The following is a 57,671-nucleotide window of genomic DNA, read 5'->3' as shown; positions in this document are numbered from 1 at the left end:
CGATTCGACGACACCGACGACCCCGACGAGCGGGAGGTCTCACCCGCGCTGACCGTCGGTGAGGGGGATATCGACGCCAGCCTGCGGCCACGTTCGTTGGGGGAGTTCATCGGTCAGCCGCGGGTGCGCGAGCAGCTGCAACTGGTCATCGAGGGCGCCAAGAACCGCGGCGGCACACCGGATCACATCCTGCTGTCCGGTCCGCCCGGGCTCGGTAAGACGTCGCTGGCGATGATCATCGCGGCCGAGCTGGGCTCCTCGCTGCGGCTCACCTCAGGTCCCGCTTTGGAGCGGGCGGGTGACCTGGCCGCGATGCTGTCCAACCTCGTCGAGCACGATGTGTTGTTCATCGACGAGATCCACCGCATCGCCCGGCCCGCCGAGGAGATGCTGTACCTGGCGATGGAGGACTTCCGCGTCGACGTCGTGGTCGGCAAAGGCCCCGGGGCCACCTCGATCCCGCTTGAGGTCGCGCCCTTCACGTTGGTGGGAGCGACCACCCGGTCCGGGGCGCTGACCGGTCCGCTGCGGGACCGGTTCGGGTTCACCGCGCACATGGACTTCTACGAGCCGGTCGAACTCGAGCGGGTGCTGGCCCGGTCGGCCGGCATCCTCGGCATCGAGCTGGGTGCCGACGCCGGCACGGAGATCGCCCGGCGCTCCCGGGGCACGCCCCGCATCGCCAACCGGCTGCTGCGTCGGGTCCGCGATTATGCCGAGGTGCGCGCCGACGGCGTGATCACCCGCGACATCGCCAAGGCGGCGCTGGAGGTCTACGACGTCGACGAGCTCGGCCTGGACCGCCTGGACCGCGCCGTGTTGTCCGCGCTGACCCGCAGTTTTGGTGGCGGCCCCGTCGGGGTGTCGACGCTCGCGGTGGCCGTCGGCGAAGAGGCCACCACGGTCGAGGAAGTGTGTGAACCGTTCTTGGTGCGGGCGGGCATGGTGGCCCGCACGCCACGCGGCAGGGTGGCCACACCGCTGGCGTGGACGCACCTGGGATTGCAGCCGCCGGTTACCGGGCTGGGGCAGCCAGGGCTGTTTGAATAGGCGGCATGGTTATCGCCGGTCTGGTGTTCGCCGCGCTCGCCGCGGCCCTGCATGTCTACATCTTCGTGATGGAGTCGCTGACCTGGACTTCACCACGGACCCGCGCCACCTTCGGTCTCAGCGAGGAGCAAGCCCGGGCCACCAAGGAGCTGGCGTTCAACCAGGGCTTCTACAACCTGTTCCTGGCCATCGTCGCGGTGGTTGGCATCGTGGCTATGGGCTTGGGGCACAGCGCGGTTGGGGTTGCCCTGGTGTTAGCCGGGGCGGGGTCGATGCTGGCCGCGGCCGCGGTGCTGTTGATCAGCTCACCGGACAAGGCGCGGGCGGCGATCACCCAGGGCATCTTTCCGCTGCTCGCCGTCGCACTGATCGCGGTCAGCCTGCTCTAGGCCGTTTGTAGGACGCGACCCCCATACGTTCGGGCATGAGCACTTGACCCTCACGCGACGTGAGGCGCCAGTCTGATCAACATGACGCAGGAGTTGCCGGTGGATGAGCTCACCGTCGGCCAGGTGGCTGAGCGTTTTCGCATCACGGTCCGGACACTTCACCACTACGACGAGATCGGGTTGTTGACCCCGACCCGGCGTGGCGCCTCGGGATACCGGGTCTACACGTCGGCCGACCTGATGCGGCTGTCCCAGATCATCGTGTACCGCCGGCTCGAGTTCTCGCTTGAGGAGATCGCGAGCCTGCTGGACGAGGGCGATGAGGTCAGTCACCTGGTCCGTCAGCGCGAACGCGTCATGACCCGCCTCGACGAGATGAAGGACCTCGTCGAGGCCATCGATCAGGCATTGGAGAAGGCAATGACGAACACCCCCATGACCGACGACGACATGCGCGAACTCTTCGGCGAGGACTTCGACGACTATCAGGCCGAGGTCGAACAGAAGTGGGGCCAGACCCCGGAGTGGAAGGAGTCGCAGCGTCGAGCGAAGGCCTACGGCAAGGACGAGTGGATCCAGATCAAGGCCGAGGGAGAAGCCGTCGAGCAGGCCCTGTCCGACGCTTTCCGTAGCGGACTTCCGGCCGACTCCGACGCGGCAATGGATGCCGCCGAGCGGCACCGGCTGCACGTGAACCGCTGGTTCTACGACTGCTCGAGCGAATTCCACCGCAAGTTGGGAGACCTGTACGTGAGCGATCCGGCTTACGTCGCAAGGTACGACGAATCTTTCGCCCTTCCGGGCCTGGCGGCGTTCTGCCGCGACGCGATTCATGCGAACGCGGACCGAGCCGCTCGCTGACGGGACAACGGCTTCCCTCGGCGCTGATTGGCCGCGGTCCTGGATAAGGACCGCGGCCGCTCAGGGGGGATCTTCCCTTGTGGGGAAGTCTGTTACAGCAAACCGAGCAGTTTCAGATCGCTGATGTACTTGACGATGATCTCGCGGCTGACGTGCGGAATGTCTTTGTCCGGGCCGATCTTCGCTTCCTGCACCGCGGCGCGGAACACGTCGGTCGGTGCCATCGCGCCGTTCACCGGCATGCCGGGCTGTTGGTAGTTGTGCAGCAACGGCAGCAGTGAGGCCTGACGTTGCCTGTCGGGCAACGCCCGCAACGTGGTCTCGAAGCGGGACAACCACTCGGGGTACTCGTCGACCCGTTGGATCGGGTATCCGGCCTCGATGAGCCAGTCGACGAACTCGTCCATACCGAGACCGTCGTCGTGCGGGTTCATCACGTGATAGGTCTCGAAGCCGTCCTGCACGTGGGCGCCCAGGGTCGAGATGGCCTCGGCGATAAACTCGACGGGCAGGCCGTCGTAGTGCGAGCGCCGGCGCTCGCCGTCGGGACCGAGCTGGTTGAAGGATTTCGGTGCCACACCGGTGGCGACCAGGCTGAACATCATGCGGGTGAACATGTCCGGCAGGTTCAACTGCCCGGCATAGGTGGTGTCGGCCAGGATCATGTCGCACCGGAACACCGTCACCGGCAGGCCGGCCAGATCGTGAGCCTCGCGCAGCAGCACCTCACCGGCCCACTTGCTGTTGCCGTAGCCATTGGCGTAGCTGTCATCGACACGTCGGGTCGCGCTGATCTCACGAATGTCCGCGTCCTCCACGAACTTTCCGGGCTCGATGCCCCCGCCGACGCCGATCGTCGACACGTAGGCGAACGGCTTGATCCGCGTGGTGAGCGCGATACGGATGAGCTCGGCAGTCCCGAGTGCGTTGGGGCCGAACAGTTCGCTGTAGGGCAGCACGTGGTTGACCAGTGCGGCCGGGTCGACGATGAAATCGACGGTGTCGGCCAGTCGCTGCCAGGTCGCGGGGTCGAGGCCCAGGTCGGCCTCGCCCTTGTCGCCGGCGATCACTTCAAGGTGGTCGGCGGCCAGTTCACGGTAGTGCGCCAGCAGTTTCGGGTCGCCACTGTCGAAGGTCTTGTCGAGCCGTGCGCGGGCTTCGTCGTCGGACTTTGCGCGCACAAGGCAGATGACCTTGCCGTCAACCAGATCCATGCGCTCCAGCCATTCCAGGGCCAGGTAGCGGCCCAGGAATCCGGTTGCGCCTGTGAGCAGTACGGTGCGGATCTCATTGACCGGACCGGGCAGGCCCGGCGCGGCGGCCAAGGTTGCGGCGTCGATGAACTTGTCGAGAGTCAGGTCGGCCGCGTGGACTTCGGTCGCGTTGCGCCCGTGCACCGAGCTGAATGTCGGCCGCAGATTGGCGCCAGAGCGCTGAGCCTCGATGTAGCCGGCAATGGTCTGCAGATCCGATGCCGGACTGACGATCGCCGACACCGGCACCTCGACGCCGAAGATCTCCTGCAGCAGGTTTCCGAAGGTCAAGGCGGACAACGAATCTCCGCCGAGGTCGGTAAAGTGGGCCTCGGGCGCCAGATCGGATGCCGCAGCACCCAGCAGGGCACCGGCGGCCCGGCTCACGGTGTCGAGCACGGGAGCCTGAGCACCGCTGCGCCGCAGCTCGCTCAGTTCGTTGGCCTGGCCCTCGGCCAGCTCCGTGTACAGCTGCTCCAACCGCTCACCGTAATGGCTCTTCAGATTGGGGCGTGCCAGCTTGCGGATGCCGGTCAGCAGGCCGTTCTCCAAGCTGAAAGGCGTTGTCTCCACGATGAAATCGCGCGGAACCTCGTAAGACTGCAGACCGGCGGCGCGGGCCGCATCCTGCAGTGAGTCGCCGATCGCCTGCTTCGACGCGGTGGGATCGGTGGGTACCACGACGGCCAGCAGATACGAGCGGGCGCTGTTGCCGTAGATGAAGATCTGGCGCACCAGCGGGCTGTCCCCGAAGACCGCCTCGAGCTTGGAGACGGTGACGAACTCGCCCTGGGAAAGTTTGAGCACGTTGTTGCGCCGGTCGAGGTACTCGACATGATCGGGGCCCAGCTCGGCCACGATGTCTCCGGTGCGGTAGTACCCGTCCTCGTCGAACATCTCGGCGGTGATCTCCGGGCGCTTGTAATAGCCGGGGAACATCTGCTCGGACTTGACCAGCAGCTCACCGCGCGGGTGGGGCTGGTCGGTACGGAAGTAGCCCAGGTCCGGTACGTCGACCAGCTTGTAGTCGATGACCGGCGGACGCTGGATGTAGCCGTCGACGAACACCGAGCCGGCCTCCGTCGAGCCGTACCCCTCCAGCAGGTGCATGTCGAGCAGCCGCTCGACCCAGTTCTTCATCTCCGCGGAGATCGGAGCGGAACCCGTCATCGCCGAGACGAACCGTCCGCCCAGCAGGTCCTCGCGGACCTCGGCGAGCACTGCGTCCTCACTGCCGCCGGAACGGTCGAGCCGGCTCTGGTACTCCTGGTACAGCATGTCCCAGATCCGGGGCACGAAGCTCAGCTGCGTGGGCCGGACCAGGGCGAGGTCCTCGAGGAAGGTCGAAAGGTCGCTGCGGGCAGCGAAATACGCGGTGCCACCCGAGCTGAGCGTGCCGATCAGGATGCCGCGACCCATGACGTGGCTCATCGGCATGAAGTTGAGGGTGATCGCCGGCAGTGCCGCCTGGTTCTCGTCCCAAGTTGCCTTGGTGGCCAGCTGCCACATGTTGGCGACCTTGCTCTCCGGATACATCGCCCCCTTGGGGGTGCCGGTGCTGCCGGAGGTGTAGATCAGCATGGCCAGCGGATCGGGCTGGCCCGGGGTGTACAGCCGGGCGTCGGCCAGTGAGCGGCCGCGATCGAGGACGTCGGCCAATGGTTCGACGACAACGTCGGTGCCGGCGAGCGCGGACTTGGCGGCCTCGAAGGCTTCGCGCTGAGCGTCGACCTGGGGCCGGTAGTCGAAGACCACCAGCTGGCGGGGCACGGGTCCGGAGCGCACCAATTCAACTGCGTCGTCGAGGAAATCGATGCTCGCCGCGATCACGGTCGGTTCGGTCTCGGCGACGATGGGCCGCAGGGTGGTGACGGGCGCGCTGGTCTGCAGCGGCACCGACACGGCGCCGAGCTCGATGAGGGCGGTGTCGATGGTGGTGTAGTCGACGCTGGTGAACCCGAGGATGGCGACGCGATCGCCGGGCTTCACCGGGTGGTTGTGCCAGGCGTTGGTCACGGCCTGAACGCGGTCGCCCAACTGCCGGTAGGTGATGGTGTCAAAACGGGGGAGCAGCGCGGCCGACGTGCGTCCGTCGGCATCGGTGACGAACTCCACGGCGCGCTGTCCGAGCGCGGGGCGGTCGGCGTACCCGGCGAACACCGCTTTGACGATGGCCGGCAATCTGAGGTCGGGTTGGGCCACGGCAGCGTTGACGGCATCGTCGGGGCGGGCCGCGGCAAACTGCGAATCGGTGTCATAGAGGTGTGCGATGCGGTGTTCGAGCTGGTCTTCGTGTGCTTCGGTGGTCATATCGGTCCCCTGAGCAAATCAAAATAACTATGGTCGGCGCATTTGTCGCGCCTACTCATTACTACGTTAGTAAAACTAATTATATTTCGAGTTGCCAGCGCCCATGGTGCGAGATGCATCACGCCGGCGTGTGCTCGCCCCTGAGGCGGGGCGAGCACACGCGGGCGATCACAACAAGCCGAGTTGCTGCAGGTCGGTGATGTACTTGACGATCACGGCCGGGCTGACATGGGGGATGTCCTTGTCGGGCCCGATCTTGGCTTCCTGCACCGCGGCGCGGAAGTGGTCCGTAGGCGCCAGGGCGCCCAGCATCGGCCGCTCGGGCTTCTGATAGTTGTGCAGCAGAGGCAACAACGAGGCCTGACGCTGCTTGTCCGGCAGGGCGCGCAGGGTGCTCTCGAAGCGCTGGATCCACTGTCCGTAATCGGGGATGCGCTCGATCGGGTAGCCGGCCTCGATGAGCCAGTCCGTGAACTCGTCCATGCCGAGGCCGTCGTCATACGGGTTCATCACGTGGTAGGTCTCGAAGCTCTCGACCGATTGGCCGCCCAGCGTCGAGATCGACTCGGCGATGAACTCGACTGGCAGCCCGTCGTAATGCGAGCGCTGCCGGTTGCCGTCGGAATCGAGCTCATAGAAGGACTTCGGCGCGATACCGCTGGCGACCAGGCTGAACATCATCCGGGTGAACATGTCCGGCAGGTTCAGCTGGCCCGAGTACGTGGTGTCGGCCAGGATCATGTCGCAGCGGAAGACCGCCACCGGCAGCCCGCACAGGTCGTTGGCCTCGCGCAGCAGGACCTCGCCGGCCCACTTGCTGTTGCCGTACCCGTTGGCATAGCCGTCGTTGATCTTGCGGACCGCACTCATCTCCCGGACATCGACGTTCTCGACGAACTTCCCGGGCTCGATCTGATCGCCCACGCCGATGGTCGACACGTAGGTGTACGGCTTGATCTTCGTGGTGAGCGCGATCTTGATCAGCTCGGCGGTGCCCAGGGCGTTGGGACCGAACAGCTCGCTGTACGGGAGCACGTGGTTGACCAGTGCGGCCGGGTCGACGATGAGGTCGACTTCGTCGGCCAGCCGCTGCCAGGTCTGCTGATCCAGTCCGAGGTTCTCCTCGCCCTTGTCGCCGGCGATCACCTCGAGGTGATCGGCAGCCAGAACTTGGTAGTGCGCAAGCAGTTTCGCGTCGCCGGAATCGAAGGTGGCGTCGAGTCGGGCGCGGGCTTCGTCGTCGGACTTGGCGCGGACCAGCGCGATCACCTTGCCGTCGACGAGGTCCATGCGCTCCAGCCATTCCAGCGCCAGGTAGCGGCCCAGGAAGCCGGTGGCGCCGGTGAGCAGCACGGTCCGCACCTCGGCCGGAGCCTTGGGCAGGCCTGGCGCTGCGGCCAGCGTGTCGGCGTCGAGGAACTTGTCCAACGTGAGGTCGGCGGCACTGACCTCGGCGGCGTGCCTGCCGTGCACCGACGCGTAGGTCGGGCGCTTGGATCCGCTGCGCTGCGCTTCGATGTGCGCAGCGATACCGGCCAGATCAGTGGCCGGGCTGACGATCACGCCGACCGGCACATCCACGTCGAAGATCTCGCGGAGTAGATTGCCGAAAGTCAACGCTGACAGGGAATCTCCACCCAGATCGGTGAAGTGGGCATCGGGTCCCAGGTCGGATGCGGCAGCGCCCAGCAGCGCGCCGGCCGCCCGGCTGACGGTCTCCAGCACCGGGGCGTCAGCCGCGCCCGTGCGCAGTGCACGCAACTCGTTGGCCTGCGTCTCGGCCAGATCGGCGTAGAGCTGCTCGAGCCGATCGCCGTAGTGCGCCTTCAACTTCGGCCAGGCCAGTTTGCGGATACCGGTCAGCAGACCGTTTTCCAGGCTGAACGGTGTGGTCTCCACGATGAAGTCGCGTGGGATCTCGTAGGACTGCAGGTCGGCCTCTCTGGCGACCTCTTGCAGGGATGCGCTGATCGCTTCTTTCGTGACACCCGGGTCGGTGGGTACCACCACGGCCAGCAGGTAGGGCTGTGCGCTGTTGCCGTAGACGTAGATCTGTTGCACCAGTGGGCTGTTGCCGAACACGGCCTCCAGCTTGGCCAATGTGACGAACTCACCCTGGGCGAGCTTGAGCACGTTGTTGCGCCGGTCGACGTAACGTAGCTGGTCCGGGCCGACCTCGGCGACGACGTCGCCGGTGCGGTAGAAGCCGTCCTCGTCGAACACCGAAGCGGTGACCTCGGGACGCTTGTAATAGCCGGGGAACAGGTTCTCGGTCTTGATCAGCAGCTCGCCGCGAGGGTGCGGCTGGTCGGTGCCGAAGTAGCCGAGATCGGGGACGTCGACCAGCTTGTAGTCGATCACCGGTGGGCGCTGAACGACACCGTCGAACAGCGCCATCCCGGCCTCGGTGGAGCCGTAGCCCTCCAACAGGTGGATTCCGAGCATGTCTTCGGTCCAGGCCTTGAGCTCGGCAGAGATGGGCGCCGAGCCGGTCATCGCCGCCACGAACCGTCCGCCGAGCACCTGGTCGCGCACCTCGGCCAACACCTCGGCCTCGACGGCGTCGCGGTCGGCGTCGGCCTCGGCCAGGCGGTGATCGACCCGGCTGCAGAACTCGCTGTGGATCATCTCCCATACGCGCGGAACGAAATTCAGCTCCGTGGGCCGCGTCAGGGCGAGGTCCTCCAAGAGCGTGGACAGGTCGCTGCGGGCCGCGAAGTAGCAGGTGCCGCCGGCGGCGAGAGAGGCGTAGAGGACGCCGCGGCCCATCACATGGCTCATCGGCATGAAGCTCAGATTGATCGCCGAGCTCACCGGTCCGAGCCAGGCCTTGCTGTTGCGCCGCCAGAACTTGGCGACCGAGCTCTGCAGGTACATCGCACCCTTGGGGGCGCCGGTGCTGCCAGAGGTGTAGATCAGCAAGGCGAGCGGATCGGTGCCGTCGGACTCGGGGGCCGGGGGTGTCGGCAGTTCGCGGCCGCGGTTGAGCAGATCGGCCAGAGTTGCGACCGCCGTACCGGCCCCGGCGACCTTCTCGGTGGCCGATGCCACCGCGTCGCGATGATCGTCGACCTCGCCGTGGTGGTCGAAGACGACCAGCTGGGCCGGAGTGTGGGCATTGAGTGCCAGCTGGACGGCATCGGCGAGGTGGCCGACACTCGCGGCGATCACCACTGGTTCGGTCTCGGTCACGATGGGCGCCAGGGCCTCGGGCGACGAGCTGGTCTGCAGGGGCACCGACACCGCGCCGATCTGGCTCAGTGCGGTGTCGATCACGGTGTAGTCAGCGCTGGTGAAACCCAGGATGGCGACCCGGTCTCCGGCCGCGACGCCGGAGGCGTGCAAGGCCGCGGCGAGGGAGCGGATCCGATCCCAGAGTTCGCCGTAGCTGATGGTGTCGAACCGGGGGAGAAGATGCGCGCTGGTGCGTCCCGTGGCCGGGTCGGCGACGAATTCGACGGCGCGTTCGCCGAGCGCGGGCCGCTCGGCGTAACCCTGCAGGACGGTCTGGACGATTTCGGGCAGAAGCAGGCCGGGGACGTCGACGGCGGCGGTGACGGTGTCGCTGGGAATCGCGGCGGCGAACTGTGGATCGTTGGCGGTCAGATCGGCTATGCGGCTCGCCAGTTGCTCATCACGAGTGTCAAACGACATCAAAAATCCTCTTCACAGATAGCGGAAATAATCACCGGCGCAACGTTGCGCTACTGAACTACTACGTTAGTGAAACTAAACTTATTTCCGGAAAACCAGCTTCTCAGCTGTCAATGTGCTGTGAGTCTGGTCGTTCCGGTGTGAGCGCCGGGCGGGCCTGATACCCGAGTCCATGCGCAACGCGCCCGGATGAAACGCATGCCTTGAAGGGTAGGAGCGTTACCTGCCCGTCAGTTCGGGGTACCCAGCGGGGTGTCAAAGGAGGCATCATGACCGAATTCGATACTCGCGGTAGCCGGCTACGGATGCGGCGCAGCCGCGGCGCCGCCAGCGGCCTTTTGCTGGTTCTACTGGGAATCTGGGGCGCGCTGATCCCGTTCATCGGACCGTACTTCGACTTCGCCTACACCCCGGACCAAGCCTGGGTTTGGACCTCGGCGCGCGGCTGGCTGGAAGTGCTTCCCGGTGCCGTCACGGCGCTGGGCGGTCTGCTTCTCCTGGTTTCGAGTAACCGGGCCACGGCCCACTTCGGCGCATGGCTGGCGGTACTCGGCGGGGCCTGGTTCGTGGTCGGCCGAGCGCTCGCAGGGCCGCTGGGCATCGGCGACCCCGGGATGCCGATAGCCGTGACCGATGCCAAGCGCGTGACGCTGGAACTGGCCTACTTCTCCGGCCTCGGCGCGCTGATCGTGTTCTTGGGCGCCATCGCGGTCGGCCGATTGTCGGTTCGCAGTGTGCGTGACGTCGAATACGCGCAGCGGCCCGTCACGGCAGCTGAGCCGGCTGCCGTCACTGAGGCGCCGCGGACCGAAGCCGTGGCCGCACCTCGGCGCCGGGGCTGGGGCGGACTGTTCGGTGGCCGTCACACCCACGCGCACTAGCGCCTCAGAGATCGCGCAGGATCAGCTCGAGCACGTCGAGTCCCTCGATGAGCAGTTCGTCGCTGATCGTGAGCGGTGGCAGGAAGCGCAGCACGTTTCCGTAGGTGCCACAGGACAGCACGATCACGCCCGCCGCGTGGGCACCGGCGCACAGCGCCTTGGTCAGCTCCGCGTCGGGCGTGGTGGTGCCTGGCTTCACCAGCTCGACGGCGATCATCGCGCCCCGGCCGCGCACGTCGCCGATCCGGTCGTCCTCGGCCTGCAACCGGCCCAGCCGGTCTTTCATGAGCTGCCCGATGTGCTGGGCGCGGGTCACCAACCCGTCGGCCTCGATGGTCTCGATGGTCGCCAGCGCCGCCGCGCACGCAACCGGATTTCCGCCATAGGTGCCACCCAGCCCGGACACATGCGGGGAGTCCATGATCTCGGCCCGCCCGGTCACCGCGGACAACGGCAGGCCGTCGGCGATGCCCTTGGCGGTGACGATCAGATCGGGATCGATGCCCTCGTGCTCACACGCGAACATCGCCCCGGTGCGGGCGAACCCGGTCTGGACTTCGTCGGCGATGAACACCACGTCGTTGTCGCGGCACCACCCCAACAGCGCCGGCAGGAACCCCTCGGCCGGGACGATGAAACCGCCCTCGCCCTGGATGGGCTCGATGATGACCGCGGCCAAGTTGTCGGCGCCGACCTGCTTTTCCATCACGTCGATGGCCCGCCGGGCCGCGAGCGCGCCGTCGGTGGCCAACTCCTTGCCGAACTCGGCATCGCGGAACGGATAGGACAACGGCGCCCGATAGACCTCGGGCGCAAACGGACCGAAGCCGTGCTTGTACGGCATGACCTTGGCGGTCAGTGCCATCGTGAGGTTCGTGCGCCCGTGATACGCGTGGTCGAAGGAGACGACGGCCGGCTTGTGGGTATGGGAACGCGCGATCTTGACCGAGTTCTCCACGGCCTCGGACCCCGAGTTGAACAGCGCCGAACGCTTTTCACCACGAACCGGCGTCAGCCGGTTGAGGTGCTCGCAGACCGCGACGTACTGCTCGTACGGCGTCACCATGAAGCAGGTGTGGGTGAAGTCGGCGGCTTGTGCGGCCACGGCCTCGACCACGCGCGGCGACGAGTTTCCGATGGTGGTGACGGCGATGCCCGAGCCCAGGTCGATCAGCCGGTTGCCGTCGACATCCTCGACGATGCCACCGCCGGCGCGGGCGGCATATACGGGCATGGTGTTGCCGACCCCGCGGGCGACCGCGGCCGTTCTACGGCCGATCAACGCCTCGGATTTGGGTCCGGGGATGGTGGTGGCCAGATGGCGACTCTGCTCGGGATGACTCAACACTGCCTCCTCGACGGGGAAGGGCGACGCCGGAAAGAACGCGTTCTGAGCCTAGTTGCGAGGCCCGCCAGTCGGCGGCGAATGGGGTGGTCCGGGTCGGCGGCGGTATCGTGGCCTCGGTCGCCCTGACATCCGACACAACACGAAAGACATACCTGACATGGATCTCGTCATTTTCCTGCCCCTGCTGATCGTCATGGGCGCGTTTATGTTCTTCGCGTCGCGTCGTCAGCGCAAGGCCATGCAGGCGACCATTGACCTGCACAACTCGCTGCAGATCGGCGACCGCGTGCACACCACATCGGGCCTGCAGGCCACGATCACCGGCATCACCGACGACAACGTCGACCTGGAGATCGCCCCCGGCGTCGTCACCACCTGGATGAAGCTCGCGGTGCGCGACCGCATCGAGGAGGACACCGAGGACAGCGCCGACGCCGATGAGGCGGCCGGTGCGACCGAACTGACCGAGAGCACCGGCGTCACTGACACCGACGGCCTCAAAAAAGACTGACCGCAGAGCACCCAGCACAAGCACGTACCCTTTGCGGTGCTGACGAACTGATCTCGAGGAGACCCTAGAAACGTGGCATCGTCTTCGGCGCCGGTGCATCCTGCGCGCTACCTGACACTTTTCCTGGTCCTTCTGATCGGCGTTTATCTGCTGGTGTTCCTCACCGGCGACAAGCAGGCCAAGCCCAAACTCGGCATTGACCTGCAGGGCGGTACCCGGGTGACGCTGACCGCGCGCACCCCGGACGGCTCGACGCCGACCAGAGAGGCGCTCAACCAGGCCCAACAAATCATCAGTGCCCGCGTGGACGGTCTCGGCGTCTCGGGCTCGGAGGTCGTCATCGACGGCGACAACCTCGTGATCACCGTTCCCGGCAACGACGGCAGCGAGGCCCGCAACCTGGGCCAGACCGCCCGTCTGTACATCCGCCCGGTCGCCCGTGCGGTGCCGGTGGAGCAGCTCAAGCAACTCGCGCAAGGTGGCGCACCGGGCGCGCCGGGCGCGCCGGGCGCCCCGCCCGCACCAGGCGCCCCGCCCGCGCCGGGCGCAGCGCCCGGCCTTCCCGGTGCGATCCCGGGGCAGGCCCCGGGGGCACCGGCCGAAGCACCGGCAGCACCGCCGGTCAGCGCACCTGAGCCGGCACCTCAGCCGCGCCCGTACCCGCTTGACCCCGCGCCGGCTCCGGCGGAACCGACCCCGGCACCGGAACCCACTCCGGCACCCGCGCCGGCCCCGGGTGAGCCTGCGCCATCACCAGGTCCGCAGCCTGCGCCGCCAGGTGCTCCCGTCAGCGAGGCGCAGACTCGGGCCGCGCTGATCACGCTGGCGAAGACGATCCGCCAGAGCACCAATCCGATGATGCAGATCCAGGCGATCATGGAACGAGCCCAGAACTGCGACAAGGATGACGTGCTGGCCGGCAACGACGATCCCAAGTTGCCGCTGGTGACGTGCTCCACCGACGGCCAGACCGTCTACCTGCTCAGCCCATCGATCATGAGTGGCGAGGAGATCGAGAACGCCACGTCCGGTCTGAACCAGCAGCAGGGCCAGTACGTCGTCGACGTGACCTTCAAGAGCGGGGGAGCCAAGACCTGGGCCGACTTCACCGCGGCCAACGTGGGCACGCAGACGGCGTTCACGCTCGACTCACAGGTGGTCAGCGCCCCTGAGATCCGCGAGGCCATCCCCGGGGGAAACACCCAGATCACGGGCCAGTTCAACTCGGACACCGCCAAGGAACTGGCCAACGTGCTCAAGTACGGGTCGCTGCCGCTGTCGTTCGAATCGTCGGAAGCCGAGACCGTTTCGGCGACCCTGGGCCTGTCCTCGATGCGGGCCGGTCTGATCGCCGGTGCGGTGGGCCTGGCAGCGGTGCTGCTGTACTCGCTGCTGTACTACCGGGTGCTCGGTCTGCTGGTCGCCCTGTCGCTGATTGCCGCCGGCGCAATGGTTTTCGCCATCCTCGTGCTGCTCGGCAGGTACATCGGCTACACGCTCGACCTCGCCGGTATCGCCGGTTTGATCATCGGCATCGGTACCACCGCCGACTCGTTCGTGGTGTTCTTCGAACGAATAAAGGACGAGATCCGTGAGGGCCGGTCCTTCCGGTCGGCGGTGCCCCGAGGCTGGGCTCGCGCTCGCAAGACAATCGTGTCCGGCAACGCCGTGACCTTCCTGGCGGCCGCGGTGCTGTACTTCCTGGCCATCGGCCAGGTCAAGGGCTTCGCGTTCACCTTGGGGCTGACCACGATCCTGGACATCGTGGTGGTGTTCCTGGTGACCTGGCCGCTGGTGTACCTGGCCTCGAAGTCCCCGACGATGGCCAAACCTGCCTTCAACGGTCTCGGCGCGGTGCAACAGATCGCGCGGGAACGCCGTGAGGCTTCGCATGCGACCGCGGGACGGGGATAAGCACATGGCAGCGAAAAACGACACTGCAGCCGAGGACGTCAAGGACACCGCGGTGGAAGCGCCGAGTATCGAATCCACGGCTGCGGCACTGCCCAAGCACGGCTTCTTCGTCCGGCTCTACACGGGCACCGGCGCCTTTGAGGTGATCGGGCGCCGCAGGCTCTGGTACGCGATCAGCGGCCTCATCGTCGCGGTGTGCGTCGCCAGCATGGTGCTTCGCGGGTTCACCTTCGGTATCGACTTCGAGGGCGGCACCAAGGTGTCGATGCCCTCGGCCGGTTCCGAAGGGGTTGTCTCGGTCCAGCAGGTCGAGGACGTCTACAGCAAGACCCTGAACCGGGCGCCCGAATCCGTGGTGCTGGTCGGCAGCGGCGACTCGGCCACTGTCCAGATCCGTTCGGAGACACTGTCCGAACCGGAGATCGAACAGTTGCGGACGGCGCTGTTCGACGAATTCCATCCCAAGGGCAGCGACGGCCAGCCCAGCAAGCAGGCGATCAGCGACTCGAAGGTCTCGGAGACCTGGGGCGGCCAGATCACCAACAAGGCACTGATCGCGCTTGTGGTCTTCATCGTGCTGGCCTCGATCTACATCGCATGGCGCTACGAGCGCTACATGGCGATGGCCGCGATGGCCACGCTGGTATTCGACCTGGTCGTGACCGCCGGTGTGTACTCGTTGGTCGGGTTCGAGGTCACTCCTGCCACGGTCATCGGTCTGCTGACGATTCTGGGCTTCTCTCTGTATGACACGGTGATCGTGTTCGACAAGGTCGAGGAGAACACCCACGGCTTCGAACACACCACCCGCCGGACGTTCGCCGAGCAGGCCAACCTCGCCGTCAACCAGACCTTCATGCGCTCGATCAACACCAGCTTGATCTCGGTGCTGCCGATCGTGGCGCTGATGGTGGTGGCGGTCTGGCTTCTCGGTGTCGGAACGCTGATGGACCTGGCCCTGGTCCAGCTGGTCGGTGTCATCGTCGGCACCTACTCGTCGATCTTCTTCGCCACGCCGCTGCTCGTCTCGTTGCGTGAACGCACCGAGCTGGTGCGCAAGCACACCAAGAAAGTGCTGAATCGCCGCGAGAAGGGCAGCAAGGCGGCGACGTCCACCAAGGACACGGCAGACGCCTCCGTTGCGTCGGACACGGACGCCGGTACCGAGACGGTGGCCGTCTCGGTCGCCGGCGAGCCCGCACCGGACAAGCCGGCACCCGGTGCGCGACCGGCCCCACGGACCGGACGTCCGTCGGGCAAACGGAACACCCGGCGGTAAACCGCATGGTTCAGTGGCAGGGCATCGCCCGGGCACGGACGGCGGTGACGGCGGCGACGCTGTCCGTGGTCACCGCGATGAGCCTGGCGGCCTGTTCGGGCAGCTCGGCCGACGAGATCGACTACGCCGTCGACGGCACCTTGACCACCTACAACACCAACACGGTGGCCGGGGCCGCGTCAGCCGGTCCGCAGGCGTTCGCACGGGCGTTGACGGGCTTTGCGTATCACGGCCCCGAGGGCCAGATGGTCGCCGACAACGACTTCGGCTCGGTGTCGGTGGTGGGGCGTGCCCCGCTGATCCTCGATTACGTGATCAGCGACAAGGCGGTCTATTCCGACGGTAAGCCGATCACCTGCGACGACCTCGTACTGGCGTGGGGCGCACAGTCCGGGCGTTTCCCCGGGTTCGATGCCGCCAGTCGGGCGGGTTACCGCGACATCGCGTCCGTGGACTGCGCACCCGGCCAGAAGCGAGCCCGGGTGTCGTTCGCCCAGGACCGCGGATTCCTCGACTATGGGCATCTGTTCGCGGCGACATCGCTGATGCCCTCGCACGTCATCGCAGACGAACTCGGTCTCGGCGACGGGGGCGTGGCGACGGCGCTGCAGAACGGCGACCAACCCACGATCGACCGGATATCCAAGGCATGGAACACCGTCTGGGATCTCAAACCCGACCTCGATCTCAAGAAGTTCCCGTCGTCGGGTCCGTACCGGATCGACTCGGTGTCCGAGGACGGCGTGGTGGTCCTGGTGGCCAACGACAAGTGGTGGGGCACCCCGGCGATCACCAACCGGATTGCCGTGTGGCCACGTGGCGCCGACATCCAGGAGCGGGTCAACCAGGGATCATTCGACGTCGTCGACATCGAATCCGGATCGTCGGGCCTGCTCAACCTGCCCGATGACTACGTCAGCATGGAAAGCCCGTCGGCCGGGATCGAGCAGCTGATCTTCGCGCCGGGTGGTCCGCTGGCGGCCCCTTCGGCGCGACGGGCCGTTGCGTTGTGCACCCCGCGGGACGTGATCGCGCGCAACGCCGCGACTCCGATCATCAACTCGCGGCTCAGCCCGGTCACCGACGACGCGTTCAGTGCGGCCGAGAACGTCGGTGAGGCAGCGCAATTCGGTGTGGCCAACCCCGACGCGGCCCGCGCTGCCCTCAACAACAAGCCGCTGACCGTCCGGATCGGCTACCAGACGCCCAACGCGCGGTTGGCCGCGACGGTCGGTGCCATCGCGAAATCGTGTGCGGCAGCGGGCATCACCGTTCAGGATGCCGGATCGGCGACCGCCGGGCCGGTGGCCCTGCGCAACAACGAGCTCGACGGGTTGCTGGCCGGCACGGGCGGGGCCGCGGGTAGCGGCTCCTCGGGTTCCTCGGCCATCGACGCCTACGCATTCCACTCCGGCAACGGCAACAACCTGCCGGGTTACGTCAATGAGCGGGTCGACGGGATCATCGATGCCCAGGCCGTCACGGCGGATCCGAAGGAACTGGCCCGGCTGGCGGGGGAGGGCGCCCCGATCCTCTGGAACGACATGCCGACCCTGCCGCTGTACAGGCAGCAGCGCACGGTGCTGACCTCGACCAAGATGTATGCCGTGAGCAGTAACCCGACCCGCTGGGGCGCAGGCTGGAACATGGATCGTTGGAAGCTGTCGACATGAGCGGCGACATCGCCAGGGTCTCGGAGCTGGTCAGGAAACTGATCCGGGAGGTTCCCGACTTTCCCGAGCCAGGTGTGCAGTTCAAGGATCTGACCCCGCTGCTCGCCGATGCCGAGGGGCTCGGCGCGGTGACCGACGCGCTGGCCGCCACCGCGGCCGATGCCGATCTGGTCGCGGGACTGGACGCGCGGGGATTCCTGCTGGGTGCCGCGGTCGCCACCCGGCTCGGTGTGGGTGTGCTGGCGGTACGCAAGGGCGGGAAGCTGCCGCCGCCGGTACACAGCGTCACGTATCAGCTTGAGTACGGCAGCGCCACGTTGGAGATCCCGGCCGACGGGATTGATATCGCCGGTCGCAATGTTGTGATCATCGACGATGTCCTTGCCACCGGCGGGACCCTGGCCGCCGCGTCCAGGCTGCTCGAGGCCGGCGGCGCGACTGTGCGCAGTGCGGCGGTGGTGCTGGAACTGACGGCGCTGGGTGGCCGGGAGGTTGTGGCACCGCTACAGGTCAGCAGCCTGCACACGGTGTGAGGGATATCCTCGGACTCTGAAGCGTTAACTCCGGGAGGTGACGATGGCCGGCGATACGGGTACGGACGCCACGGCGGGCCAGGCTGTCCAGTCGCCCCCGGCGCTGCCGGGCGCCACGGGGCCCGATGCCACCAAGACCAGCGCCTCACGGCGGGTGCGCGCGCGGTTGGCGCGCCGGATGACCGCGCAGCGCAGTGCGGTCAACCCCGTCCTGGAGCCCTTGGTCGCGGTACACCGTGAGATCTATCCGAAGGCCGATCTGCAGCTGCTGCAGCGTGCCTACGACGTGGCCGAGCAGCGTCACGCCGACCAGCTCCGCAAGTCCGGCGACCCCTACATCACCCATCCGTTGGCGGTGGCCAACATCCTGGCCGAGCTCGGTATGGACACCACCACGCTGGTGGCCGCACTGCTGCACGACACCGTGGAGGACACCGGGTACACGCTGGAGGCTCTGACCGCCGAGTTCGGTGCCGAGGTGGGCCACCTCGTCGACGGGGTGACCAAGCTGGACAAGGTGGTGCTCGGCTCGGCGGCCGAGGGCGAGACGATCCGCAAGATGATCATCGCGATGGCCCGCGACCCGCGGGTGCTGGTGATCAAGGTGGCCGACCGGCTGCACAACATGCGCACCATGCGCTTCCTGCCGCCCGAGAAGCAGGCCCGCAAGGCCCGCGAGACGCTGGAAGTCATTGCCCCCCTTGCGCATCGACTCGGCATGGCCACGGTCAAGTGGGAGCTGGAGGATCTGTCGTTCGCGATCCTGCACCCCAAGAAGTACGAGGAGATCGTGCGCCTGGTCGCCGACCGGGCACCGTCACGCGACACCTATCTGGCCAAGGTGCGCGCCGAGATCGGCGTGGCGCTGAGTGCGATGAAGATCAACGCCGTGGTCGAGGGCAGGCCCAAGCACTACTGGTCGATCTATCAGAAGATGATCGTCAAGGGCCGCGACTTCGACGACATTCACGACCTGGTCGGCGTCCGAATCCTGTGTGACGAGATCCGGGACTGCTACGCGGCCGTCGGCGTCGTGCACTCGCTGTGGCAACCGATGGCGGGGCGGTTCAAGGACTACATCGCCCAACCGCGCTACGGCGTCTACCAGTCGCTGCACACCACGGTCGTCGGCCCGGAGGGCAAGCCGCTGGAGGTGCAGATCCGCACGCGCGACATGCACCGCACCGCGGAATACGGCATCGCCGCGCACTGGCGCTACAAGGAAGCCAAGGGCCGCAACGGAGTTCCGCAGAGTCATGCCGCGACCGAGATCGACGACATGGCCTGGATGCGCCAGCTGCTGGACTGGCAGCGGGAAGCCGCCGACCCCGGCGAGTTCCTCGAGTCGTTGCGTTACGACCTTGCGGTCAAGGAGATCTTCGTCTTCACCCCCAAGGGTGACGTGATCAACCTGCCGACCGGCTCGACCCCGGTCGACTTCGCCTACGCGGTCCATACCGAGGTGGGGCACCGATGCATCGGGGCGCGCGTCAACGGTCGGCTCGTCGCCTTGGAACGCAAGCTGGAGAACGGTGAGGTAGTCGAGGTGTTCACCTCGAAGGCGCCCAACGCCGGGCCGTCGCGCGACTGGCAAACCTTCGTGGTGTCACCGCGGGCGAAGGCCAAGATCCGGCAGTGGTTCGCCAAGGAGCGGCGCGAAGAGGCCCTGGAGTCCGGTAAAGACGCCATCGCGCGCGAGGTTCGCCGTGGTGGGCTTCCGTTGCAGCGCTTGATCAATGCCGATTCGATGAGTGCACTCGCGCGCGAGTTGCGCTACACCGACGTTTCCGCGCTCTACACCGCGGTCGGTGAGGGCCACGTCTCCGCGCGCCATGTCGTGCAGCGTCTGCTCGCCCAGTTCGGTGGTGACGACGCGGCCGAGGACGAACTCGCCGAGCGGTCCACCCCGTTGACCATGCCGGTGCGCCAGCGCAGCACCGACGACACCGGTGTCGCGGTGCCGGGAGCGCCCGGAACCCTGACCAAGCTCGCCAAGTGCTGCACCCCCGTGCCCGGCGACACCATCATGGGCTTCGTGACCCGGGGCGGAGGCGTCAGCGTGCACCGCACCGACTGTACGAATGCGGCCTCGCTGCAACAGCAGTCGGAGCGCATCATCGAGGTGAACTGGGCGCCGTCGCCGTCATCGGTCTTCCTGGTCGCCATCCAGGTCGAGGCACTGGACCGGCACCGGCTGCTCTCGGATGTGACGCGGGTGCTGGCCGACGAGAAGGTAAACATTCTCTCGGCGTCGGTGACCACGTCCAACGACCGCGTGGCGATCAGCCGGTTCACCTTCGAGATGGGGGATCCCAAACATCTCGGCCACCTGCTGGGTGTGGTGCGCAACGTGGAAGGCGTGTACGACGTCTACCGCGTGACCAGCGCGGCGTAGGTGATTCCGCCGCACGATCCCCGCCGGCGGCAAGCCTGCTCGCGCGGTCAGCGGCGTTCAAGCACGGCCCGCAGAAAGGTTCGGGTCCGCTCGTGTTCGGGCTCGGCGAACAACTGATCCGGTGGCGCGTCCTCGATGACCTTGCCCGCGTCGAACATCATCACCCGGTCGGAAACCTCACGGGCGAAATCCATCTCGTGCGTCACGCACAGGAACGTGATGTCGGTGCCGGCGGCGATGTCCTTCAACAACGCCAGTACGCCGGCCACCAGTTCCGGATCCAGCGCTGAGGTGACCTCGTCGAGCAGCAGCACATCGGGATGCATCGCCAGCGCCCGGGCGATCGCCACCCGCTGCTGCTGACCGCCGGACAGCTGCGACGGGTGGGCGTCGGCCTTCTCCGGCATACCGACCAATTCCAGCAGTTCGCCTGCCCGGGCGTCGGCCTCCTCACGGCTCAGGCCAAGGGTATGCACGGGTGCCTCGGTGATGTTCTGGCGCACCGACATGTTGGGAAACAGGTTGAACTGCTGGAACACCATCCCGATGCGTTCGCGCATCTTCCGCTGGTATTTGTCGTCGGCCGGGATGTCGTGGCCGCGACGTGTCATGTGGCTCAGACATTCTCCGTCGACATAAATACGACCTTCGGTAACTTGCTCCAGGGTCATCAGCAGCCGCAGGATCGTCGTCTTGCCCGATCCACTCGGTCCGATGAGGGTGACGAACTCGCCTGGTGCCACTGTGAAGTCGAGACCGTCCAGCACCACGTGGTCGCCGAATCGCTTGATGACGTCGGTGAACCGGATCATCTCAGCTGCTGTATCGGACATGCCGCTCCAACCATCGAACGAGTAGGGACGCCGAATAGCTCAACATCAGGAACAGAACACCGGCGATGGTGATCGGTTCGACATACCGGAACGCCTGCGAGCCCACTTGATTGGCCACCCCGACGACGTCGAGGACGCCGATGGTGAGCAGCAGTGGCGTCTCCTTGAGCATCGAGATGGTGTAATTGCCGAGGGCCGGCAGCACGCGTGGGATAGCCTGCGGCAGAATGACCGCCGTCCAGGTCCGCCGCGTGGGCAAGCTGAGTGCGACTGCGGCTTCCCACTGACCTGCCGGCACCGCTTCGATCCCCGCCCGGTACACCTCGGCCGTGTACGTCGAGTAGTGCAGGCCGATCGCGATGATGCCGGTGGTCAGCGGGTCGAACTTGATCCCGAAGCTGGGCAGGACGAAGAAGAAAAAGAAGATCTGTACCAACAACGGTGTGCTGCGGACGAATTCGATGAACAGCCAGATCGCCGTGCGGGCCGCCGGTCCGCCGACGCGCCGCAGCAGGGCCAACACCAGTCCGAGCGCATAGGCCAGGATCGATCCGAACACGGTGGCGACCAGCGTGATCCGCAGCCCGTCCATCACGATGGTGGGCAGCACCTGCCAGGCGTAATCCCAATCCCAGATCATCGGGAGGCTCCGGCCTCGGTGCGCATGCGGCTCAACAGCGTGCGCCGGGGCGGTGGTTGGCGGCCGACCAGATCTGCCGCCCTGCGCTCCAACACCCGCATCCCGAAGGTGATCGCCATGGCCAAAACCAGGTAGAACAGCAGTACGATCGTCCAGATGGTCGCCGCCTGCGAGATGTGGTTGTTGATCAGAACTTCCCGCGCCTGATAAGTCATTTCGTGCACCGTGATCATCGTCAGCAGCGCGCTGCTCTTGAGCAGTTGGATGAACAGGTTGTTGAACGGCGGCACCATCTCGACCAGCGCCTGCGGGAGAATGACCCGCCACATCCGTTGGGTTGGCGTGAAGTTGAGCGCGATGCAGCCCTCGTACTGGGCTCGCGGCACGGCCTGGATGGCTCCCCGGACAATTTCGGCGCCGTAGGCGCCGTGGTTCAGACCCAGCACGATGATGCCCGCGAACAGCGGCACGATCTGGTATCCGATCAGCACCGGCAGCACGAAGTAGATCCAGAGCAGCTGTACCACTTCCGATGTCCCGCGCCAGATCTCGACGTAAACCCGGGCCAGGGCGCGCACCGGCCAGGCTTTCGACAGCATTGCCAGGCCCGCGACGAAGGACAGCGCGGCAGCGATCACGATCCCGCCGACAGTTGCCTCGATGGTCAGCAGCAGACCTTGCGCGATGGTGTCGATGAAGAAACCGACGTTGTCGAACATGGGGCCGGCCTCAGACGGCCTCGCACAGCTTGTCGGTGGTCACATCGTCGGGAACCTGGTTGTCCGCGGTGAATCCGAACGGTGTGACGATCTCCAGCCAGGAGCCGTTGTCCTGCAGCCTCTTCAGTTCGGTGTTGAACTTCTCGACCAGTTCGTCGTCGCCTTTACGGAACACGAACCCGCCCGCCTGGATCTGCTCTTTGCCGTCGACCACTGGGACGAATCCCTTGGTGACTTCCATTGGTGCGCCTGGGTTGTCGGCAAGCATGCGACGTAGCGAGATATCGGTGAGCGCGCCGCAGTAGGCACGCTGGTCACGTAGGGCCTGGAACATCTCGGGCTGGCCCCGGTAGGGCTGGATGTTGCCGGCCGGGATGCCCAGGTCACGGGCGACCGCCTCCTCCACGGTGCCCGAGAGCACTGCCAGGGTCACGCCGCGGGCCTTGACGTCACCGAAGTTGTTGACCCGCTGCGGGTTCCCGGTGGGCACCAGCAGCGCCGTCGGTGTCACGTAGTCCACCGCGGAGAACTGTGCGTTCCGGCAGCGGTCCGGCAGGATCGCCATTCCGGCGGCCACCATGTCGTACTGGTTGGCGTTCAGCGCCGGGATCAGCTGGCCGAATTCGACCTGGGTGGCCTCCACCCGGTCGATTCCCATCGCTTTGAACACGGCCTTGGCCACCTCGGGGGCTTCACCGGTGACAGTGCCGTTCTGGGTGTAGCCGTAGGGCACCTCGCCGGCGATGCCGATCTTGATCGCCCCGGCGTCTTTGATCCGCTGCAGGGTGCCGCCTTCACCGGCCTGCGGAACCTTCGAACAACTCGCCAGCACTGCCGGGGCTCCGAGAGCGACCGCTGCGCCCGCGCGGAAGAGGTCTCGTCGTGTCCAGTTCATCGTCAGTCCCGTCGTATCCACACGTTCACACCCGTATCGACCAAAGTTCGTATTGAACGTATGCGCAGCGGCCGGGCACGTCAAAGCTTTCGCAGTTTTTGCCGAATGTGGTCGCCGAAAGCGTTTCGGGCGTTGACGATTCAAACCAGTTGATCGGCACCGTTGCGAGCCGAGCAGCGCGGCGTAGCTGTTCAGCCCACGATCGCCGATTTGATCGTCACCGGTGTGGCGGGCTGCCCGTCGTTGCTGCCGTCGACGACACCGCCGGCGGCGATCGTGTCGAGGGTGGCCAATCCCGTCCTGTCGACGGTGCCGAAGACCGTGTATGTCGGGGGCAGCAGGGAATCCTCGTACACTAGGAAGAACTGGCTGCCGTTGGTGCCCGGTCCGGCGTTCGCCATCGCCACCGTGCCCCGCGGATATACCACGGGTCGTTCTACCTCAGGGGCCGAAAGCCGGTACTGGTTGGTCGGGTACTCATTGGGGAATCGGTAGCCCGGCCCACCGGTGCCGCTGCCCGACGGATCACCGCATTGCAGTGTGGCGAGGTCTCCGGTGGTCAACCGGTGGCATCGGGTGCCGTCGAAGAATCCTTGGGCGGCCAGGCTGGCGAAGTTGTTCACCGTGCACGGCGCTTTGCCGTTGGCCAGCATGAGCCCGATGCTGCCGCGATCGGTGACGATCCCGGCTTCGACCGTGGCGGGCTCGGTTGGCACCGCGCCGGTGCGCGGCGGGGCGGCCGGCCGGGTGGCCGGTTCAGCGGTGGCCGGGTACTGGCAGTTGGCGCCCAGGTTGCGCGGGGGTGCGAACGCGGGCAGTTGCCGGTCTGAGCCCGGAGTGGCCGTGTAGCGGTCCTGCCGGGGCATGTTCTCGGCGGCCTGGACGACGATGAAGGCGAACACCACGGCCAGCGTCACCGCCACGACTGTCAGCGCGGTCATCACATACCCGATGATCAGGCCGGCGATCGCGATGCCGTGGCCCTGTTCACCGCTGCGTTTGAGCTGTGACAGCGAGATGTGCCCGAACAGGATGCCCAACGGCGCGAACAGGACGGCACACACCAGTGAGGCGACCGCCATGGCGTTGGTCCGGGCGTGCGGGGCAGGCCCGGCCGGATATCCCACCGGGTAGGTGGGCTGCTCCGGCCGGAAGCCGCCGTACGGGGGCGGGACGGTCAAGCTTCGGCGACCTAGTCCAAGGCCACGGACTTCAGCTGGACGTCGAGCGCCGGCTTGCCGTCCGGCCCGCCACCGGCCACACCGGCTGCGGCGATCTTGTCGAGCGTGGCCAGACCGGTGTCATCGATCTTGCCGAACACCGTGTAGTTCGGGGGCAGCTGCGAATCCTGGTAGACGAGGAAGAACTGGCTGCCGTTGGTGTTGGGCCCGGCGTTGGCCATGGCCACGGTGCCACGCGGGTAGACCACCGGCTTCTGCAGCGCCGGGTCGCCGGGTTGGTACTGGTTGGTCGGGTACTCGTTGGCGAACTGGTAGCCCGGGCCGCCGGTCCCGGTGCCCGACGGGTCACCGCACTGCAGCACCGAGATGCCGCTGGTGGTCAACCGGTGACACGGGGTGTCGTTGAAATAGTTCTGCCCGGCCAGGCTTGCGAAGCTGTTGACTGTGCAGGGGGCCTTGCCGTTGTCCAGCAGCAGCCCGATGTTGCCCTGGTTGGTGACCACGCTCACGCTGACGGTCTTCTCGTCGGTGGGGATCTTGCCGGTGCGGGGCGGGGTGTTCGGCTTGCTCGCCGCCGCTGCAGCCGGGTACTGGCAGTTGGCGCCGAGGTCGGCGGGTGCGACGAAGGCCGGCAACTGCCCGTCGGCGCCCGGCTGGGCCGGAGCACCTGACGTGGCGGTGGTGGTCTCCGCAGAGGCGGTGGTGCTGCCCGAGTCCTTGCTGGTGAAGACGAACGTCGCCACGACGGCCCCGATGACGACGAGCGCCGCGACGACGGTGCCGGCGACGGTCACGATGCGTCGTTTGCGTTCCTGGGCGGCACGACGTTCCAGCTGGCGCTCCAGCTTGCGCTTGGCCGTCGCACGCCGTTGTTCGTTGGTCGGCACCGCGGCAGTCCTCCTTGTTGGCGGTTGAGGTTGGCAACGAGTCTGCCAGGCGAACCTGTACGACGGTTCTGCGACCCGCGGGAGTCCCAGGTCGCGCCCCGTCCGGGAAGTGGTCACGTGGGAAACTGGGGTCGTGTTCATTACCGGATTCCCGGCCGGGATGCTGGCGTGCAACTGCTACGTCCTGGCCGAGCGGCCAGGGGCCGACGCGATCGTCGTCGACCCGGGACAGCGGGCGATGGACCGGTTGCGCCGGATTCTCGACGAGAACCGACTGACCCCGGCAGCGGTCCTGCTGACCCACGGTCACATCGATCACATCTGGTCGGCTCAGAAGGTCGCCGATACCTACGGCTGCCCCGCCTACATCCACCCCGAGGATCGCTGCATGTTGACCGATCCGATCAAGGGGTTCGGCCCGGCGGTGCTGGGAGCGTTGTCCCGGCTCGCGTTCGGGGTGTTGTTGTCCGAGCCCAAACAGCTGGTCGAGCTGGATCGTGACGGTCAGACACTCGATTTCGGCGGTGTCTCGGTCACCGTCGACCACTCGCCGGGACACACCAGGGGGTCGGTGGTGTTCCGGGTGGGCCAGACGGTTTTCACAGGGGATACGCTGTTCCGGTCCTCGGTGGGTCGTACCGACCTGCCCGGTGGCAGCGGCCGCGACCTGCTCACCTCGATCGTGACAAAGCTGTTGGTACTCGACGATGACACCGTGGTATTACCTGGACACGGCCCGCGCACGACCATCGGGCATGAACGCCGCACCAATCCGTTTCTCGAAGGTTTGACTCTGTGACATCTGCATTCCAGGCGCCCAAGGGCGTACCCGACTACCTCCCCCCGGAGTCGGCGCAGTTCGTGGCGGTCCGGGACGGCCTGCTGACGGCGGCGCGGCGCGCCGGGTACGGCGACATCGAGTTGCCGATCTTCGAGGACACCGCGTTGTTCGCGCGCGGGGTGGGCGAGTCCACCGACGTGGTGTCCAAGGAGATGTACACGTTCGCCGACCGCGGCGACCGCTCGGTGACCCTGCGTCCCGAGGGCACTGCCGGTGTGATCCGGGCGGTGATCCAGCATCGGCTGGACCGCGGCGCGCTGCCGGTCAAGCTCTGTTACTCCGGGCCGTTCTTCCGCTACGAACGGCCTCAGGCCGGACGCTACCGCCAGTTGCAGCAGGTCGGGGTGGAGGCCATCGGCGTCGATGATCCGGCGCTGGACGCCGAGGTGATCGCAATCGCCGATGCCGGATTCCGCTCCTTGGGGCTGGACGGGTTCCGTCTCGAGCTCACCTCGCTGGGTGACGACACCTGCCGGCCGGCGTACCGGGAGCTGTTGCAGGCCTTTCTGTTCAAGCTCGACCTCGACGAGGAGACCCGGCGGCGCGCCGAGATCAATCCGCTGCGGGTGCTCGATGACAAGCGTCCCCACGTGCGGGAGATGACCGCAGACGCGCCGCTGATGCTCGACCACCTGTCCGACAGCGCCAAGGCTCACTTCGAGGTGGTGCAGGCGCACCTCGACGCGCTGGGCGTGCCGTACGTGATCAACCCGCGGATGGTGCGGGGGCTGGACTACTACACCAAGACCACCTTCGAGTTCGTGCACGACGGGCTGGGCGCGCAGTCCGGCATCGGAGGCGGCGGCCGCTACGACGGTTTGATGAGTCAGCTCGGCGGGCAGGACGTGTCCGGTATCGGTTTCGGGCTCGGTGTCGACCGCACGCTGCTCGCGTTGCAGGCCGAGGGCAAGTCGGTGACCGGTGCCGGCGGCGTCGAGGTGTTCGGCGTCCCGCTCGGTGACGCGGCGAAGCTGGAGTTGGCCAAGCTGGCCGCGCGGCTGCGGGCCGGCGGGGTGCGGGTGGACCTGGCCTACGGCGATCGCGGGCTCAAGGGCGCGATGAAGGCGGCAGACCGCTCGGGCGCCAAGTACGCGCTCGTGGCCGGTGATCGCGACATCGAGGCGGGCACCATCGGGCTCAAGGATCTGGCGACCGGCGAGCAGGTGGACATCGCGGCCGATTCTGTGGTGGCCGAGGTTCTTTCTCGCCTGGGCTGACCGCTTGCACTGCAGGCGCGCATGTCTGTCGGCGGCCGCGCCGTCAAACGTCGGCATTCTGTGCACGCTCGTCGTTACAGTGATCCATGCCGTTGATCGCGCTCGAAGAGCACTACGCGTGGGATCCCGCCAGCGCGGGCAATGTCGTGGGCACCTGGCTGCGCACCAACAACCCCACGGCATACCAACGGCTGTACGACCGGTCGGCACTGCGGCTTGAGCAGATGGACGCCGCCGGGATCGATTTTCAGATCCTGTCGCTGTTCGATCCCGGTGTCCAGGATGAGACGGACGTGGCGCGCGCGATCGACCTGGCGCGGCGGGCCAACGACGACCTCGCCGAAACCGTGCGATCACAGCCCGCGCGGTTCGGCGGTTTCGCGACCCTGGCGACCCAGGATCCCGCCGCCGCGGCAGCCGAATTCGAGCGTGCCGTAACAGAATTGGGCCTCGTGGGCGGGTTGATCAACGGGCACTGCCAGGGCCGCTATCTCGACGATCCGGCCTATCAGGGGCTGTTCGAATGTGCGCAGGAGCTGGGCGCTCCGATCTATCTGCACCCGACGACGCCGCACCCCGCCGTCATGGATGCCTGGTTCGCGCCGTACGTGGACGAGGGACTGCACCTGGCCTCCTGGGGTTTCGCGGCGGAGACGGGAACGCATGTGCTGCGGCTGATCTACTCGGGGCTGTTCGACAAGTTCCCCCGGTTGCAGATGATCGTCGGCCACCTCGGCGAGATGCTGCCGTTCGCGGCCTACCGGATCGACCGCTACTACGGCCTGGGCGGCGACGCCGATGCCAGCCGACGTCTGCAACGGCTGCCGTCGGAGTATCTGCGCACCAACTTCCACATCACGACGAGCGGCAACTTCTGTCCGTCGGCCTTTCGGTGCACGCTCGACGTGATCGGCGCCGACCGGGTGATGTTCTCGGTCGACTATCCGATGGACGACAACCTGGCCGGCGCCCGATTTCTCTCGGAATATCCGATGGACGACCCGACGCGGCGGAAAGTCAGTTCCGAGAACGCGATCGGACTATTCGGTGATCGCCTTCCGGCTCATCTGGGAGCCTAGAGGGTGAACACCTGACCGTCTCGAGCCACGGTGACCTCACCGGAATAGTTCTTGCCGATGGCCTCGCGCCACTGGGAGTCGGGCAGGTTGGTGGGTGAATAATGGCTGAGAACAACGTGTTTGGCGTTGGCTGCGGTGGCGACCTCGCCGACCTGTTCGGCTGAGGTATGGGAGTTCTTCAGGTAGTTCGGCGGGAATCTGTTGTGGTAATACGCGTCGTCGAGGCTGAACTGTGCCTCGTGCACCAGGATGTCGGTGTCCTTTGCGAGCGCGATCAGGTTGTCCGACTTGGTCGTATCGCCCGAGAACGTGACGGACTTCCCTGACGCTTTGAGGTCGAAGCGGAAGCCGAAGGCGGGGTAGACGTCATAGTGGGAGACCAGGGTGGCGGTGACGACGACGTTGTCGTCCGACATCACCGGGAACGGGGCCGTTTTGGGTGACCTGTTGCGGTAGTCCGAGCCCGGTGGCACCGCGATCTCGACGACCTCGATCAGATCCTGGATGTCGTCGACGCCCATGTCGCGGATGAAGATGTTGCTGGTGTAGGCATACGCCTGCAGCAATGCTTTGGTGGTGGCGGCCAGTCCGGGTGACGGGTTGGCGGGTTCGACGGTCGCGGGATCGGGGTTGCCGACCTGGCTCGCCGGCAGGCCGCCGGCGGGGCCGGGACCGTAGACGGTCACCGGCGCCTTGCCCGGTGCGGCCGTGTAGCCGCCCGAGAGGAAGAAGCTGTAGTAGTCGACGATGTGATCGGTGTGCAGGTGCGTGATGAACATGCTCTTCAAATCGTCGAACGTGAAGCCTGCGTCGGTGAACGCGTTCAGCGAACCCAATCCGCAATCGATTTGATAGACGTCGCCGCCGATCTTGAGCGCTGACGAGATGCCGGTCTGGTTCGGCACCGGTGGCGGACCAGCCTGGACGCCAAGGGTGACCAAGGCGTTCTCGGGCATCGTGGGTGTTGCCTTCGGCGGCTCGGCCGAACCGCAGGCGGATGCGCTGAGAACGGCGCCGCCGAGGGCAGCCGACATCGAGGCCGCGAGTATGGATCGCCTGGAAAGCGATGTGGGCTCGGGGGAGTCGTGACCACCGCAGGCGCATTGCACGCCCGTCACGTTAGCTGGATTTCGTTTGCTGGGTGAGGTTTTCTCAGCGGCCGTGCACCACGGCCGTCAGTATGGCATCGAGATTGCCGATGCCCCCCCGGAGAACGGGTTGCCCCGCTTCAGGATCCAGTCGCCGTTTGGTGTGGTGGCAACGAGCTTCGGCGAGCTCGCGCCGAGTTGCCTCCGGCGCTGGAATTGCACTCGCTCACCACAGGCGAGTCGTCAGACCTGCCGCCGGCCGAGACGGCGGTGCAGGGGTCAGATTGCCATGGCGGCGCGGACGTCGGCTTCTGATGTCGAGCCACCGGTGCCGCTCGAGGTGATACGGCCGGCCTCCAATATGTAATAGCGCTGCGCAGATTCCAGCGCGAAGCCGATGTGCTGTTCCACCAGCAACACACCCAGGTCGCCGCGCGCGGTCAACGAGGTGATCACGGCTTCGATCTCGGACACCACCGACGGTTGGATCCCTTCGGTCGGCTCGTCGAGGATCAGGCACTTGGGGCTGGTGATCAACGCCCGCGCGATGGCGAGCTGTTGCCGCTGCCCGCCCGAGAGCAGGCCCGCCCGGCGGGTGAGCAATTCTTTCAGGGCGGGGAACAGGTCCAGCTGCTCGTCGATCAGCGCTTTGCCGTTCTTGCGGCCATCGGCGACCACCTGAAGATTCTCGGCGGTGGTCAGCTGGCCGAAGGACTGCTGACCCTGGGGCACATACGCCAGGCCACGCGCCACCCGTGCGCTCGGGCGCAGCCGGGTGATGTCCTCGCCATCGAAAAGTACCTTTCCCGCCGTGCATTTGAGCAGCCCGACCGCCGCCCGCAGCAAGGTGGTCTTGCCTGCGCCGTTGTGGCCCATCACCGCGGCGACGCCGTCGGAGGGTACGGCGATGCTCGCGTCGTGAATCACTTCCGAACGGCCGTAACCGGTTCGGACATCGAGTAGTTCGAGCATCAGGCGGTTCCTTCCACGCTGGCCGCGGCAGTGCCGAGGTAGACCTCTTGGACCTTCGGATCGGCCTGAACCTCGGCCACCGAACCCTCGGCGATCACCTGGCCACGAGCCAGCACCGTCACCGAGGTGGCGAAGGCCCGCATGAAATCCATGTCGTGTTCCACCACGACCACGGTGCGGGTTCCGCCGATGCGGCGCAACAGGTTTCCGGTCTCTTCACGTTCCTCGTGGCTCATCCCCGCCACTGGTTCGTCGAGCAACAGGACATCGGCGTTCTGCACCAGCAGCATGCCGATCTCCAGCCACTGTTTCTGGCCGTGGGCCAGCACCCCCGCGGGCTCGTCGGCCAGATCGGCCAGCCCGGTGGTCTCGAGCGCTTCCTCGATCGCGGGCAGCACACTGCGCCGGCGGCGCAGTAACGTCCAGGGTGAACGGCCGGCGCCCGCCGCGATGTCGAGGTTCTGCAACACCGTGAGTTGTTCGAACACGCTCGCGGTCTGAAATGTCCGGCCCACACCCAGCCGGGCGATCTTGTGCACCTTTTTGCCGAGTAGCTCCACACCCGACTTGTTCACCGAACCGGAGGCTCCCACCAGACCGGTGATGGCGTCGATGACAGTCGTCTTACCCGCGCCGTTGGGTCCGATGAGAAAGCGCAGATCTCCCTGGAACAGGGTGAGATCGACGTTGCTCACCGCCTTGAATCCGTCGAAATCGACGGTGAGTCCCCGGACTTCCAGATATTGGGCGCCCATGCCGGCGTTGCCGCCGGCCACCGGCTCGGCTGCCTTGGGCTGCTCGGTTCCGATCACGATGCGGCACCTACTTTCTCGGTATCGGCGTCGGGTGCCGTCTCGGGCTGGGACTCCTCGGGATTCGGTGCGGCCGCACGTGCGCGCCGCCACCGGGTGAAGAGTGCACCGAGCCCGGCCAGACCGGCGGGGAAGAATCCGACGACCACGATGAACAGCAGGCCTTGGGCATAGATCCACCCGGAGGGAAACCGTTCGGAGAACAGGGTTTGTGCCCAGGCGACGCCGATGGCGCCGAGCACCGGGCCGAGCAGTGTGGTGCGGCCGCCGATCGCGACGCCGATCAGGAATGCGATGGACGGCACGATGCCGACTTGCGACGGCGCGATGAATCCCACGATCGGCACGAACAAGGCGCCGGCGATGCTGGCGAACACCGCTGCCAGGGTGTAGGCAACGACTTTGATGTTGGCCGGGTCGTAGCCCAGGAATCGGACGCGCTCCTCACCGTCGCGCACGGCGACCAACAATTCGCCGTACCGGCTGTACATCAGCTGACGAACCAGGGCGACGACGATCAGAAGCGTGGCTGCGGCAAGGAAATACACCATCCGCTTGTTCACCGGGTCGTTGAGGTTGAATCCGAAGAAGGTCCGGAAATTGGTCAGCCCGTTGCTGCCGCCGAGGCTCGTCTGGCCGACGAGCAGGATCGCCAGCGCGGCCGCCAATGCCTGCGACAGGATCGCGAAGTAGGCGCCCTTGACCCGGCGCTTGAACACGCCGAAGCCGAGCACGGCCGCGATCACCGTGGGCAGCAGCAGGATTGCCAACAACGTGAACCCGGGGGAAGCGAATGGTTCCCAGTAGCCGGGCAGGTGTCGCACGCCGGCGATCTGCATGAAGTCGGGCACGGCATTCCCGCGGATCTGCGCGTCGGCGATCTTGAGGTGCATCCCCATCATGTAGCCGCCGAGACCGAAGAACACGCCCTGGCCGAGCACCAGCATGCCGCCCCGGCCCCAGGCCAGTCCGATGCCCACCGCCACGATCGCAAAGCACAGGAACTTGCCCAGCAGGCTGAGCCGGAAGTCCGACAACACCGCCGGCGCCACGCCGAAGAGCACGATCGCCGCGGCCCCGAATCCGGCCCAGGTCTGCCAGCGGCCCAGGCTCGTGCGTACTCCCTGCGTCAGTGCACTCATGCCAGACTCCTGGTCCGAACCGTGAACAATCCCTGCGGGCGCACCTGCAGGAAGATCACGATGATGGCGAACACGATCACCTTGGCCAGCGACGCTGTGGTGCTGTATTCGATGAACGAGTTCAGGAAGCCGAGGGCCAGCGCCGCGATCACGGTGCCCTTGATCTGGCCCAGGCCACCGACCACCACCACCAGGAAGGCATCGATCAGAAAGCTCTGGCCGATGGTCGGACTGGTGGAGCCGATCAGGGTCAATGCCACACCGGCCACCGCGGCCAGTCCCGACCCGATGAAGAAGGTGGTGATATCGGTTCTGCGTGACGAGATCCCGCTGGTTTCGGCCAGATCGCGGTTCTGCACCACGGCCCGGATCCGGCGCCCCATCGGGCTGGTCTTCAGTACGGTGGCGAGCACCGCCACGCACACGACGGCCAGCACCAGGATGAAGATGCGGGTCTTGGGCACCACCGCGCCGAGAATCTCGACCCCACCCGACAGCCATGCCGGGGCAACGACATTGACAGCGGGTGCGCCGAAGATGTCGCGAGCCACCTGTTGCAGGATCAGTCCGACCCCGAAAGTGACCAGCAACGTGTCCAGCGGCCGGTGGTACATCCGCCGGATCAACGTCACCTCCAGCAGCGCTCCCATCGCGCCGCCGACGACGAACCCGACCAGCAGCGAGACCAACAGTGAGGCACCGGCATTGGTGATGACTTGTTGAACCACGTAGGCGGTGTAGCAACCGGCCATGATGAATTCGCCGTGCGCCATGTTGATGACGCCCATCTGGCCGAAGGTCAGGGACAGGCCGAGTGCGGCCAGCAACAGGATCGAGCCCAGGCTCAACCCCGTTGCCAGCTGGCCGATGAGGATGTCCATGCTTATCCGGACAGCCCCGCAGCCCACGGGTATGACTTCAGGAATGGGTCGGGCTCGATGGGGCCGTTGGACTCCCAGATGGTGTAAATCAGGCCGTCGGGCCGGATCTCACCGATGCGGGCGGTCTTGGTGATGTGGTGGTTCTCGCCGTCGATGGTGACCTTGCCTTCGGGGGCATCGAAGCTGACGCCGTCAGCGTTGTCCTGGACGGCCGCGACGTCGAAGGACTTGGCTTTCTCGACGGTGTTCTTCCACAGGTAGACCGAGACGTAGGCGGCTTCCATGGGATCGGAGGTGGGCTTCTTGGGATCGTTGACGAAGTCCTTGTAGGCCTTGACGAAGGCCTTGTTCACCGGGGTGTCGATGGTTTCGTAGTAGTTCCACGCGGTCAGCTGGCCGGCGACGTTCTGCACGCCGATACCGCCGACCTCTTCCTCGGCGATCGAGACCGAGACCACCGGCATCTCTTGCGGGGTCAGGCCGACGTTCTTGTATTCACGGAAGAACGCCACATTGGAGTCGCCGTTGAGCGTGTTGAACACCGCGTCGGCGTCGGCACTGCGGACCTTGTTGATGATGGTGGAAAAGTCCGTGGAGCCGAGCGGGGTGTAGTCCTCGCCTTTGATCTCGATGCCGTTCTCTTTGGCGTAGGCCTTGATGATTCGGTTGGCCGTCTGCGGGAACACATAGTCGCTGCCGACGAGGTAGAGCGACTTGACGCCCTTCTCCTTGAGGTAATCCAGCGCCGGGACGATCTGCTGGTTGGTGGTGGCGCCGGTATAGAAGATGTTCTTGCTCGACTCCAGGCCCTCGTACTGCACGGGGTAGTACAGCAGGGCGTTGGCGCTCTCGAACACCGGAAGCATCGCCTTTCGGCTCGATGACGTCCAACCGCCGAACACCGCCGCCACGCAGTCGCTGCTGATCAGTTTTTCGGCCTTCTCGGCGAACACGGTGGGCTCGGAGGCCCCGTCCTCGCCGATCAGCTCGATCTGTTTGCCCAGGACGCCGCCCTTGGCGTTGATCTCCTCGACCGCGAGCTTGATCGCATCGCGGACCGTTACCTCGGAAATCGCCATCGTGCCAGACAGTGAGTTCAGCGATCCGACCTTGATCTTGGGTCCGGAGGTGTCCACGCATGAAGCTGCGTTTGCTGAGTCGGTTTCGCTCGCACGGCTGCCGCAGCCGGCAAGTAGCAGGCTGGTTGCGGCGATCAAACTCCCTGCGGCTAACGTCGACCGACGCAACGGGGCACGTCCTGGAACTCGCATGGGCGACCTTTCCCTTGAATGGCAGCGCTTCTCGGCCGATTACGCTCGGCAGCGGTGCAAGAGGCTGACACCCTGTTCGGGTGTCGAATCGGGACGTTAGATCGCGGCTGTTACTGGGAAATGTCTGTGTGTGACAAACAAATTAACCTCAAGCTAGGCCGAGTTGGTTTGCCGTTGAAGCGGTACCGGCAGACCCGTTAGTCGCACCTGTAACAAGGCGGTAGCCTGCGTCGATATGAGGAACATGCGAAAAGCGACAACCACGGTCGGTGCAGCGCTGGTTCTGGCGGCTGCGGGGATGGCGGTCTCCAACGCAACGTCCTATGCGGAGCCGGATGCCCAGGGCCACAAGGTCACCTACACGCTGACCTCAGGCGCACCTTACGAATTCGATCTCTACTATCTGACGACGCAGCCTGCAAGCAAGGACGCCTACAACGCGGACGCGTACAAGTACCTGCAGAAGGCAACGGTCAACGTCGGTCCGGATGCCCCGTGGGTGTTCGAAACCATGCTCGCCGATCCGCAGTGGGCCATCTTCACCGTCGCGAGCACCACGCACGGCGGACGGGCCGAGCCCAACGCGCACTGCGAGATCGCCGTCGACGGCCAGATTGCCGTTCAGAACGATCATCCTTACAGCCCGCGTTGCCAGCTCGGCCAGTGGTAGTGGTCTGGTACTGAACCGCTTGCGGCTCGACCGCGAGGTTCCCACGGACTGGGATCGGCCTTGACGGGGCACTCGAACTGTTGTTCGATAAGTGAGTGCGCGTACGGGCGGTTCCGCTTCCGCTCGACGCGCGAGTGACTGGGCTAGCGCCCACGGCGCGCGCCGGTGCCGTACCCGAAACCGCGGCACCGGCGCACCAGTCTTTTCCTGGCCTTTGTTCCTTGCCGCCTTCCCGGATGTGTGTTCCGAGCTGATCCCCACGTTGACACGTGTGGAATTACCTTGACATCACCGTTGAACAAATGTTCGATGAGTGGGTGCGCTGGGATGGTCAGGCGGTCGGGGTCGATGACGGCGCATTGCCCGGTCTGCAGCGGGTGGGTTTCGTACGGAGTGTGCGGTCGCCGCAGTTCGAGGGGATGACCTTCCACGAGGTGCTGTGCAAGTCTGCCCTCAACAAGGTCCCGGCGGCCTCGGCGCTGCCGTTTCGTTTCACGGTCAATGGTTATCGCGGTTGCAGCCATGCGTGCCACTACTGCTTCGCTCGCCCCACCCACGAGTACCTCGATTTGAACTGTGGGTCTGATTTCGACACACAGGTGGTGGTCAAGACCAACGTGGCGGAGGTGTTGCACCGCGAATTGCGCCGCCGGTCGTGGAACCGGGAGACGGTTGCGTTGGGCACCAACACCGATCCTTATCAACGTGCCGAGGGCCGATACGCGCTGATGCCCGGGATCATCGAGGCCTTGGCGGGCTCCGGAACTCCGTTCTCCATTCTCACCAAGGGCACGCTGCTGCGCCGCGACCTCGGGTTGATCGCCGACGCGTCCACTCAGGTTCCGGTCAGTGTGGCGGTGTCCCTGGCGATCGGTGACGACGCTCTGCATCGCGATGTCGAACCGGGCACCCCCTCGCCCCAGGCACGCCTGGGCTTGATCGGGGCGATCCGCGAGGCCGGCCTCGAGTGCCACGTCATGGTCGCGCCGGTGTTGCCCTACCTGTCCGATTCAGTCGAGCAACTCGACGCGCTGCTCGGCCGGATCGCCGCGGCCGGAGCGTCGGGGGTGACCGTGTTCGGCTTGCACCTTCGCGGTTCCACCCGCGGCTGGTTCATGGATTGGCTGGCGCGTTCGCGTCCCGGTCTGGTCGGCGATTATCAGCGGCTGTATCGCCGCGGGGCATACCTGCCCCCGGAGTATCGCGACATGCTGCGGGCGCGCGTCGCGCCGCTGGTTGCCCGGCACGGACTGGCGCGGACGATGCGAATGCCTCCGGCCCCGCCGCCGGAGATCGTGGCGGAGCCGGCCGTCGTGCAGCCGACGCTGTTCTGAGTCGTCGTCGCGTGCCGGTCAGCTCTTGTTGCGCTTGACCTGATTGAACGGCACGCCGCGGTCGGCCGCGTGCTCGCGGGGGAAGCCCAGGATCCGCTCGCCGATCACATTGCGCGCCATCTCCGAGCTGCCGCCACCCAGCGATCCGGTCTGGCGGGACAGATAACGCACGCCGATCTCGAGGAGGCCGGCCAGCTCCGGGGCGTCTTCGGAGCCCTCGTCCACCACGCCGGCCGTGCCTGTGATGGCCAGTGCGGTGTCCACCTCAAGTTCGGTGGTCTCGGCGTGGAAGAGCCGGATCAAGGTGCCCGCGTTCGGCGGCAGTGAACCGTTGCCGATAGCGGTACCGACATGATCGATGAGCTGCTTCTTGACGATTCGCCTCACCAGGGCGCGCCCCGCCAGATCCTGGACCCGGGCGTCGTCACCCTGCCCGGTGACTTCGGCCAGCCCGACGTGGTCCGGCGGCATTTCATTGGCATTCTCGGCCCCGGTCCCGCTGGCGAACTCGGAACCGCCACCGACAGCGCGACGTTCGTGATGCAGCTGGCGCGAGGCGACAGTCCAGCCGTCGTTGACCTCGCCGACGACGGCGTCCGCGGGCAGCTCCAGGTTGTCGAAGAATTCCTCACAGAATTCCTCGTTGCCGTTCACCTCGGTTATACGCCGCATCGTGATGCCCGGTGCGTTCAGCGGAACCAGGAACATCGTCAGGCCCTGGTGTTTGGGCACGGTCCAGTCGGTGCGCGCGAGCATCAGGCCATAGTCGGCGGCGAACGCACTCGTGCTCCAGGTTTTGGCGCCGTTGATGATCCAGGTGTCGCCCCGCAACTCTGCGCGGGTGATCACCCCGGCCAGGTCCGACCCGCCACTGGGCTCGGACAACAACTGACACAGCACCTCGTCACCGCGGATCGCCGCCGAAATGCGCTCGCGCTTCTGCTGTTCGCTGCCCATGTCGAGAATCGTTGCGCCACAGATGGTGAACGAGGGGGTGTTGAGAATCAGCGGCATCTCATAGTTGACGCACTCGTCGTTGAACGCCTTCTGATAGGCGTAATCCAGGCCCAGGCCGCCGTACTCGCGCGGGAAACAGATGCCGGCGAATCCGCCTTCGTAAAGACGCTTCTGCAGTTCCCTTGCCCGCTCCCACGATTCGTTTTCGGCACGTACCGAAAACGGGGGATTGTCCGGATCGATGGCCGGCATGTTCTCGGCCAGCCAGGCTCGAGCGCGCAGGGCGAACTCCTCGACAGACTCTGTGGTCGCGGTGGTGCTCACGGTATCCGTCATGCCTCGATCTCCTCGGCTGCGCGGGACTTGCGGCTCAGGGCGTACACCGCGCGATGGTGGTCTTCGGGGGAGCCGTACAACGCCCGGTACAGGGCGACCCTCCGCAGATACAGATGCAGGTCGTGTTCCCACGTCACGCCGATGCCGCCGTGCAACTGCACGCAATCCTGCAGCATCACCGGAGCGCGTTCGGCCACATAGGCTTTCGCGACGCTGACGAGCTTCGCCGCTTCAGGGGAGCGCGCGGACACCGCGGCCACCGCTCCGGCGGTGGTGGCCCGCGCGGCCTCGAACCACATCTTCATGTCGGCGGCGCGGTGCTTGAGCGCCTGGTACGAGGCCAGCGGACGGCCGAAACTGTGCCGGTCGGCGAGCCATTGATTGGTCATCGTGAGCACCGTGTCGAGAATTCCGACCATCTCGGCGCACTGCAGCAGCAGGGCGACCTGGCGCTGGCGTTCGATGATGGCCGGGGTCTGCTCGGCGGAACCCACCGCAGCGGCTTCGCCGACCTCGACCCCGTCGAATTGCATGCGGGCGTAACGCTTGACCAGGTCCACCGACTTCTGCGGGGTGACCGTGACGCCGGCCGCGTCGGTGGGCACCACGAACTGCCGTACCTGCCCGTCGCAGACGGCGACGACGAGCACCGTGGCGCTCTGGTCGCCGGCTTCGACGCGGTCTTTGGTGCCGTCGATCCGGTAGCCCGACTCGGTGCGGGTGGCCGTGGTTCCGATGCCGGTGGGGGACTGCACGGCGCCGAACGGCCGGTTGGGCTCATAGGCGGCCCAGGATGCCACAGCCTCACCGGACACCAGGGCTTCGATCAGTTCCTCGTGCCCGCCGGGAGCTTCGACCAGGCCGGCCAGCGCGATGCTCACCGGATGCAGTGGACCGGGCGCCACCGTGCGGCCCACCTGCTCGGCCAGCACAGCCAGATCACCGACCCCGTCCCCGGACGGGCTGCCACCGCCGAGCTCCTCGGGCACCAGCAGGCTGGCCCAGCCCAATTCCGCTGCCCGCCCCCACCATTGGGATTCGAATGCCGTGCCCTCGGCGTGCAGCTGACGCACCCGGGTCAGCGGCACCTCCTTTTCCAGGAAGGCCTGCGCGGTGGAGGTGAACAGCATCTGTTCGGGATTTGCCACATCGGTCATGGAGTCGGCCCAGCTTCTTTGTGTGAGGAGGACTAGATCAGTTCAGGACGAGTGCCGGGACGTCGGGCCGGTACACCTTCTTGTTCTCGACCTTGAACAGGTCGACCAGGTTGCCGCCCATGACCTTTCGGACACCTTCCTCGTCGAGGCCGTGTGCCTGCAGGTCGTCGACCAGGTTGATCGGATCGGCCAGCCCTTCGGGATGCGGCCAGTCGGATCCGAAGATGATGCGGTCGATGCCCACCAGGTCGGCCATCTGCTTGAAGTCGTCCTCCCAGAACGGGGCGACGTAGACACCCCGCTTGAATGCCTCGATCGGATCCTCCGGGAACTCCTGCGGCATCTTCGAATAGACGTCTTTGAACTGGTAGAACAGGTAGGGCACCCACGATGCGCCGTTCTCCACCGAGAGGATGCGCAGATCCGGGTTGCGGGTCAGGGCCCCGTGGCAGACCAGTGCGGCCATGGTGTCCTCGATCGGGCGCTTGCCCATCGCGACCATCCGGAAGGACGTCGGCTTGAACGGAAGGAACTCGTCGGCCGGCTCCCAGTCGTTGAGGTACTGCGCGTAACCGCTGTCCGAGGCGTGCATGCACACCGGGATACCGGCTTTGACGCAGGCGTCCCAGAACGGGTCGAACTCGGGGAAGCCCAGCGAGCGGGTGCCGCGATAGCCAGGCACCGGCGCCGGGCGGACCAGCACTGTCTTCGCGCCGCGCGCCAAGCACCACTCGAGCTCCTCGAGGGCACGGTCGACGACGCCGAGATTGATGACGGGCGTGGAGAAGATGCGGTCGGCGTAGTTGAACTGCCAGGTCTCGTACATCCACTCGTTGAGCGCGTGGATGATGTCGAGGATCAGGTCCGGATCGTCCTTGAGGCGTTCCTCGACCAGGCTGGCCAGCGTCGGGAACATGATCGTGTAGTCGAGGCCAAGGCTGTCCAGAACCTCGAGGCGCGCTTCGGGATTGCGGAAGGCGGGGATGGCCTTCATGGGCTTGCCCATCACCTCGCGGTAGCTCTTGCCGCCGCTGCCGTGCCGGAAGTACTCCTCCTGGGCGCCGGGCCTGGCGACCACCTCGAAGGTGGGGTTCGGGATGTAGTCGCTGATGTGGTTGCGCACCACGATCTTCGTGCGGCCGTGCACGTCGATGTAGTCGATGACGCCTTTGCGGTGCTCGGGCAGGAACTTGGTGAGCGCTTCCTTGGGCTCATAGAAGTGGTTGTCGGCGTCGAACACCGGGTACGGAAGCTCGCGTGAGGGCATGTTCGCCTCCTGGAAGAGTCTGGTTTTCGAAACTGGTAATGACGTTACCACGTCAGCGACAGCGCGGAAGAGCGCATTCGGGCGATCGCTCAAAATGCTGAGAACGTGCTGCTCAGGACGGGGATTCGGCGGTCAGTAGACCGCGCACGCAGAATTCGTAGATGTCCTCGCTGTCGATCGGCGCCCCGTTGAGTTCCACGCCCAGCGAACGCAGGCGCATCGCGCCCAGCACCGACTGCATGATCAGCGCGGCGGTGCTCTGGATGTCGATACCCGACCGGAAGGTCCCCGCGTCGATTCCGCGTCGCAGAATATCGCCGATGAGCTCGTGCAACGGCGCGAGCACCCGGGCGTATTCGCGGGGCAGGGACTCGGCGAGATGGTCGTTGTAGAACGTCAGGCCGCGGTTGATGCTGTCCTGGGTGCTCGACGACGCCGGGATGGTGATGCGCTCGATGAGTGACCGCAATGCGTCGGGTCCCCCCAGCCCGTCGGTGTCGGAACGCCAGCGGTCGGTGGACTCGGCCATGATCTTGTCGATGAGGGCCAGAAGTAGCTCATCCTTGGTGGAAAAATGCTGGTAGAACGACCGCAGTGAGGTCTTGGAGCGTTCCACGACCTCCAGCACGGTGAAGTCGGTGCGTCCGGTCTCACCCAGGATGGCCAGTGCCGACTTCATGAACCGGCGGGCCCGGTCCGCATGCGCCTCGGCGCGCGCGTCGCCGGACGGTCGTTCGGCCGGCCTAGCCATTGCGCCATCACCTCCGTCATGCTCCACTTGCGAGAATGACGTTACCGTTTCTGTAGAAGCAATAGGCGGCTTGTGATTACTGTGTTGGATCGATGAGCGAGTGGTTCCTGTTCCTGCCCCAGGTGCGGCTGGACGTCGACGACATCGTCGAGCGTGCGCGGGTGGCCGAGGCCGGCGGATTCGATGGCATCGCGTTCATCGATCATCTCGAAGCCCCCGGCGCGACGCACCAAAGCATTTGGGAGGCGATGACAGTCGCGACGTGGGTGGCCGCGCGTACCGAGCGGCTGCGGATCGGTCACTTGGTGTTGTGCGATGCGTTCCGGCATCCTGGCGTGCTCGCCAAACAGGCGGTGACGTTGTCGGCGGCCAGCGGCGGACGGTTCGAGCTCGGACTGGGCTCGGGTTCGTGGCCCCGGGAGTTCGAGCGGTTCGGCATCGAGACCGGGGATGCGGCGGCGCGGGTGCGCCGGCTCGACGAGAACCTGCAGCTGCTGCAGCAGTATTGGGGCGAGGGCGAACGAGCGCAGACACCACGCCCAGCGCATCGAATTCCTTTGGTACTGGGCGGAACCGGGAAACGCATGATGGAACTCGTGCGCGCCCATGCCGACTGGTGGAACATTCCTTCGCATCAGCTCGATCGGTTGCCGGCGCTCATGCCGAAGGTGGGCTCGGCGCGCGTCTCGCTGCAGCAGATGGTCGGTTTCGTGGGGCGTGGCGTTGACCGGTCGGCGGTCACCGAACGCAGCACCCGCCTGTTCGGTCACCTCGGGGACGGCTTGGTGTGCGGCGACGCTGCCGAACTCACCGCCCACTTCGCCGGGTTGTCCGCCCAAGGCGTCGAACGTTTCTACGTATGGTTCGCCGATTTCGCGGCCCCCCGAACTATTTCGGAATTCGCCGAGACAGTCATCAACGCGTGAATGGAAGGAAGGCAATGACCGCAGAATCTGAGGCACGCAAAGAGGCCGAGCCGATGCAGTGGACACTGCAGATGCTGCTCGATCTTTTCGACGCCGAGCCCGCGGGCGAGAACCGCTTCACCGTGCAGACCGGCATCGCCGGTGTCGACGAGCGTCAGGTGGTGGAAGGGACTCAGATCGTGGGCGCCGCGATCGTCGCCGTGGCCAAACGCTTTCCGGACAAGTCGATCCGATCGGCACATGCGGTGTTCGCCCGCGCGGTCATGGTGGGACCGCCGGTCGAACTCGACATCGACGTGATCAGTGACGGTCGTTCCACGGCCACCGCGGTCGTCGCCGCTTCCCAGAACGGCAAGCGCTGCATCACCATAACGGTGTTCACCGACGTCCCGTCGGGTGACGTGATCCGTCATCACCTGCCGCGCCCCGAAGTCGCAGGCCCGGCAGACGCGAATGTCTCGCACATGCCGATGACCGGCCGCGAGCTGCGACTGGTCGACGTCGTGGATGTCAACAGCCCCGATGAGGTAGGCCCGCCCGAGCTGTATGCCTGGCTGCGCTATGAGCCCGTCCCGGCCCGCGATGACCTGGCCAAGGCGTTGATCGCGTACTTTACTGGGCACCTGGGGATTTCAACCACCATGCGCGCGCACGAGGGCATCGGCACCGCCCAGGCTCATCTCACCGTGTCCACGGCGCCGATGACCGTCACGGTGAGTTTTCACGAGCCCGTCCGCTGGGACGGCTGGCTGCTCTACAGCCACGAGAGCACCCAGGTGGGTGCGGGCATGTCGTATGTGCGCGGTGCCGTGCACACCGAGGAGGGCGAGCTCATCGCGTCGTTCAGTCAGGATGCGTTGATCCGCCCGCTGCGTACCACCGATACCAACATCTCCGAGCATTCACGGCTGTAGTGCCGTCGCCGCCGCTCAGATCTTCAGATACCCCTTGTCTGCCGGGATCTGAGCGGCGGTGACCAGGGATGCCGCATCACTGGCCAGCCACACCACGATGTCGGAGATGGTGTCGGGTGGGGCCAGGGAATCCGTCGGCAGGGCGCCGGGGGAGAAGCTGTGGATGTAGTTGGGGTGGTCGGCGAACATCTGGTACATCGACAGGTCGTTGCCCATCGGTGTGTCGGTGCCGTACGGGTGGATCGAGTTGACCCGGATCCCGAACTCGCCCAGCTCGACGGCCAGGGAATTGGTGAGCCCGACGACGCCGAACTTGCTCGCGCAGTAGTGACCGCAACCGGGCACCGCCTTGATTCCGGCCGCCGAACTGACCGCGATGATCGACCCGCCGTTGCCGGCCTCGATCATGGGCGGCACCGCCGCCTGCATGGTGTTGAACACCCCGGTGAGGTTGATGTCGAGGATGTCCTGCCACTGCTGTGCCGAAATCTCCCACAGCCGGCCCCAATTGAGCACGCCCGCGTTTGCCACCACGATGTCGAGACGGCCGAACTGCTCGATCGTGTCGGCGACCAGGCGGCGTTGGCCTTCGGCATCGCGCACGTCGACCTCGCGGGCCAGGATCTTGCGGCCTTCTCCCTCGACCAATGCCACCGTCTCGGCCAGATCCTGCGGGGTGGCGGCGGCGTATCCGTTGTGCGCGGCGACGGGTGCGCAGGCGTCGAGCGCGACGATGTCGGCTCCGGCCCGGGCCAGTCGCACGCAATGCGAGCGGCCCTGTCCGCGCGCGGCTCCGGTGACATAGGCGACTCGTCCGGCCAGTGGAGTATCGGTGTGGCTCATGCGGGTTGCTCCTCGGGAAGCGCAGGGACGCGGACATTGCTGAATTCGTAGTCGGACAACGGGGAGCGGCGCGCGAACTGCCGGGAGCCGGTGATCGTCTGTGGCCGGTAGTACGGGGTTTCGTGTTGGGAGTTGACGAAGTAGGTGTTCAAGCCCGATGTCGCGGTGTAGTACAGGTGCGCGACGCGGCCGTCCCGGCGCATCCGTGCGTTCCAGCGGTTGAACGCATCCTGGGTGACGGCGGTGACCTGCGCACCGCGGTGGCGGGTCTCATCGATCATCCGCACCGCGTGTGCGGCCATGGTCTCGACATAGTCCAGCCAGGCGAATCCGACGAAGCCGAGCGGCCCGACGATCTCCCAGCGGTTGGGCAGCCGCGGGTGGGCGGTGCCGGCGTAGCTTTGCAGGCCGTGCGCGCGGTAATACCGGGCGAGGTCGAACCCGCACGCGCCCAACACGGTATCCGGGCGGTAGGTCTCCGGATCGATCCACAGCTCGTAGCCGGTGGCCGGTACCAGCAGATCGGCCGGGTGCTCGACACCGTCGGTGGTCCGCACCCCGGTCGCGGTGATTCGTTCGATCGGTGTGGTGATCAGGTTGGTGTCGGGATTGTTCAGGGCAGGCAGGAATGCGCTCGATATCACCGGCCGCTTGGCCAGGATGCCATAGCGCGGCACCAACTTTCGCCGCGTTTCCGGGTCGTCGACGACCGCGCGGACCAACACCCGGTACAGCAGGCGGGACCAGCTGTCGTAGAGCGGCATGAGCCGGCGCAACAACTTGTCCGGTAGCCGGGAGAACACGTGAACGATGGGTGCCACCATGAAGATGTCCATCGCCAGCCGTCCGGCCACATTGACGATGGGAACCACCCCGCGCAGGCGCAACACCCGGCGCATCCACGGCGAGAAGTCGAAGTCGACCTTCGGCAGCACCCATGCCGGAGTACGCTGGTAGACATCGAGATTGGCCGCTTCCGCGGACAGTGCTGCGGCGATCTGGACGCCCGAAGATCCCGTCCCGATCACCGCGATGCGCTTGCCCCTGGCGTCGTAGCTGTCGTCCCAGTCGTTGGGGCGCAGGATGGTCCCGGCGAAGTCCTCGATACCCGCGATGTCGACGGTGTTCTTGGCGTTGACGTACCCGCCCACCGAACTGACCAGGAAACGTGCGGTCACCGGTGCGCCGTCGCGGATCTGCAGTCGCCACAGCCCGTGCTCGTCGTCCCACTCCTGCCGAATCACCTCGGAGTTGGGCCGCAAGTGGTCGTAGAGTCCGAGACCGGCAGCCGTCTCCTGCAGATAGCGATAAATTTCCGGGCCGGGCGCGAAGAACCTGCTCCAGTTCGGATTGGGGGCGAACGACAGCTGGTACCACAGGGTGGGGATGTCGACGGCCAGGCCGGGGTAGTGGTTGTCGCGCCAGGTGCCGCCGAAGTCGTTGCCGCGTTCGATGATGATGAAGTCGTGGATACCCTTCTGACGCAACAGATATGCGGTTGCGATGCCGCCGGGGCCGGCGCCGATGATGGCCACCTCGTGATCTGGCTCGGTCATTGCTGCCTTCCGGACAGGCCGACGACGATGTGGTCGGACACGAATCGTTTGACCGCGCGCGGACTGTCGAGGTTCACGCCGATCGGTGGGAGAAGTTCGAAGCTCAGCAGCAGGCGCACGATCCATTCGCTGGCCCGCGCCGGTGCAACGCCCGGCCCGATCTCCCCGCGTTCCTGGGCCGCCCGCACGAACGGCTTCCACAGGTCGATCGATCGGCGCATCAGGTCGTCGCCCGTGTTGCGCAGCAGCAGCACCAGGATGCTCTCGTTGATGCCGCGCGGCGCCACGGAATCCGACTGCCGGCGGTGCGCGCAGATGACCACCGCGGCTGCCGCGACCTGATCGGCCAGGGTGTCACGGCAGCCGGCCTGGGCCGCGATGGTCTCGATGAAAGCGCCGGCGAGGTGGTCGAGCCCGACTCTGACGGCGTTGTCGCGACTACCGAGAGCGTTGTGGACGGTGCCTCGGGATACTCCGGCGTGTTCGGCAACCGCGGTGAGACTGAATTGTCTTGGGCCCAAACGCCTGAGTGTCTCAGCGGTGGCGGCGAGCAGCGCGGGTGACACCGTCCGGTCCGCCTCGCGCATTTGCACACATTATCGAGATGTGTTCAATGTGGTCAGGTTTTGGGCAGATCCGCCGCGGCCGCGTCCAGCACATCGTTGAACACCCTGGTCAGCATCGGTCGGCCCACCCAGCGAGTCAGCGCATCGCCGATGAGTGGGAACTTCACCCGGAACGTCGTGGTCCACACGACGTGGGTACCGCCATCGACCGTGGCGAAGCTGACTCGACCGTGCCGGTGTTCGGAGGGCGGGAAGCTGCGTTCGACCGTGTAGTCGAAGGAGCGGGGTGCGTCGTAGGCGGTGATGCGCTCCCGGAACCAGCCGATGGTCCAGAGCAGGATGCGTACCGCGCCCGGTCCGTAGGGGGCCTGGAGGCCGGGTCGGGCCAGCCGCTGTCGAAGTACCAGCGCAGAGCGCGTGAAGTTGGCGGCGTTGCTCATGAAGTCGAAGACCTCGTCCTGCGGTGCTTCGATGGTCCGCTCGACGGTGACGGTCTGCATCAGTTCTCCTGGTGTCGGGTGAGGGTGCGGGTTACGCCGGCGGCGCGGAGTTTGTCAGGGTTGCGCATTGCGTACAGGGCCGTGATGAGTCCGTCGGTCACCTCGATGAGCAGTACCGAGTCCAGTACTGCGTCTCGGTGGAACAAGACGGCCGGCATCGAGTTGTAGCTCCCGAATTCGATGTCGAGGCCGGCCATGCTGCCCTGAGCGAGTCCGGCCATGAACTGCGCGACCCGTCGTGGCCCGGTGACCGGTCGACGCGCTGCCGACACCCGGCCGCCGCCGTCGGACAGGGCGACGACCTCGGGTGCCATCACTTCGACGAGGCTTTGGATATCTCCGGTGTGCGCTGCTCGCAGGAACTTCTTGACCGCGGCCCGCGCCACCTGCCTGTCGGGAGTGAAGCGTCGCCGCCGGGCTTGTACGTGTTGACGTGCCCGATGGGCGATTTGACGCACCGCGGTATCGGATTTGCCCACCACGAGCGCAATCTCGGGATGGCTGTATCCGAATACCTCGCCGAGGACGAATACCACGCGTTCGTCAGGGCTCAGTGTCTCCAGGACCAGCAGCATTGCCATGGAAACGGATTCGGCGAGCACGGCGTCCTCGCTCACGTCCGACGCGGTCTGGATCGGCTCGGGAAGCCAATTGCCTACGTAGTCAACACGTCGGCGCCGGTTTGTGCGCAGCGCATTCAGAGCCTGCCGCGTGACGATCTGCACGAGATACGCATGCGGATGAGTGACCTCGCCTGCGTTGATCCAGCGCAGGTAGCTGTCTTGCACCACGTCTTCGGCGTCGGCGGCGCTACCCAGGATCTCGTATGCCAGGGTGAAGAGCAGGGGGCGGTGCCCGGCGAATACCTCGGTCGCGTTCAGATGTTCCCCCTATGCCCGTGGATGTCACACTCTCAGACACCGCTCGGCGGCTGAACTGTGACAGCCTTGGGCTGTGAGTCACATCACGCCTGGGATATGTCGTATGCGTGATGGACGATGTCGTGCACGTGATAGATCGCGATGGTGGCGACGGTGAACTCGCTGCCGTTGCTGCGCAGCCCACGACGCGACCAGGCATCAGCGGGCACCTGGTCGTAGGTGTTGGCGACGACGCCGGCCGCATCGAACAATTCGGTGGCGACGATTCCCGGATCTTGCGAGCCGTAGTCGTCGGCGATCGCGGTGGCGTCCTGGTCCCAGTTGGGGAACTGTGGATCGTCCTCGGTCAGCATCATCTGCACGCGCTGTTCGAAGATCCGGTGCACGTCGCGGACATGACAGCCGTATTCCAGGATCGACCAGCGGTCCGCACGGGCCCGGGCGGCCACTCCGGGGCGGTTCAGCCGCGGCACCCACCGTTCGGCGTCGTCGCGGATCAGTCCGGCCACCTCGCGCGGGTGCACGGCCGCCGGATCGAACCCGCATTCAGGGCAGGGGCGCGACAGCACCCAGGTCCAGTCCTTGGTGTCGGGCTCCAGATCTTCCATGCCACCAGTGTCCGTCAGCGGTCAGGCGGACGACAACGCCGATCTGAGCACATCGAGGGGGAGTCCGCCCAGATCGAGTGCGCGACCGTGAAATTCCCGTAGTGACGATCCCCGGCGCAGACTTTCGTCGCGCAGTTCGTGCCAGATCCGCTGGCCGATGGCGTACGACGGGGCCTGCCCCGGCCAGCCCAGATAACGGTCCAGCTCGAAACGCAGGTTTTCCTCGGCCATGGCCGAATGCGAGGTCAGGAAGTTCCACGCCCGCTCGGCATCCCACACCTCACCGTCGGGTGCGGTCAGGCCGCAGTGCACGCCGATGTCGATCACCACCCGGGCCGCCCGGAACCGTTGTGCATCCAGCATTCCCATGCGGTCGCCGGCATCGTCGAGCCAGCCCAGCTCGGCCATCAGCCGCTCTGCGTACAGCGCCCACCCCTCACCGTGGCCGGAGACCCAGCAGCCCAGCCGTCGCCACCGGTTGAGCTGATCTGCCAGTGCCACCGCACGACCGATCTGCAGATGGTGCCCTGGGACGCCCTCGTGGAAGACCGTGGTGGTTTCCTGCCAGGTGTGGAATGTCTCGACCCCCGGCGGAACCGACCACCACATGCGTCCGGGCCGCGACCAATCCTCCGACGGGCCGGTGTAGTAGATGCCGCCGGTGTGTGTCGGCGCGATCCGGCATTCCAGTGTGCGTAGCGGTCCGTCGATGTCGAAGTGCGTGCCGGCCAGCGATTCCACCGCGCGGTCGGACAGGTCCTGCATCCAAGCCTGGAGGGCGTCCGTGCCGCCGATGATGTAGCGCGGTTCCTCGTCGAGCCGGCGCAGTGTCTCGGCGACCGTGGCGCCCGGATAGAGCTGCTGGGCAATCGATTCCTGTTCGGCCACAACGGCATCGAGCAACCCCAAACCCCAGTCGTAGGCCTCGTCGAGGTCCACGGAGGTGCCCAGGAACAACCGCGACATCAGCCCGTAGGCGTCGCGGCCGCACGCGTCGGATTGCCGGGCGCGTGGTGCGATCTCCTCGCGCAGTACATCGCCCAATTGCCGGTAGGCGTCGGCCGCAGCGTCGCTGTGTTTGCGCAGATCAGCCGAGAGTCGCCGATTTCCATGTGCCGCACCGGTGCCCATCTGGCCGAACAATTCCGCGATCTGCCGGGCCTGGGTGACGCCCCGGGTGACCTGACGCAGGGCCGGCGCGTGATGGCCGCGGGAGGCTTCGCGCAGGGCGGTGGCGTAGCCTGCTGCCCGCTCGGGCACTTTCGCCAACCTCGCGGCGATCAGCGCCCAATCGGCCTCGGTGTCGGTGGGCATCAGGTCGAAAACGTCGCGCATGGTCTGCAACGGCGAGGCGATGACGTTGAGCTCGCCCAGATCCAGTCCGGCGTCGTGCACATCGACGATCGCGCCGAGTCGCTCGCGCAGTGCGGCCACGGTGACCACATCGACGTCGTCGACGGGCGCGATCCCGTCGAGCTCGCGCAACGTGGCGCGGGCGGCTTCCGCGCGAGCCGTCACTCCCTGCGGCGAGTAGTCGGTGACCTCGTCGTCGTGGCCGGTGATGCCCAATTCTGTTGCGGCGCAGGGGTCCAGGCGCGCGTAGGTGTCCAGGTAGCGCTCGGCCACCGTGTCGACGGCGGTCGCGGCCCTAGCCAAGGTTGTTCGCGGCGAAGGTGTCGCACTTGTTCGGATCACCGGTCTGGTAGCCGATGGTGAACCACTTCTGCCGCTGCTCGGAAGAGCCGTGGGTCCAAGCTTCCGGGTTGACCCGGCCGGTGGCCTGCTTCTGGATGCGATCGTCGCCCACCGAGGAGGCTGCCGACAGCGCGTCGGCGATGTCCTTGTCGCTCAGCGGTTGTAGGAACGGTACGTCGGTGCCCTCCTGCCGCGTGATCGACGCGTAGTGCGCCCAGACACCCGCGTAGCAGTCGGCCTGCAGTTCGGTGCGCACACCCGCGCCGGTGGCGCCCTCGGGGTCACGCTGAGCCCGGCCCAGAACACCCAGTAGGTCCTGCACGTGGTGGCCGAACTCGTGGGCGACCACATATTCCTGCGCGAGCGGGCCTCCGCTGGAACCGAACTGGTTGACGAGTACCTGGAAGAAGTCGGTGTCGAAGTACGCCGTCTTGTCCACCGGGCAGTAGAACGGCCCGACGTCACTGGTAGCCGGGCCGCATCCGGTCTGGACCTGTCCCTTGAACAAGCGGATGTGCGGACGCGTGTACCCCTTGAGCAGTTGCTGCCAGACACCGTCCACTGAGTTGCCGGTCGCCACCACGCGGCATTCGACCTTGGAGTTGGCGTCGGCACCGGTCTTGCACTGGCTCAGGTCGAAGCCCTCGGCTTCGACACCGTTGACGGGCAGTTGCTGTTGCTGAGGCATCACCGTGCCCGGATCCACGCCCAGGAACATCGCGAGCACCACGATCAACAGGCCCCCGATCCCACCGCCGACCGCGATGCCACGGCCGGGGCCGCGGCCACCACCGGAACTGGAAGTGGTGCTCGTGTCGATCTGCATACCCTCGTTGAAGGTCATCCCGTCACTCCATCGCATTCGCCGGTAGGTGCGTGCTCAACAGCCCGTTAAGCTTTTCACACTACGATTCAGACGTGTCCGTCGTTGCGGAACATTCGACCATCGCCCACACCTCGCTGGGGCGGTTACGCGGCACCCGTGAAGGCGGGGTCAGCGTCTGGCGAGGTGTCGAGTACGCCCAGCAGCCCATCGGCGCATTGCGCTTCCTGGCGCCTCAGCCCGTGGTGCCCTGGTCCGGGATCCGTGACGCCGTCGAGCACGGCCCATTACCGCCACAGGGCCGTTCGTTCGTCGGCGGAGGCCGGGACGACCCCAAGGTCCGCGATGAGGCGTGCCTGACCGTCACGGTGTGGTCGCCCGACACCGGCGGGTCGCTGCCGGTGATGGTGTGGATCCCCGGCGGGGCATTCGTCTACGGCGCCGGGCAGTTGCAGCTCTACAACGGTTCGCGACTGGCCGCCAACGGCAACGTCGTCGTCGTCAACGTCACATATCGGCTCGGCGTGTTCGGCGGATTCGAACTCGGCGACCTGGGCGAGGGATTCGACGACAACCTGTGCCTGCGCGACCAGATCGCCGCGCTGCAATGGGTACGCGACAACATCGCCGCATTCGGCGGCGATCCCGAACAGGTGACGGTGTTCGGCGAATCGGCCGGTGCCACATCGGTGTTGGCCCTGCTGGCCAGCCCCGCCGCGGACGGCCTGTTCGCCCGGGCGATCGCCCAGAGCCCGGCATTGCCGCTCATCGCCGGCCGCGAAGACCGGGCACGTCAGTCCCGGCGCTTCATGCACCTGCTCGGTGTCGGAGCCGAGCAGCTCAAGGTGCTGCCGCAACGCCAGTTACGCCGCGCCGCAGGTCAGCTGCAGCTCGAGAGTGCGCAGCACACACCGACGTTGGCCTACGGGCTGACCCACGGTGTCGACCTGCTGCCGCTGCATCCGATCCAGGCGGCCCGCGCCGGCGCGGTCTGCGCGGTGCCGTTGATCATCGGCACGAACAGCCACGAAGCGTCGATGTTCGCCTGGGGAAAGCCCCCGATGTTGCCGACCACGCCGGCCGGGGTCCAGGACTACCTTCGTCGCCATGCTCCGCACGACCGCGATCGGATTCTTGCCGCCTACCCCGATTTCCCCCGGCGACGGGCCCTGATCGCCTTCGGCTCCGATGTCATGTTCGGCGCACCGACATGGGCATTTGCCGACGCCTACAGTCCGCACGCGCCGACCCACGTGTACCGGTTCGACCACACCACCTGGACGCTGAAGGCCTTGGGGCTGGGCGCCACCCACGGCAGCGAGATCGTGCACATCCAGCACAGCTACGGCTCGTATCTGGGGCGCAAACTGCATCCCCTGGGTCGCCGGGTCCAGCCGTCGGTCGGCCGGCGGATGCAACGCACCTGGCTGGACTTCGCGCGGGCCGAGATCGCCGAGTGGCCGGAGTATCACACCGAACAGCGCCTGACCAGGGTGATCCGTTCCGCGCGGGACGAGACGGTGGCCGATCCTGACGCGCTGCGCAGGGCGGCGTGGGAGGGGCTGGGTTAGCCCTTACTTGCCGTAGCGCTCAGTGCTGTCTACTCCTCGCGCGAGCGCTCGTCGGCGGTATAGCGGCGGAGGTTGTGCAGAAACCGCTGGAACAGCCATGCCATCACCGGCCGGCCCATGGTCATCCCGAGCCGCCCGGCCAGGCCGCTGGGCTTCATGGCCATCACCCAGGTCAGGTGACAGCCGCCGGCGGTCTCAACCACACGGTAGTCCTCGGCGAAGGCCGAGATCGCGTTCGAGGTGCTGGTGTTGAAACGGAAAGCCATGTGGGAGAAAGGTTCCCAGGCCAGGAACTCCTCATCGCCGACGATGTGACCGCGCATGGTGACCGTGCGGGTGGTTCCGACGCCGCGGGGCTCGGGGCTGGTCCATTCCACATTGGTGATGACGGTGGCCCACTGTGGCCAGGAAGTCGCGTCGCCGAGCACCTCGAACAGCTGCTCGGGCGTGATGGCGAGGTCGATGGTGCTGACGAAGCGGAACGGCGCGCGGTCGATGAAATCCAACTCGACGCGTTCGCACTGGTAGGTCCGGGCCATGGGTAGACACCTTAAGTCAATGTGTCTAGTCCGGTGTCGATCAGGTGGGGATCGAGAGGCCGCATTTAGAGGGCCATCCGCGCGTCGCTCCGCTGTTGCCCGACATTTACCGAGGTCCTCCATCGTGTCAGCAGTCGATTCGATTTTCGAGGGGATTGCATGTCAACGGGTCTAGATAGTCCACCTGCCCACCCGGCGACACCCGCACGAGGTGGGTTCCTGGGTGAGGACACCAACTGGCACGTATCGTTCGGTGTCCTCGGCATCGCGGTATTCGCGGCGTTCTCGGTGTGGGCGTTCGATTACGTCGGCGACGGTGCCAACAAGGTCATTCTGATCGTTGCCACCATCTTCGGTGTGTTCATGGCGTTCAACATCGGTGGAAACGATGTGGCGAACTCCTTCGGCACCAGCGTTGGTGCCGGCACGCTGAGTATGAAGCAAGCGCTGATGGTCGCGGCTGTGTTCGAAGTCAGCGGCGCCGTGATCGCAGGTGGCGAGGTGACCGACACGATCCGCAGCGGCATCGTGGACCTGCAAGGTATCGAGATCGTGCCGCAGGATTTCGTCTTCATCATGATGGCCGCGTTGCTGGGCGCTGCGGTCTGGTTGCTGGTCGCCACCCGAATGGGTTGGCCGGTTTCGACGACGCACTCGATCATCGGCGGCATCGTCGGTGCCGCAGTCACCTTGGGCTATCTCACCGGCCAGGGTGGTCTCGACATGGTGCAGTGGACCGAGATCGGCCAGATCGTGCTGTCCTGGTTCGTCTCACCGGTGCTCGGCGGGTTCGTGGCGTACCTGCTGTTCGGCGCGATCAAGCGACACATCCTGATCTACGGCGACAGGGCCGACGAGCGGCTGCGCGCACTCAAGACCGAGCGCATCGAGATGCGCAAGAGACACAGGCAAGCGTTCGAGCGCCTCGACGAACTGCAGCAGATCTCTTACACCAACACGCTTGCCCAAGACGCGATCACGGCGAGCAGCGGTGATTTCGACCCGGCGGAACTCGAATCGGACTACTACAAAGAGCTCCACACGATCGACGCGAAGGCAAAGGAAGTCGACGCGCATCGCGCGCTGGAGAACTGGGTTCCGCTGTTGGCGGCCTTCGGCGCGATCGTCATCTCGTCGATGCTGCTGTTCAAGGGGCTGAAGAACCTGCACATCGGGTTGTCCTCGCTGACCAATTATCTGATCATGGCGATGATCGGGGCCGCTGTCTGGATGGCCGTCTTCATCTTCGCCAGGACACTCAAGAACCAAGCCCTGTCGAAGTCCACGTTCCTGCTCTTCAGTTGGATGCAGGTGTTCACGGCATCGGCGTTCGCGTTCAGTCACGGCAGCAACGACATCGCCAACGCGGTGGGCCCTTTCGCCGCGATCGTCGAGACCCTCAAGACCAATGCCATCGAAGGCAAGGCCGCAGTACCCACGGCCGTGATGGCCACCTTCGGCGTTGCTTTGATCGTCGGCCTGTGGTTCATCGGCCGTAACGTCATCCGAACCGTGGGTTCCGGGCTGACCAAAATGCATCCGGCGTCCGGTTTCGCCGCTGAACTGTCGGCGGCCGGCGTCGTGATGGGAGCCTCGGTGCTCGGCCTGCCGGTATCGAGCACGCACATTCTCATCGGCGCAGTGCTCGGTGTCGGCATCGTGAACAAGGCCGCCAACTGGAATCTGATGAAACCGATCGCGTTGGCGTGGGTGATCACCGTCCCGGTGGCCGCCATCATCGGGTGCGTCGGACTGATGAGCCTGCGGGCGATCTTCGGATAAGCCGAGGCGTCAGCCCGGCCCGTCGCCGGCCGCGGCCAACAGTGGAACGATGACGTCGCTGATCGGGGTGGGCAGGCCGAGTGCGGCCGCCTTACGGATGATGACGCCGTTGCGGATGTCCCACTCCAGCGGTCTGCCGGCCTGGCGGTCGGTCAGCATCGAGGTGGTCAGATCCTCGGGTGCGGTGGCCAGCATGTCGACGATCTGCTCGACCACTTCGCCACCCAGATCGGCGCCGTCGGCGCGAGCCACGGCCAGGCATTCGGTCAGATAGCGCCGCGCCAGCGCCGCCACGTCGTCACGACGGAACATGCCCGTCCGGCGGCCCGCCAGGACCATGAAACCGACCACGGCGTTGACCAGCAGCTTGCGCCAGGCCGCGGTGTGGAAATCGGGATCGTGTTCGACGCTGATCGCGCTGCCGCGCACCGCCTCGGCCACGGTCGCGGCCGGCGGGGTGTCGGGCAGGACCAGCCGGGCCTCGCTGCGCAACCGCACCCAACCTCCGGGCTGCATCTCCGAGGAGATCCACACCGCTGCGGGCACCACGTGGGCCTCGTCGGTGTACCGGCTGAGCGCACTGACCCGCTCGACCTGTTCGACGCCGTTCTGCAGCGCGCACACCACCGTCTTCTCATCGCACAGCCGGTCCAGCCAGGCCGCGGCCCGGGCGTTCTGAGTGTCCTTGACCGCGAGAAAGACCACCCGGAACGGGCCTTCGACGCCGGCCGGATCGGTGTGCACGGGGCCCGGCACCCGAATCGGTTCCCCGTCGTCGGGCCGGACGTCGACGCCGTCGCGCGGAGTCCGGCCACACAGCAGAATTGATTTGCCTGCGGCGTACAGCAGCGCCGCCACGGTGGAACCGATCGCGCCGGGGCCGATGACCGCGATGGGGGAGTTCAGGTCTGCCGGGTCTTCGGGCGAGCGCTCATCCACCTCGCCAAGTTACCGCCGCCGGTGGACTCTCTAGACTGTTCACTCGTCCCACCAGTCTTCATGAGGAGTTTTCGTGCTGCGCAGTCATGCCGCCGGTTCATTGCGGGCCGCGGATGCGGGTCAAACGGTCACTTTGGCGGGATGGGTGGCGCGTCGCCGTGATCACGGCGGCGTCATCTTCATCGATCTGCGCGACGGGGCTGGTGGTGGGCAAGGAGATGGGCAGAGCGTGTCGCAGGTGGTGTTCCGCGAGGGCGACGTGCTGGCCGCCGCCCACCGGCTGCGCGCCGAGTTCTGCATCGCCGTCACCGGCGTGGTCGAGGTCCGTCCCGAGGGCAACGAGAATCCCGAGATCCCGACGGGCTCCATCGAGGTGAACGCCACCGCGTTGACCGTACTGTCCGAGAGCGCCCCACTGCCGTTCCAGCTTGACGAGACTGCCGGTGAGGAAGCCCGGCTGAAGTACCGCTACCTGGATCTGCGCCGTGAGGGACCGGGCAACGCAATCCGGTTGCGCTCCAAGGTGAATGCCGCTGCTCGCGGCGTCCTGGCCGAGCATGACTTCATCGAGATCGAAACCCCGACCTTGACCCGCTCGACGCCGGAGGGCGCCCGCGACTTCCTGGTGCCCGCACGCCTGCAACCCGGCTCCTTCTACGCGCTGCCGCAGAGCCCGCAGCTGTTCAAGCAGCTGCTCATGGTGGCGGGCATGGAGCGCTACTACCAGATCGCCCGGTGCTACCGCGACGAGGACTTCCGCGCCGATCGCCAGCCCGAATTCACCCAGCTGGACATGGAGCTCAGCTTCGTCGACGCCGACGACGTGATGGGGATCGCCGAGCAGGTACTGAAGGCGGTCTGGGCGACCATCGGTTACGACCTGCCGCTACCACTGCCCCGGATCGGCTATGAAGAGGCGATGCGCCGGTTCGGCTCCGACAAGCCCGACCTGCGGTTCGGCGTCGAGCTCATCGAATGCACCGAGTACTTCAAGGACACGCCGTTCCGGGTGTTCCAGGCGCCCTACGTGGGGGCTGTGGTGATGTCGGGCGGGGCATCGCAGCCGCGTCGCACGTTGGACGGTTGGCAGGAGTTCGCCAAACAGCGCGGCCACAAGGGGTTGGCCTATGTGCTCGTGGGCGAAGACGGCACGCTGGGCGGCCCCGTGGCCAAGAACCTCACCGACGCCGAGCGCGACGGCCTGGCCGCCCACGTCGGTGCCAAGCCCGGTGACTGCGTTTTCTTCGCGGCCGGCCCGGCCCGCACGGCGCGAGCCCTGCTGGGCGCCACCCGCATCGAGATCGCCAAGCGTCTGGACCTGATCGACCCGGCCGCCTGGGCGTTCACCTGGGTGGTCGACTTCCCGATGTTCGAGCCCGCCGATGTCGCGACCGCCTCGGGCGACGTGGCGGTGGGTTCCGGTGCCTGGACGGCCGTGCACCACGCCTTCACCGCACCGAAGGTGGAATCGGAGGGCACCTTCGACACCGATCCCGGCAGCGCGCTCTCGGACGCCTACGACATCGTCTGCAACGGCAACGAGATCGGCGGCGGCTCGATCCGTATCCACCGCCGCGACATCCAGGAGCGGGTGTTCGCGATGATGGGCATCGACCACGAGGAAGCCCAGGACAAATTCGGATTCCTGTTGGACGCCTTCGCCTTCGGGGCTCCTCCGCACGGCGGGATCGCGTTCGGCTGGGACCGCATCACCGCCCTGCTGGCCGGGGTGGACTCGATCCGCGAGGTCATCGCGTTCCCCAAGTCCGGTGGTGGCGTCGACCCGCTGACCGATGCGCCCGCGCCGGTCACCCCGCAGCAGCGCAAGGAATCGGGAATAGACGCCAAGCCCGAGGAGCTCAAGAAGTCATGACCGATATCGATCCTGACTTCGACAAGAGCGAACTGGTCGCCGATGTGGCGGCTCTCGACGACTTCAACCGCAACGTGGTCGAGGAATTCCGGGCCAACGGCGGAAAGGTGGGCGGCCCGTTCGAGGGCGGCACGCTGTTGCTGCTGCACACCACCGGGGCCAAGTCGGGTCAGCCTCGGCTGTCCCCGCTGGCATACCTCGATGTGGGCGGGCGCATGCTGATCGTCGGTTCCTATGCCGGCGCGCCCAAGGATCCGGCGTGGGTGCACAACCTGCGGGCCGATCCGAAGGCCCGCATCGAAGTCGGTACCGACGCCTACGACGTGACGGCCCGCGAGCTGCCCGCCGAGGAGCGTGACGCGGCGTACCCGAAGATCATCGAGCGGGCCCCGGTCTTCGCCGAGTACCAGGCCAAGACCACACGCGCCATCCCACTTTTCGAACTCGTCCGCGCGTAGCACTTGCTCGCGTCAGTTGTCACGCTGGAGTGGCAGTGGAGTTCGAATGCCACTCCAGACATCCCAGGGTCGTAAGTTGTCAAGCTGCTTGGGTGTGGGTGGTGGGTTGGCGGTGTGCCCAGGCGGTGTGTTCGCTGTAGGTGCTGTGGTGGCGTAGGCAGCCGTGGAGGATTCCGACGAGGCGGTTGCCGAGGGCGCGTAGGGCTTGGTGGTGGA

At 66.1% G+C, this 57,671-nt stretch carries 51 protein-coding genes and 1 pseudogene (1 of these 52 running past the window's edge); 22 read left to right on the top strand and 30 right to left on the bottom strand.

Annotation, left to right across the window (positions count from 1 at the left end; genetic code table 11):
* From ruvB to E0T84_RS23440, 3 genes are all read left to right on the top strand, one after another.
* Positions 1–1,050: the 3' portion of a Holliday junction branch migration DNA helicase RuvB gene (gene ruvB / locus E0T84_RS23450; RefSeq protein ID WP_070184615.1), read on the top strand. Its footprint begins 6 nt before the window's first position; only the last 1,050 of its 1,056 coding nucleotides appear in the window; its start codon lies beyond the left edge, outside the window; the stop codon is at positions 1,048–1,050.
* Positions 1,051–1,055: 5 nt separating this feature from the next.
* Positions 1,056–1,439 carry a DUF1304 domain-containing protein gene (locus E0T84_RS23445; RefSeq protein WP_070184616.1) on the top strand — a complete coding sequence of 128 codons (384 nt, stop codon included), beginning with the start codon at positions 1,056–1,058 and terminating at the stop codon, positions 1,437–1,439.
* Positions 1,440–1,538: 99 nt separating this feature from the next.
* Entirely contained in the window at positions 1,539–2,300 is a 762-nt protein-coding gene (locus tag E0T84_RS23440) for a MerR family transcriptional regulator (RefSeq protein ID WP_070184623.1), read from the top strand.
* Between the two features lie 92 nt (positions 2,301–2,392).
* On the opposite strand, the gene car (E0T84_RS23435) is transcribed toward E0T84_RS23440, so the two are convergent.
* Entirely contained in the window at positions 2,393–5,863 is a 3,471-nt protein-coding gene (gene car / locus E0T84_RS23435; RefSeq protein WP_070184617.1) for a carboxylic acid reductase, read from the bottom strand.
* Positions 5,864–6,031: 168 nt separating this feature from the next.
* Positions 6,032–9,517: a carboxylic acid reductase gene (gene car / locus E0T84_RS23430; RefSeq protein ID WP_138745695.1), complete on the bottom strand. Its 3,486-nt coding sequence runs from the start codon at positions 9,515–9,517 to the stop codon at positions 6,032–6,034.
* 269 nt (positions 9,518–9,786) lie between these two features.
* Between car (E0T84_RS23430) and E0T84_RS23425 the strand changes: the two genes are divergently transcribed.
* Positions 9,787–10,398, top strand: coding sequence for a hypothetical protein (locus E0T84_RS23425; RefSeq protein WP_138745694.1), 612 nt, complete (start codon positions 9,787–9,789; stop codon positions 10,396–10,398).
* A gap of 4 nt (positions 10,399–10,402) precedes the next feature.
* Here E0T84_RS23425 and gabT read toward each other — a convergent pair whose 3' ends face one another.
* Positions 10,403–11,743: a 4-aminobutyrate--2-oxoglutarate transaminase gene (gene gabT / locus E0T84_RS23420; protein ID WP_070943733.1), complete on the bottom strand. Its 1,341-nt coding sequence runs from the start codon at positions 11,741–11,743 to the stop codon at positions 10,403–10,405.
* Positions 11,744–11,903: 160 nt separating this feature from the next.
* Here gabT and yajC point away from each other — a divergent pair, with 160 nt between their 5' ends.
* The 6 genes from yajC (at position 11,904) to E0T84_RS23390 (ending at position 20,051) form a co-directional block, all read left to right on the top strand.
* Positions 11,904–12,257, top strand: a complete 354-nt coding sequence (yajC, locus tag E0T84_RS23415; protein WP_070184620.1) for a preprotein translocase subunit YajC — start codon at positions 11,904–11,906, stop codon at positions 12,255–12,257.
* A 72-nt stretch (positions 12,258–12,329) separates the two neighbouring features.
* The gene (gene secD / locus E0T84_RS23410) at positions 12,330–14,171 is read left to right on the top strand and encodes a protein translocase subunit SecD (RefSeq protein ID WP_138745693.1); all 1,842 of its coding nucleotides are present in this window, start codon (positions 12,330–12,332) and stop codon (positions 14,169–14,171) included.
* Between the two features lie 4 nt (positions 14,172–14,175).
* Complete coding sequence (gene secF, locus E0T84_RS23405) at positions 14,176–15,450, top strand: protein translocase subunit SecF (protein ID WP_138745692.1); 1,275 nt, start codon at positions 14,176–14,178, stop codon at positions 15,448–15,450.
* A 5-nt stretch (positions 15,451–15,455) separates the two neighbouring features.
* Positions 15,456–17,123 (top strand): ABC transporter substrate-binding protein, encoded by a 1,668-nt coding sequence (locus E0T84_RS23400; protein WP_138745691.1) that lies wholly within the window; start codon positions 15,456–15,458, stop codon positions 17,121–17,123.
* A complete protein-coding gene (locus E0T84_RS23395; protein ID WP_070185450.1) occupies positions 17,120–17,656 on the top strand; it encodes an adenine phosphoribosyltransferase in 537 nt (178 codons plus the stop codon). Before E0T84_RS23400 ends, E0T84_RS23395 begins: the two co-directional genes overlap by 4 nt.
* A 43-nt stretch (positions 17,657–17,699) precedes the next feature.
* Entirely contained in the window at positions 17,700–20,051 is a 2,352-nt protein-coding gene (locus tag E0T84_RS23390) for a bifunctional (p)ppGpp synthetase/guanosine-3',5'-bis(diphosphate) 3'-pyrophosphohydrolase (RefSeq protein WP_070185451.1), read from the top strand.
* A 47-nt stretch (positions 20,052–20,098) separates the two neighbouring features.
* On the opposite strand, the gene ehuA is transcribed toward E0T84_RS23390, so the two are convergent.
* The 6 genes from ehuA to E0T84_RS23360 form a co-directional block, all read right to left on the bottom strand.
* On the bottom strand, positions 20,099–20,863 hold the full coding sequence (ehuA, locus tag E0T84_RS23385; RefSeq protein ID WP_070943602.1) for an ectoine/hydroxyectoine ABC transporter ATP-binding protein EhuA: 765 nt from the start codon (positions 20,861–20,863) through the stop codon (positions 20,099–20,101).
* Between the two features lies 1 nt (position 20,864).
* Complete coding sequence (ehuD, locus tag E0T84_RS23380) at positions 20,865–21,524, bottom strand: ectoine/hydroxyectoine ABC transporter permease subunit EhuD (RefSeq protein WP_070185453.1); 660 nt, start codon at positions 21,522–21,524, stop codon at positions 20,865–20,867.
* The gene (gene ehuC / locus E0T84_RS23375) at positions 21,521–22,243 is read right to left on the bottom strand and encodes an ectoine/hydroxyectoine ABC transporter permease subunit EhuC (protein ID WP_070943603.1); all 723 of its coding nucleotides are present in this window, start codon (positions 22,241–22,243) and stop codon (positions 21,521–21,523) included. Before ehuC ends, ehuD begins: the two co-directional genes overlap by 4 nt.
* 10 nt (positions 22,244–22,253) lie before the next feature.
* Complete coding sequence (gene ehuB, locus E0T84_RS23370; protein ID WP_200806083.1) at positions 22,254–23,159, bottom strand: ectoine/hydroxyectoine ABC transporter substrate-binding protein EhuB; 906 nt, start codon at positions 23,157–23,159, stop codon at positions 22,254–22,256.
* A gap of 170 nt (positions 23,160–23,329) precedes the next feature.
* Positions 23,330–24,319: a peptidylprolyl isomerase gene (locus E0T84_RS23365; protein ID WP_371726254.1), complete on the bottom strand. Its 990-nt coding sequence runs from the start codon at positions 24,317–24,319 to the stop codon at positions 23,330–23,332.
* Positions 24,320–24,330: 11 nt separating this feature from the next.
* Complete coding sequence (locus E0T84_RS23360) at positions 24,331–25,206, bottom strand: peptidylprolyl isomerase (RefSeq protein WP_070943605.1); 876 nt, start codon at positions 25,204–25,206, stop codon at positions 24,331–24,333.
* Between the two features lie 133 nt (positions 25,207–25,339).
* Here E0T84_RS23360 and E0T84_RS23355 point away from each other — a divergent pair, with 133 nt between their 5' ends.
* The 3 genes from E0T84_RS23355 to E0T84_RS23345 all read left to right on the top strand — a co-directional run bounded on the left by E0T84_RS23355 (position 25,340) and on the right by E0T84_RS23345 (position 28,343).
* A complete protein-coding gene (locus E0T84_RS23355; RefSeq protein ID WP_070186932.1) occupies positions 25,340–26,005 on the top strand; it encodes an MBL fold metallo-hydrolase in 666 nt (221 codons plus the stop codon).
* Positions 26,002–27,264, top strand: a complete 1,263-nt coding sequence (gene hisS / locus E0T84_RS23350; protein ID WP_070186921.1) for a histidine--tRNA ligase — start codon at positions 26,002–26,004, stop codon at positions 27,262–27,264. The genes E0T84_RS23355 and hisS overlap by 4 nt, the downstream gene beginning before the upstream one ends.
* Positions 27,265–27,350: 86 nt before the next feature.
* The gene (locus E0T84_RS23345; protein WP_138745690.1) at positions 27,351–28,343 is read left to right on the top strand and encodes an amidohydrolase family protein; all 993 of its coding nucleotides are present in this window, start codon (positions 27,351–27,353) and stop codon (positions 28,341–28,343) included.
* On the opposite strand, the gene E0T84_RS23340 is transcribed toward E0T84_RS23345, so the two are convergent.
* Positions 28,340–29,299, bottom strand: a complete 960-nt coding sequence (locus tag E0T84_RS23340; RefSeq protein ID WP_249383724.1) for an MBL fold metallo-hydrolase — start codon at positions 29,297–29,299, stop codon at positions 28,340–28,342. The two genes, E0T84_RS23345 and E0T84_RS23340, sit on opposite strands and share 4 nt — an antisense overlap.
* On the opposite strand from E0T84_RS23340, the gene E0T84_RS32415 reads away from it, so the two are divergent.
* Positions 29,229–29,432 carry a hypothetical protein gene (locus E0T84_RS32415; protein ID WP_249383728.1) on the top strand — a complete coding sequence of 68 codons (204 nt, stop codon included), beginning with the start codon at positions 29,229–29,231 and terminating at the stop codon, positions 29,430–29,432. The genes E0T84_RS23340 and E0T84_RS32415 overlap by 71 nt on opposite strands.
* A 278-nt stretch (positions 29,433–29,710) precedes the next feature.
* On the opposite strand, the gene urtE is transcribed toward E0T84_RS32415, so the two are convergent.
* From urtE to urtA, 5 genes are read right to left on the bottom strand one after another with little or no spacing between them, the layout of a single operon-like run.
* Positions 29,711–30,403 (bottom strand): urea ABC transporter ATP-binding subunit UrtE, encoded by a 693-nt coding sequence (gene urtE / locus E0T84_RS23335; RefSeq protein ID WP_070186918.1) that lies wholly within the window; start codon positions 30,401–30,403, stop codon positions 29,711–29,713.
* Positions 30,403–31,158, bottom strand: coding sequence for an urea ABC transporter ATP-binding protein UrtD (gene urtD / locus E0T84_RS23330; protein ID WP_138745701.1), 756 nt, complete (start codon positions 31,156–31,158; stop codon positions 30,403–30,405). The genes urtE and urtD overlap by 1 nt, the downstream gene beginning before the upstream one ends.
* Positions 31,159–31,211: 53 nt before the next feature.
* Positions 31,212–32,357: an urea ABC transporter permease subunit UrtC gene (gene urtC / locus E0T84_RS23325; RefSeq protein ID WP_070186917.1), complete on the bottom strand. Its 1,146-nt coding sequence runs from the start codon at positions 32,355–32,357 to the stop codon at positions 31,212–31,214.
* Positions 32,354–33,238, bottom strand: coding sequence for an urea ABC transporter permease subunit UrtB (gene urtB / locus E0T84_RS23320; RefSeq protein ID WP_138745688.1), 885 nt, complete (start codon positions 33,236–33,238; stop codon positions 32,354–32,356). Before urtB ends, urtC begins: the two co-directional genes overlap by 4 nt.
* Before the next feature lie 2 nt (positions 33,239–33,240).
* A complete protein-coding gene (gene urtA / locus E0T84_RS23315; protein ID WP_138745687.1) occupies positions 33,241–34,509 on the bottom strand; it encodes an urea ABC transporter substrate-binding protein in 1,269 nt (422 codons plus the stop codon).
* A gap of 235 nt (positions 34,510–34,744) precedes the next feature.
* On the opposite strand from urtA, the gene E0T84_RS23310 reads away from it, so the two are divergent.
* Both E0T84_RS23310 and E0T84_RS23305 read left to right on the top strand, forming a co-directional pair.
* Complete coding sequence (locus E0T84_RS23310) at positions 34,745–35,179, top strand: hypothetical protein (RefSeq protein WP_070943611.1); 435 nt, start codon at positions 34,745–34,747, stop codon at positions 35,177–35,179.
* A 317-nt stretch (positions 35,180–35,496) separates the two neighbouring features.
* Positions 35,497–36,513 (top strand): Rv2578c family radical SAM protein, encoded by a 1,017-nt coding sequence (locus tag E0T84_RS23305; protein ID WP_371726259.1) that lies wholly within the window; start codon positions 35,497–35,499, stop codon positions 36,511–36,513.
* Between the two features lie 18 nt (positions 36,514–36,531).
* Here E0T84_RS23305 and E0T84_RS23300 read toward each other — a convergent pair whose 3' ends face one another.
* From E0T84_RS23300 to E0T84_RS23285, 4 genes are all read right to left on the bottom strand, one after another.
* Positions 36,532–37,806, bottom strand: a complete 1,275-nt coding sequence (locus E0T84_RS23300; RefSeq protein ID WP_138745685.1) for an acyl-CoA dehydrogenase family protein — start codon at positions 37,804–37,806, stop codon at positions 36,532–36,534.
* Entirely contained in the window at positions 37,803–38,963 is a 1,161-nt protein-coding gene (locus tag E0T84_RS23295; RefSeq protein WP_138745684.1) for an acyl-CoA dehydrogenase family protein, read from the bottom strand. Before E0T84_RS23295 ends, E0T84_RS23300 begins: the two co-directional genes overlap by 4 nt.
* Positions 38,964–39,000: 37 nt before the next feature.
* Positions 39,001–40,230 (bottom strand): amidohydrolase family protein, encoded by a 1,230-nt coding sequence (locus tag E0T84_RS23290; RefSeq protein WP_070943614.1) that lies wholly within the window; start codon positions 40,228–40,230, stop codon positions 39,001–39,003.
* A gap of 112 nt (positions 40,231–40,342) precedes the next feature.
* Positions 40,343–40,981, bottom strand: a complete 639-nt coding sequence (locus E0T84_RS23285; RefSeq protein WP_138745683.1) for a TetR/AcrR family transcriptional regulator — start codon at positions 40,979–40,981, stop codon at positions 40,343–40,345.
* 92 nt (positions 40,982–41,073) lie between these two features.
* Between E0T84_RS23285 and E0T84_RS23280 the strand changes: the two genes are divergently transcribed.
* Together E0T84_RS23280 and E0T84_RS23275 are read left to right on the top strand one after the other, a co-directional pair.
* A complete protein-coding gene (locus E0T84_RS23280; protein WP_070186910.1) occupies positions 41,074–41,907 on the top strand; it encodes an LLM class flavin-dependent oxidoreductase in 834 nt (277 codons plus the stop codon).
* A gap of 14 nt (positions 41,908–41,921) precedes the next feature.
* Positions 41,922–42,821, top strand: a complete 900-nt coding sequence (locus E0T84_RS23275) for an acyl-CoA thioesterase II (protein WP_070943615.1) — start codon at positions 41,922–41,924, stop codon at positions 42,819–42,821.
* Positions 42,822–42,836: 15 nt separating this feature from the next.
* Here the strand turns inward: E0T84_RS23275 and E0T84_RS23270 are convergent, their stop codons facing one another.
* From E0T84_RS23270 to E0T84_RS23235, 8 genes are all read right to left on the bottom strand, one after another.
* Positions 42,837–43,664: a mycofactocin-coupled SDR family oxidoreductase gene (locus tag E0T84_RS23270; protein WP_070186908.1), complete on the bottom strand. Its 828-nt coding sequence runs from the start codon at positions 43,662–43,664 to the stop codon at positions 42,837–42,839.
* Entirely contained in the window at positions 43,661–45,220 is a 1,560-nt protein-coding gene (locus E0T84_RS23265) for an NAD(P)/FAD-dependent oxidoreductase (RefSeq protein WP_138745682.1), read from the bottom strand. Before E0T84_RS23265 ends, E0T84_RS23270 begins: the two co-directional genes overlap by 4 nt.
* Positions 45,217–45,807, bottom strand: a complete 591-nt coding sequence (locus E0T84_RS23260; protein WP_138745681.1) for a TetR/AcrR family transcriptional regulator — start codon at positions 45,805–45,807, stop codon at positions 45,217–45,219. Before E0T84_RS23260 ends, E0T84_RS23265 begins: the two co-directional genes overlap by 4 nt.
* Positions 45,808–45,839: 32 nt before the next feature.
* On the bottom strand, positions 45,840–46,286 hold the full coding sequence (locus tag E0T84_RS23255) for an SRPBCC family protein (protein ID WP_138745680.1): 447 nt from the start codon (positions 46,284–46,286) through the stop codon (positions 45,840–45,842).
* Entirely contained in the window at positions 46,286–47,167 is an 882-nt protein-coding gene (locus tag E0T84_RS23250; protein WP_070186904.1) for an RNA polymerase sigma-70 factor, read from the bottom strand. The genes E0T84_RS23255 and E0T84_RS23250 overlap by 1 nt, the downstream gene beginning before the upstream one ends.
* Positions 47,168–47,250: 83 nt before the next feature.
* Positions 47,251–47,775 carry a DinB family protein gene (locus E0T84_RS23245; RefSeq protein WP_070186903.1) on the bottom strand — a complete coding sequence of 175 codons (525 nt, stop codon included), beginning with the start codon at positions 47,773–47,775 and terminating at the stop codon, positions 47,251–47,253.
* 21 nt (positions 47,776–47,796) lie between these two features.
* Entirely contained in the window at positions 47,797–49,431 is a 1,635-nt protein-coding gene (locus E0T84_RS23240; RefSeq protein ID WP_070186902.1) for a DUF885 domain-containing protein, read from the bottom strand.
* Positions 49,424–50,314, bottom strand: a complete 891-nt coding sequence (locus E0T84_RS23235; RefSeq protein WP_070186901.1) for a neutral zinc metallopeptidase — start codon at positions 50,312–50,314, stop codon at positions 49,424–49,426. The genes E0T84_RS23240 and E0T84_RS23235 overlap by 8 nt, the downstream gene beginning before the upstream one ends.
* 74 nt (positions 50,315–50,388) lie before the next feature.
* On the opposite strand from E0T84_RS23235, the gene E0T84_RS23230 reads away from it, so the two are divergent.
* Positions 50,389–51,864, top strand: coding sequence for a carboxylesterase/lipase family protein (locus E0T84_RS23230; RefSeq protein ID WP_070943618.1), 1,476 nt, complete (start codon positions 50,389–50,391; stop codon positions 51,862–51,864).
* 29 nt (positions 51,865–51,893) lie between these two features.
* On the opposite strand, the gene E0T84_RS23225 is transcribed toward E0T84_RS23230, so the two are convergent.
* Positions 51,894–52,403 carry an SRPBCC family protein gene (locus E0T84_RS23225; RefSeq protein ID WP_070943619.1) on the bottom strand — a complete coding sequence of 170 codons (510 nt, stop codon included), beginning with the start codon at positions 52,401–52,403 and terminating at the stop codon, positions 51,894–51,896.
* 159 nt (positions 52,404–52,562) lie between these two features.
* On the opposite strand from E0T84_RS23225, the gene E0T84_RS23220 reads away from it, so the two are divergent.
* Entirely contained in the window at positions 52,563–54,185 is a 1,623-nt protein-coding gene (locus E0T84_RS23220; RefSeq protein ID WP_070943620.1) for an inorganic phosphate transporter, read from the top strand.
* A gap of 9 nt (positions 54,186–54,194) precedes the next feature.
* Here E0T84_RS23220 and E0T84_RS23215 read toward each other — a convergent pair whose 3' ends face one another.
* Entirely contained in the window at positions 54,195–55,091 is an 897-nt protein-coding gene (locus E0T84_RS23215; RefSeq protein ID WP_138745700.1) for an oxidoreductase, read from the bottom strand.
* 106 nt (positions 55,092–55,197) lie between these two features.
* On the opposite strand from E0T84_RS23215, the gene aspS reads away from it, so the two are divergent.
* Positions 55,198–56,997: an aspartate--tRNA ligase gene (aspS, locus tag E0T84_RS23210; RefSeq protein WP_070943621.1), complete on the top strand. Its 1,800-nt coding sequence runs from the start codon at positions 55,198–55,200 to the stop codon at positions 56,995–56,997.
* Entirely contained in the window at positions 56,994–57,455 is a 462-nt protein-coding gene (locus E0T84_RS23205; protein ID WP_070943622.1) for a nitroreductase family deazaflavin-dependent oxidoreductase, read from the top strand. The genes aspS and E0T84_RS23205 overlap by 4 nt, the downstream gene beginning before the upstream one ends.
* Positions 57,456–57,534: 79 nt before the next feature.
* Here E0T84_RS23205 and E0T84_RS23200 read toward each other — a convergent pair.
* Positions 57,535–57,671 (bottom strand): annotated as a pseudogene (locus E0T84_RS23200) (IS110 family transposase); the annotation flags it as partial.

Origin of the sequence: Mycobacterium sp. DBP42, assembly GCF_005924235.1 — a bacterium.
Lineage (GTDB): Bacteria > Actinomycetota > Actinomycetes > Mycobacteriales > Mycobacteriaceae > Mycobacterium > Mycobacterium syngnathidarum.
Note: the sequence above shows the minus strand (reverse complement) of the source record. Positions and strands in the feature narration are given on the sequence as shown.

Coding starts and splice junctions, on each gene's coding strand:
- E0T84_RS23425 (WP_138745694.1), top strand. CDS start 9,787: ATGACCGAATTCGATACTCGCGGTAGCCGGCTACGGATGCGGCGCAGC.
- E0T84_RS23340 (WP_249383724.1), bottom strand. CDS start 29,299: ATGCCCGAGAACGCCTTGGTCACCCTTGGCGTCCAGGCTGGTCCGCCA.
- E0T84_RS23300 (WP_138745685.1), bottom strand. CDS start 37,806: ATGACGGATACCGTGAGCACCACCGCGACCACAGAGTCTGTCGAGGAG.
- E0T84_RS23260 (WP_138745681.1), bottom strand. CDS start 45,807: ATGCGCGAGGCGGACCGGACGGTGTCACCCGCGCTGCTCGCCGCCACC.
- car (WP_138745695.1), bottom strand. CDS start 9,517: ATGTCGTTTGACACTCGTGATGAGCAACTGGCGAGCCGCATAGCCGAT.
- urtC (WP_070186917.1), bottom strand. CDS start 32,357: ATGAGTGCACTGACGCAGGGAGTACGCACGAGCCTGGGCCGCTGGCAG.
- E0T84_RS23400 (WP_138745691.1), top strand. CDS start 15,456: ATGGTTCAGTGGCAGGGCATCGCCCGGGCACGGACGGCGGTGACGGCG.
- E0T84_RS32415 (WP_249383728.1), top strand. CDS start 29,229: ATGCCGGTCTGGTTCGGCACCGGTGGCGGACCAGCCTGGACGCCAAGG.
- E0T84_RS23345 (WP_138745690.1), top strand. CDS start 27,351: ATGCCGTTGATCGCGCTCGAAGAGCACTACGCGTGGGATCCCGCCAGC.
- E0T84_RS23225 (WP_070943619.1), bottom strand. CDS start 52,403: ATGGCCCGGACCTACCAGTGCGAACGCGTCGAGTTGGATTTCATCGAC.
- car (WP_070184617.1), bottom strand. CDS start 5,863: ATGACCACCGAAGCACACGAAGACCAGCTCGAACACCGCATCGCACAC.
- E0T84_RS23270 (WP_070186908.1), bottom strand. CDS start 43,664: ATGAGCCACACCGATACTCCACTGGCCGGACGAGTCGCCTATGTCACC.
- E0T84_RS23285 (WP_138745683.1), bottom strand. CDS start 40,981: ATGGCTAGGCCGGCCGAACGACCGTCCGGCGACGCGCGCGCCGAGGCG.
- E0T84_RS23245 (WP_070186903.1), bottom strand. CDS start 47,775: ATGGAAGATCTGGAGCCCGACACCAAGGACTGGACCTGGGTGCTGTCG.
- E0T84_RS23290 (WP_070943614.1), bottom strand. CDS start 40,230: ATGCCCTCACGCGAGCTTCCGTACCCGGTGTTCGACGCCGACAACCAC.
- E0T84_RS23445 (WP_070184616.1), top strand. CDS start 1,056: ATGGTTATCGCCGGTCTGGTGTTCGCCGCGCTCGCCGCGGCCCTGCAT.
- E0T84_RS23310 (WP_070943611.1), top strand. CDS start 34,745: ATGAGGAACATGCGAAAAGCGACAACCACGGTCGGTGCAGCGCTGGTT.
- secF (WP_138745692.1), top strand. CDS start 14,176: ATGGCAGCGAAAAACGACACTGCAGCCGAGGACGTCAAGGACACCGCG.
- urtB (WP_138745688.1), bottom strand. CDS start 33,238: ATGGACATCCTCATCGGCCAGCTGGCAACGGGGTTGAGCCTGGGCTCG.
- ehuA (WP_070943602.1), bottom strand. CDS start 20,863: ATGATCCGGTTCACCGACGTCATCAAGCGATTCGGCGACCACGTGGTG.
- E0T84_RS23280 (WP_070186910.1), top strand. CDS start 41,074: ATGAGCGAGTGGTTCCTGTTCCTGCCCCAGGTGCGGCTGGACGTCGAC.
- E0T84_RS23275 (WP_070943615.1), top strand. CDS start 41,922: ATGACCGCAGAATCTGAGGCACGCAAAGAGGCCGAGCCGATGCAGTGG.
- yajC (WP_070184620.1), top strand. CDS start 11,904: ATGGATCTCGTCATTTTCCTGCCCCTGCTGATCGTCATGGGCGCGTTT.
- E0T84_RS23205 (WP_070943622.1), top strand. CDS start 56,994: ATGACCGATATCGATCCTGACTTCGACAAGAGCGAACTGGTCGCCGAT.
- urtA (WP_138745687.1), bottom strand. CDS start 34,509: ATGCGAGTTCCAGGACGTGCCCCGTTGCGTCGGTCGACGTTAGCCGCA.
- E0T84_RS23220 (WP_070943620.1), top strand. CDS start 52,563: ATGTCAACGGGTCTAGATAGTCCACCTGCCCACCCGGCGACACCCGCA.
- E0T84_RS23390 (WP_070185451.1), top strand. CDS start 17,700: ATGGCCGGCGATACGGGTACGGACGCCACGGCGGGCCAGGCTGTCCAG.
- E0T84_RS23265 (WP_138745682.1), bottom strand. CDS start 45,220: ATGACCGAGCCAGATCACGAGGTGGCCATCATCGGCGCCGGCCCCGGC.
- E0T84_RS23255 (WP_138745680.1), bottom strand. CDS start 46,286: ATGCAGACCGTCACCGTCGAGCGGACCATCGAAGCACCGCAGGACGAG.
- E0T84_RS23395 (WP_070185450.1), top strand. CDS start 17,120: ATGAGCGGCGACATCGCCAGGGTCTCGGAGCTGGTCAGGAAACTGATC.
- E0T84_RS23295 (WP_138745684.1), bottom strand. CDS start 38,963: ATGACCGATGTGGCAAATCCCGAACAGATGCTGTTCACCTCCACCGCG.
- E0T84_RS23235 (WP_070186901.1), bottom strand. CDS start 50,314: ATGACCTTCAACGAGGGTATGCAGATCGACACGAGCACCACTTCCAGT.
- urtE (WP_070186918.1), bottom strand. CDS start 30,403: ATGCTCGAACTACTCGATGTCCGAACCGGTTACGGCCGTTCGGAAGTG.
- ehuD (WP_070185453.1), bottom strand. CDS start 21,524: ATGATCTGGGATTGGGATTACGCCTGGCAGGTGCTGCCCACCATCGTG.
- ehuC (WP_070943603.1), bottom strand. CDS start 22,243: ATGTTCGACAACGTCGGTTTCTTCATCGACACCATCGCGCAAGGTCTG.
- urtD (WP_138745701.1), bottom strand. CDS start 31,158: ATGGGCGCCCAATATCTGGAAGTCCGGGGACTCACCGTCGATTTCGAC.